The sequence below is a fragment of the Neisseria uirgultaei genome, from assembly GCF_962719845.1.
Lineage (GTDB): Bacteria > Pseudomonadota > Gammaproteobacteria > Burkholderiales > Neisseriaceae > Neisseria > Neisseria bergeri.
The window spans coordinates 111,532-166,048 of the sequence record NZ_CAUIYF010000003.1 but is presented as its reverse complement, the minus strand read 5'-3'; the positions used below and the strand labels follow the sequence as shown (position 1 = coordinate 166,048).

Sequence of the window (54,517 nt, the reverse complement as noted above, 5' to 3'; positions counted from 1 at the left end):
GCCTTTACCTCGCCCTGCAATACGGTATCCGTGCGGCAAACTATCCGCTGATTCCCGACGATTTGGAATCGGCCGATCTGCCGCGTATGGTCAAGCCGTATAAAGACAAGCTGTTCGGGTTGACCATCCAGCCGGAACGTTTGCAGGCCATCCGTCAGGAACGCCGTCCGAATTCGGCTTATGCGCGCATCGATACCTGCCGCAGCGAGGTGGCGGATGCGCAGAGTATGTTCAGACGGCATGGGATTCCGTTTGCGAATACGACGGATAAGTCGGTTGAGGAACTGGCGGTACACATCCTTCAGGCGTGCAAGTTGAAGCGCAGGTTTTGATGTTTCCTGCCTGAAATCCGGGCAAAATTCCGTTTATTGACACCTTACACGGGAGTTCCGCCATTAAATATTCGTCAAACAAAGATGTCCAAAGGCTGGTAACCCGCCTGCTCAAGTCCAATCCCGATGGGTGTTTCCACAGTCGGGGCGGGCGGCATATCAAGCTGGTTTACCTGCCGACATCCGATGTCCTGCCCATACCGTACAGCCCGTCGGATTTCAGGGCTGCTAAAAATTTAAGCAGCCATATAATGAACGCGCTATAAAACGAAAATAGACGGCTTACAGAGCGTTTTTAGATTGGAGTTAGTCTTATGGACTGGTTACATACTATTTTCTTTTGCTTCGCTTGGATTGTGGCTGTTGTCATTGCGGGCATTAGTGTATATGTTTTTATTGTGTTGCCCATTTCGTTAATAGCCTATGTCGTTGGCATTGTTTACAGTTTTTTCAGGCTGTTTTTACCATTCCTTCCCGACTTTTGGGCGAACATAGGCACAGGCACAACAGGAAATAAAGGCGGCTTTGATTGGGGAGAGCAGACAGAAGCCGATAAGCACCGCGAGTTAGTGGAGCATATCCGCATTCAGAACATGAACGAAGAGAGAAACAGACGATAAAGAAAGAAGCCCTTGCAGGACAGGTTAGCAAGGGCTTTAATTTTATTTTGAGTAACTTGTAAACTTTTTACCATTGAGTACAATGGGCGACTATTATAGCTCACTTTTAGGCAGTCTGAAACTAGGTTCTTACAACAGAGAAAAAAATGGGCAGGCGCACGAATTGACGGCAGCAGGCGAGCCAAGAGAAAAGGAAGATTGAAAGCGGGCACAATAAAAGCCGATAACTTCCGGCCGATTCTTTCGGTTGATTAACGAAGGCGCCGGTCGGTGCCAGAATGCGGGAAATGCCGTCTGAAGGGTTTCAGACGGCATTTTTCAAGGACGGATTTTGTTTAGCGTCCCGAGTAGCCCGATCGGTGTGGGGATGCGGTAGTCGGGTTGCCATGAGTCGGTATCGTCTTCATCTGAGATGTAGCCCCATTCGGCGAGGACGGTTTTCATACCGGCGTTGCGTCCCGCCTGCATATCGCGTTCCGCATCGCCGACGTAGAGCGTGTGTCGCGGGTTGGCGTGGATTTGTCCGCACGCATACAGCATGGGTTTGATGCCGGGTTTGGGTTCGCCGCAGGTATCGCCGCTGACGACGACGGCGGGTGGGATGATGAAGCCGAGTTTGGGAACGAGTTTGTCGGTGAAGCGCATGGGTTTGTTGGTCACGATGCCCCATTTGATGCCGCGTTGGTTGAGTTCGGCAATGAGTTCGTTCACGCCGTCAAAGAGTTCAGTGTCTTGGGCGTAGCGGCTGTCGTATTCGTCGAGGTATTCGGTGCGCCATGCGGTATAGTCGGGGTGTTCGGGCGTGATGCCTGCGCCGAGCTTGAGCAGCCCTGCCGCGCCGTGTCCGGCATACGGGCGGATTTCCGCGATGTTTTTCTCGGGCAGGTTGTGGCGGCGCAATACGGTGTTGAGTGCGCCGCCGAGGTCGGGGGCGGTGTCGGCAAGCGTGCCGTCGAGGTCGAAGAGTACGGCTTGTATCATGTGTTTTCCTTTTTTATAAAGTGCGGAATTGAAGGGTTTCAGACGGCATGTTTATTTTGTTTCAAACCCTGCTCGAAATCTTCCAACATATCCAATTCAAAGCGGCTGAAGCCCGCTTTTTCCCTCGCTTCGATGTTCACATAGCCGCGGAAGATAAACATATCGTAACGGGCAATCAGACTGCGGAACAGGGCGACAGGTTCCAAACCGCGTTCGCGGCAGAGGTGTTGATACCAATGGTTGCCGATGGCGACATGACCCACTTCGTCGCGGTAAATGATGTCCAACACGCCGCAGGTTTCCGAATCGCCGCGCTGCTCCACCTTCGCGCGTATCCCCGGCGTAACGTCCAGCCCGCGCGCTTCCAACACACGCGGCACCAAAGCCATGCGCAACAGCGGGTCGTAAGCGGTTTTGTACGCCATGTCCCACAAATGGTTGTGCGCCTCGAAATCGCCGTAATCGAAGCCGAAAGCGCGCAATCTGTCGCGCATCAGACGGAAATGGTACACCTCTTCCTTCGCCACTTTCACCCAGTCGCGGACAAACTGAAACGGCAGCGTGCGGAAACGGTATGCCGCGTCCAAAGCCAGATTGACGGCATTGAACTCGATATGCGCAATCGCGTGCAGCATTGCCGCATAGCCTTCTGCCGTGTTCATTTTGCGCGGGGTCAGTTGCGACGGCGCGACCAAAACAGGCTTAGACGGCCGTCCTGCGTGGAGGAAGTCCAGCGGCGCAGCGTTTGCCTCGGCCCCGTCCATGTTCTGAACGGCGGCAAACGCCTCATCCGTCAGCCGTCCTTTTTCATCTGGGTCGCCCGAAAGCAGGGTGCGTTCCAGCAAAGCATAAATATCGGGTTTCATCTCAAGTCCGCCGTGTTCGGAAAACAAATATTATAGCGTTTAAAAAAAACAAGATGAGGCATATAATCTCCGCGATTCGGCATTCCGGGCCCAAGCCGTCAAATATAGTGGATTAACAAAAACCAGTACAGCGTTGCCTCGCCTTAGCTCAAAGAGAACGATTCTCTAAGGTGCTGAAGCACCAAGTGAATCGGTTCCGTACTATTTGTACTGTCTGCGGCTTCGTCGCCTTGTCCTGATTTTTGTTAATCCACTATAACGCGGCACACAATTAAAGGGCGGCGTGGCGCGCCTGCCTTTTCCGAGCGGTCAAAAAAATCAGCCCTCGGAAAACGCGGTTTGCAAAATGCAAACCGTCCGTCCCGCCGCCCGTATGATTGTTTTGCCGCGCCGATACTTTACGCCACACCCATTCTAACAAGGAAAAATAATGATGAAACCGCACAACCTGTTCCAATTCCTCGCCGTTTGCTCCCTGACCGTCGCCGTCGCTTCCGCACAGGCGGGCGCGGTGGACGCGCTCAAGCAATTCAACAACGATGCCGACGGTATCAGCGGCAGCTTCACCCAAACCGTCCAAAGCAAAAAGAAAACCCAAACCGCGCACGGCACGTTCAAAATCCTGCGCCCGGGTTTCTTCAAATGGGAATACACTTCGCCCTACAAACAGACTATTGTCGGCGACGGTCAAACCGTCTGGCTTTATGATGTCGATTTGGCACAAGTTACTAAGTCGTCCCAAGACCAGATCATAGGCGGCAGCCCCGCCGCCATCCTTTCCGATAAAACCGCCCTTGAAAGCAGCTACACGCTGAAAGAGGACGGTTCGTCCGGCGGCATCGATTATGTGCTGGCAACGCCCAAACGCAACAACGCCGGCTACCAATACATCCGCATCGGCTTCAAAGGCGGCAACCTCGCCGCCATGCAGTTGAAAGACAGCTTCGGCAACCAAACCTCCGTCAGCTTCGGCAGCCTGAACACCAGACCCGGCCTTTCGCGCGGCGCGTTCAAGTTTACCCCGCCCAAAGGCGTGGACGTGTTGAGCAACTGATTTGCCGTTTTGAAAAATGCCGTCTGAAAGCCGCCGAGGCTTCAGACGGCATTTTCACGCGGGCGGAACAATGTCCCCCATTACCGCCCGATCGTGCGCCGGAACGGCAAACCCGTGAAAATTAATGGTTGCGCCCCGGCTGTTTTTGCCGTTTAATGCAAACCTTGCTGCACCAAGGGCCAAGAAAGCCGACCGGCCGCCCCCACAGCTCCCGATGCAGGCGGCCCGACCGTCCCTGCAATGTTTTTTATTTTTGAACGAAAGGTCGAAAACCATGAAAAAAACACTGGTGGCGGCGGCAATCCTGAGCCTCGCCTTGACTGCGTGCGGCGGCGGAAGCGATACCGCCGCCCAAGCCCCCTCCGCCAAGCCCGAAGCCGAACAATCGGGCAAACTCAACATCTACAACTGGTCGGATTATGTCGATCCCGAAACCGTTGCCGCCTTTGAAAAAGAAACCGGCATCAAGACGCGTTCCGATTATTACGACAGCAACGAAACACTGGAGGCAAAAGTCCTGACCGGCAAATCCGGCTATGACCTGACCGCGCCGTCCATCGCCAACGTCGGCCGGCAAATCAAAGCGGGCGCGTATCAGAAAATCGACAAGGCGCAAATCCCCCATTACGGCAACATCGATAAAGATTTGCTGAAAATGATGGAAGCCGTCGATCCGGGCAACGAATACGCCGTCCCCTATTTCTGGGGCATCAACACCTTGGCAATCAATACGCGGCAGGTGAAAAAGGCATTGGGTACGGACAAGCTGCCCGAAAACGAATGGGATTTGGTGTTCAAACCCGAATACACCGCCAAACTCAAATCCTGCGGCATCAGCTATTTCGACAGCGCAATCGAACAGATTCCCTTGGCGTTGCACTATTTGGGCAAAGACCCCAACAGTGAAAATCCCGAAGACATCAAAGCCGCCGTCGATATGATGAAAGCCGTCCGGGGCGACGTGAAACGCTTCAGCTCTTCCGGCTATATCGACGATATGGCGGCGGGCAACCTGTGTGCCGCCATCGGTTACGGCGGCGATTTGAACATTGCCAAAACCCGTGCCGAAGAAGCCGCAAACGGCGTGGAAATCAAAGTATTGACCCCGAAAACCGGCGTGGGCGTGTGGGTGGATTCCTTTATGATTCCGCGCGACGCGCAAAACGTTGCCAACGCCCACCGCTATATCGACTACACGCTCCGGCCCGAGGTGGCTGCGAAAAACGGCAGCTTCGTTACCTACGCGCCCGCCAGCCGTCCCGCGCGTGATTTGATGGAAGCCAAATACACAAACGATCCATCGATTTTCCCGACCAAAGAACTGATGGAAAAAAGTTTCATCGTATCGCCCAAATCCGCAGAATCCGCCAAACTGGGCGTGAAGCTGTGGCAAGGGCTCAAAGCGGGCAAATAACCGGAATCCCTGCCGTCTGAAACCTTTCGGGCGGCAGGAAACGGCGTGTCCGCATTAAGTCAGGATTAGAATTATTTAGGATAATAATATGGATATGGATTTAAGTATCGTAGTTCCCATTTATAATGTCGAAAGTTATTTGGAAGCGTGTTTAAATTCTATAGAACCCATATTAAGTAATGAAAATGTTGAACTTATCCTTGTGAATGACGGATCAAAAGACGGAAGTGAAGATATATGTTATAAATATATAGATAAAACAACAAACAACAAACAACAAACAACAAACAACAAACAACAAACAACAAACAACAAACAACAAACAACAAACAACAAACAACAAACAACAAACAACAAACAACAAACAACAAACACCGGACACCAAATATCAAATATCAAATATCAAATATATATATCAGGATAACCAAGGATTGTCGGAGGCGAGAAATACCGGAATAAAAAATTCAAACGGAAAATATATAGCATTTATTGATTCGGATGATTTTATTAACTATCAGATTTTGCTGGATTTTCTTGGTAAAGATGATAGTGATATGCCGGATGTGGTTTTTTTAAATGCAGTTAAATATGATAAGGGAAGTGTTTCACATTTTGGCGAAGATTATCAGCCTGAAAAAATACTCAATCAACCCAAAGTCGAAGTTTTGAAAGGATTATGCCGATTTAGAAAATTTCCGGGTTCGGCATGGAATAAGATTATAAAAAGAGAATTGATTATTAGAGAAAAACTGTTTTTTGAAAAGGGAATTTATTCTGAAGATATCGAATGGTCAATGAGGTTATTTAATGCGGCAACAACTTTTTCTTATTTGGACGGTTGTTATTACTATTATCGGCAGGGAAGAAAAGATTCTATTACGGGAACTGTTTCGGAAAAAAGTATAAAGTCATTATTATATATTTTGGAGAAAAATGCGGAAATGGAATTTAATAGGGATATATCAAGTTATCTTTATTCTTTTCTTTCCTACGAATATCTCGTTTTGCTTTTTATAATGACGAGTAAAAATATAGCGTGTGATTCTGATATAAAAAGAAGGGCGTATCATTTAAGGTTTATGCTGTTAAGGTCCAATAAGTTGATATATAAGCTGATATTCCCGATAATCACATTATTCGGTGTAGATATTACAGGCCGGATTTTAAAAGCAATCAGAGGGAATATTTAATAAATTCCTTAACAATATATACCTTGCCAAAGGAGGAAAAATGACCGCAATCCGCAAATTTTTGGAACACGCGCCCCAAATTCACGAAAGCTGCATGATAGACGAAGCCTGCGTCGTCATCGGCGAAGTGTCGCTTGCCGAAGATGTTTCCGTGTGGCCGTGCGCCGTGTTGCGCGGCGATGTGAACAGCATTACCGTCGGCGCGCGCAGCAATATACAGGACGGCAGCGTCCTGCACGTTTCCCACAAAACCGCCGCCAAACCCGAAGGGTCGCCGCTGGTTATCGGCGAAGACGTTACCGTGGGGCACAAAGTGATGCTGCACGGCTGCCGAATCGGCAACCGAGTTTTGGTCGGGATGGGGACGACGGTTCTGGACGATGCCGTGATTGAAGACGAAGTGATGATTGGCGCGGGCAGCCTCGTTCCGCCGCGCAAACGCTTGGCGGGCGGCTACCTTTATGTCGGTTCGCCGGTCAGACAAGTGCGCGTGCTGACCGATGAGGAAAAAGCCTTTTTGAAATATTCCGCCGCGCATTATGTGAAGCTGTCGAAACAGTACGGGATGTGAAATCACACCGACGTTCTTGCGTCAGCCCCAAATTCACGCGCTTGGACGCACCAGATAACGGCATCCGATGCGCCTTGATTTTGACCGTCTGCGTTTGAGTTGCAGGCAAAAAATGCCGTCTGAAGACCTTTTTTCGGGTTCAGACGGCATTTTATCGCCGATTGCTTTTTACAGTTTGACCGAATGTTCGCGCGTTTCGTGGAACACGATGTCCGCCGGCGTTCTTGCGTCAGCCCCAAATTCACGCGCTTGGACGCACCCGATGATGATTCCGATGCGTCTTGATTTTGACCGTCTGCATTTGAGTTGCAGGCAAAAATGCCGTCTGAAAGCCTTTTTTCGGGTTCAGACGGCATTTTATCGCCGCTTGCTTTTTAAAGTTTGACCGAATGTTCGCGCGTTTCGTGGAACACGATGTCCGGCCAACGTTCTTGCGTCAGCCCCAAATTCACGCGGTTGGGGGCGAGGTAGGCGAGGTTGCCGCCCGCGTCGATGGCGAGGTTGCCCGCGTTGGCTTTTTCAAATTCCGCCAGTTTTTTCTTGTTGTCGCACGATACCCAGCGCGCCGACCAGATGGATGCGCTGTCGAACACGGCTTCCACGCCGTATTCGTTGGCGAGGCGCGAGGTTACGACCTCAAACTGCAACACGCCGACCGCACCCAAAATCAAATCCGCGCCGCTCATCGGTTTGAACACCTGTACCGCGCCTTCTTCGCCGAGTTGTTGCAAACCTTTTTGCAGTTGCTTGATTTTCAGTGGGTTTTTGATGCAGACGCTGCGGAATAGTTCTGGCGCGAAGAAAGGGATGCCGGTAAATGCCAGTTGTTCGCCTTCGGAGAAGCTGTCGCCGATTTGGATGTTGCCGTGGTTCGGGATGCCGATGATGTCGCCCGCGTAGGCTTCTTCCACCAGCTCGCGGTCGTGCGACATGAACGTTACCACGCTGGACGCGGCGATTTCGCGGTTGATGCGCAGGTGTTTCATCTTCATGCCGCGCTCGAATTTGCCGGAGCAGACGCGCAAGAAGGCGATGCGGTCGCGGTGTTTCGGATCCATATTGGCTTGGATTTTAAAGATAAATCCAGAAAATTTCGGCTCGTCAGGCTCGACCATGCGTATGGTCGCGTCGCGCGGTTTCGGTGCGGGCGCCCAGTCAATCAATGAATTGAGGATTTCCTGAATACCGAAGTTGTTAATCGCCGAGCCGAAGAACACGGGCGTGAGTTCGCCGGCGAGAAATTCGTCGAGATTGAACTCGTTGGAAGCCGCCTGCACTAATTCGATTTCGTCGCGCAACTGCTGGATTTCCAGCGGAAAGCGTTGTTCCAATTCGGGATTGTCGATGCCTTTGATGATGTCGAACTCGTGCGGCAGGCGTTCGCCGCCCGCTTCAAAGAGATAGATTTCGTCGTTCAGGATGTGGTATACGCCCTTGAAGTTTTTGCCCATACCGATCGGCCAGGTAACGGGCGCGCAGCGGATTTGCAGGATGTTTTCCACTTCGTCCAGCAATTCCAAAGAATCGCGCACTTCTCGGTCGTATTTGTTCATGAAGGTAACAATCGGCGTATCGCGCAGGCGGCAGACGTTCAAGAGTTTGATGGTTTGCGCTTCCACGCCTTTTGCCGCGTCGATGACCATCAATGCGCTGTCCACGGCGGTCAAAACGCGGTAGGTGTCTTCGGAAAAGTCTTGGTGTCCCGGCGTGTCCAAAAGGTTGACGGTATGGTCTTTGTAGTCGAACTGCATCACGCTTGATGCCACGGAAATGCCGCGCTGCTTTTCGATGTCCATCCAGTCGGAGGTGGCGAATTTGCCGGTTTTCTTACCTTTTACCGTACCCGCACTCTGAATCGCGCCCGAAAACAGCAACAGCTTTTCGGTCAGCGTGGTTTTACCTGCGTCAGGGTGGGAAATGATGGCAAACGTGCGGCGGCGGCGCACTTGGTCGAGGATTTCTTGGGACATGGTTTTCTTTGCAAAAAGGTTCAGGCCGCTTTTCAGACGGCCCGGACAGTGTTTGAGACGGCGAAATTGTACAAAAAAATGCCTGATAATTCAATGTTGGAGGCGGTCAGTGCGTGCTGCCGTAAATCTCTTTTTCGTCTTTCAGGACGGCATCGGCGGTTTCCCACGCGCTGCCGTTCCAGACTTTGTAAAAGCAGCTTTCGCGCCCGGTGTGGCAGGCGATGCCGCCGTTTTGGGCGATGAGCATCACAATGGCGTCGCCGTCGCAGTCGAGGCGCAGTTCGCGGACTTTTTGCGTGTGTCCCGACTCTTCGCCCTTCATCCATTGTTTTTGGCGAGAACGGCTGTAATAGTGGGCAAAGCCGGTTTCGACGGTTTTTTGCAGGGCTTCGGCGTTCATCCACGCCACCATTAAAACACGTTTGGTTTCGGCATCTTGGGCGATGGCACAAACCAAACCTTTTTCGTCAAATTTGACGGCTTCAAGCAGGTTTTTATCCATATTTCCTTTCAGACGGCATAGTCGGGGCGGTCAGAGGCGCACTTCGATGCCGGCTTCGCGCATAGCGCGTTTGGCTTCGCGGATGGCGATTTCCCCGAAATGGAAAATGCCGGCGGCAAGTACGGCATCGGCTTTGCCTTCGGTTATGCCTTCAATCAGATGCCGGACATTGCCGACCCCTCCGGAGGCGATGACGGGGATGTCGACGGCTTCGGCAACGGCGCGGGTCAGCGGCAGGTTGAAACCCTGTTTCGTCCCGTCCCTGTCCATACCGGTGAGCAGGATTTCGCCCGCGCCGCGTTTTTGCATTTCGACCGCCCATTCCACCGCATCCAAACCGGTCGGATTTCGCCCGCCGTGGGTAAAGATTTCCCAGCGTGTGTTTTCGGGGTTGACGGCTTTGGCATCGACGGCGGCGACGATGGCTTGCGAACCGAAAAATCCGGCGGCTTCGTCAATCAGGTCGGGACGGGTAACGGCGGCGGTGTTGATGCTGACTTTGTCCGCGCCGGCATTGAGCAGGCGGCGGATGTCGGCAACGGTGCGTACGCCGCCGCCGACGGTCAGCGGGATGAAGACTTGTTCGGCAACCTCTTCGATGATGTGCAGGATGGTGTCGCGGTTGTCGGATGAGGCGGTGATGTCGAGGAAGGTCAATTCGTCCGCGCCTTCGCCGTTGTAGCGTTTGGCGGCTTCGACGGGGTCGCCCGCGTCGCGCAAACCGATGAAGTTCACGCCTTTGACGACGCGCCCGTCTTTTACGTCGAGACAGGGGATGATGCGTTTTGCCAGTGCCATAATCGGATGCCTTTAGTCGAGGGAATCTGCCAGTTGCTGCGCTTGGGCAAAATCGATGCTGCCCTCGTAAATCGCGCGGCCGGTAATCGCGCCTGCTACGCCACGTTTTTCGGCGGCACACAGGGCGCGGATGTCGTCCAAGCCGGTCAGTCCGCCGGAGGCGATGACGGGAATGCGGACGGTTTGGGCGAGTTTGACCGTCGCGTCGATGTTCACGCCGCTCATCATACCGTCGCGCCCGATGTCGGTGTAGATGATGCTGTTGACACCGTCGTCTTCAAAGCGTTTTGCTAAATCAATCACATGATGCCCGGTTACGGTTGCCCAGCCGTCGATGGCGGCCATACCGTCTTTGGCATCCAGCCCGACAATAATCCTGCCGGGGAAGGCTTTGCACGCCTCGCGCACGAAGTCGGGGTTTTTGACTGCCGCCGTGCCGATAATCACGTCGTTCAGGCCCAAATCCAAATATTGTCCGATGGTTTTCAAATCGCGTATGCCGCCGCCGAGCTGTACGGGGATGTCTTTGGCGACGGCGGCGAGGATGTCTTTGATGGCGGGCAGGTTTTGCGGAACACCGGCAAACGCGCCGTTCAAATCTACCAGATGCAGGCGGCGCGCGCCCTGTTTGAACCAGTGCAGCGCGGTTTCGGAGGGCGAATCGGAAAAGACGGTCGCCTCTTCCATCAACCCTTGTTTCAGGCGGACGCAGCGTCCTTCTTTCAAATCGATGGCGGGTATCAGCAGCATAATTTTTCTCCTTGTTCGGGGGTGTGTCCGGCTTACCAGTTTAAAAAGTTTTTCAACATCGTCAGCCCGGCATCATGGCTTTTTTCGGTGTGAAATTGCGTGGCGAATACGTTGTCTTTGCCGACGATGCAGGCAAACGGGGACGGGTAGTCGCTTTCGCCCAATATGGTTTCGGGATTTTCGGGGTCGAAATAGTAGCTGTGGACGAAGTAAAAACGCGTGTCTTGGGGAATATCTTTAAACAGCGGGTGGTTTTGGGTTTGGCGCACGGTGTTCCAGCCCATATGCGGGACTTTCAGACGGCATCCCTGCCGGTCGCGGAGGTCGCGGGCAAAGCGTCTGACTTTGCCGCCGAACCAGCCCAAGCCGTCGGTGTTTCCTTCTTCGCTGTGGTCGAATAAGAGTTGCGCGCCGACGCAGATTCCGAAAAACGGTTTGTTTTTTAAGGCATCTTTGACTGCCTCGTCCAAGCCGCCGCGCTTCAGTGCCGCCATACAGTCGGGCATCGCGCCCTGCCCGGGAAAAATGACTTTGTCGGCGCGGGACACGCGGTCGGGGTCGCCGCTTAAAAAGATTTCGGTATTTTTTCCGGCAAGCTGCCCCGCCGTCCGGACGGATTTCAATACGGAATGCAGGTTGCCCATACCGTAATCGATAATGGCGGTTTGCATGGCTTCCTCCTCTTTTTTGCAATATGGCTGCGATTTTAACAAACAAATGTGCCGGGCTGATAAAAATGCCGTCTGAAAACGGGAATCTGTCTTCAGACGGCATAGGGTTCAAACCCGGAAAGCCGTTTGTCAGCCTTCCATTTGTTTTGCCTGAACGGCAGTCAGGGCGATGGTAAACACGATGTCTTCCACCAGCGCGCCGCGAGACAGGTCGTTGACCGGTTTGCGCAGGCCTTGCAGCAGCGGACCGACGCTCAAGACGTTGGCACTGCGTTGGACGGCTTTATAGGTGCAGTTGCCGGTGTTCAGGTCGGGGAAGACCAAAACGGTTGCCTGTCCTGCCACCGGGCTGCCCGGAGCTTTGGATTTGCCCACGCCCGGCACGGTTGCCGCATCATATTGCAGCGGGCCGTCGATGGCGAGGTCGGGGCGTTTTTCTTGGGCAAGTTTGGTTGCTTCGATGACGGTATCGACATCGGGACCGCTGCCGGAGTTGACCGTAGAGTAGGAAATCATGGCCACTTTCGGGTCGATGCCGAAGGCTTTTGCGGAATCGGCAGACTGGATGGCGATGTCGGCAAGCTGTTGCGCGGTCGGGTTCGGATTAACCGCGCAGTCGCCGAAGACGAGGACTTGGTTGGGCAGCAGCATAAAGAATACGCTGGATACGAGGCTTGCACCCGGTGCGGTTTTAATCAGTTGCAAAGCGGGGCGGATGGTGTTGGCGGTCGTATGAACCGCGCCGGATACCAGGCCGTCTACATCGTTTTGCGCCATCATCATTGTACCGAGTACCACGGTGTCTTGCAGTTGCTTGCGCGCGTCTTCGGGTGTCAGGCCTTTGGATTTGCGCAGTTCGCACATCGGCTCGACGTATTGTTCGACCAATGAGGCGGGATCGACGATTTCCAAAGAGTCCGGCAGGCTGATGCCGCGTTCTTTGGCAACGGCTTCAACTTCTTCGCGTTTGGCAAGCAGGACGCAGCGTGCAATGCCTTTTTCGTGACAGATGGCGGCGGCTTGGACGGTACGCGGCTCGGCACCTTCCGGCAGGACGATGCGTTTGTCGGCTTTACGGGCGAAGTCAATCAGGTTGTAGCGGAATTGGGCGGGCGAAAGGCGTTTGGTTTGTCGGTTTGCCAATACGGATACGTCTTTCAGCGCGCTGCTTGAGCCGAAGAACGTCAAACCGGTTTTTTCGGCAGCCGCTTCGGCAACGGAGGTTGCCGCACCGTCGACAATAAAACCTTCCAATACGCCCGGTGCGGTGGCAAAGAACTGTTTGGCAAGGTTCAGCCGGTGCGCCAGTTCGTCTGCATCGGCGTTGTCGGAACGGATGGCAAATACGGCGGCGGCGTCCAAAGAGAGCGCCAGTTCGACGTTTTTGCCTGCAAGGTAGATTTTGTCAGCATCGGGTGCGATGCCTTCGATAATGAGGTTGTCGGCATCGAGTGCGGCAACTTTACCGACCGTCGCGTCAAACCAGTCGTCGCTTTTGCCTTGCGCCAACAGGGCTTCTGCTTGTGCGTCAAAGGCTTGGAAAACTTGTGCGTTCAGGGCTTTTGCAAATGATCGGGCGGCGGCGGATGCGTCAAGTCCGGCAGATACGGGTACGATGAGTACTTTTGCCATGATATATCCTTTCGTATGCTGCGGTGTGCGGCATGTATGTTGGAAGTGTTGGGATTTGAGGGGAAATGTCGGGATAGGCTATTTCCCGTCCGGTTTGCGGAAACAGGTATTTTCTGTTTTTGGGCGGCAGTCGGTCTTACGCTGCCGCGTGTTTCTATATTAACAAATAAATTATGTTTTCAACAAGATGAATATCGCCAGACATTGGCACGCCTTTCAGACGGCATGGTGTTTCCAAACTTACGGGGCAGGTTGTTCCGGGAAAAACAGTGCTTCTGAATTCAAGTAGATGCGTGTCTGTATGCCGTCTGAAAAATCGGGTGCGTAGGGGGTGTTCAGCGTCAGGATGGTTTGCTCGACTTTCAGGCGGATTTGTATGTGGCGTGCTTTGGGTATGGCGTTGAGGATGGTGGCGGATAATTCGGCAGCATGGGTGTTCGGGCGGTTGAAGCTGAATTGTTCCGGACGGATGAGCAGTGTGCCGCGTGTGCCTGCGGGTAAGGTGTTGCCGACGGGGAACCTGCCTAATTCGGAGTCTGCCGTACCGTCGGCGTTGAGTGTGGCGGGCAGGGAGATACCTTCGCCGATAAATAGGGCTGTTTCAAGGTCGGCAGGTTGTCGGTACAGTTCGTGGGGGGCTGCAGTCTGGAGGATGCGCCCTTGTTTCATGACGGCAATCCGGTCGGCGTATTGCAGGGCTTCTTCCCGGTCGTGGCTGACGAAAACGGCAGATTTGCCGTTGGCGCGCAGGGCGGCAATCATGTCTTCGCGAATCTGGCGGCGCAACTGTTCGTCCAGTGCGCTGAAGGGTTCGTCCAGCAGGATGAGTTCGGGATCGGGGGCGAGGGCGCGGGCGAGGGCGACACGTTGTTGCTGTCCGCCTGAAAGTTCGTGCGGATGACGGTTTGAGAGTTCGGAAATGCCGGTCAGGGCCATCATGGCTTCGATGCGTTGCCGCTCCTGCGCCGTCTTGCCTTTGCCGTTGCCCAGCCCGTAGGCGATGTTGCGGTAAACGGTCAGGTGGGGGAACAGTACGCCTTCCTGTACGACGTAACCCAAACGGCGTTCGCGGACGGGAAGGTTGGTATTTTCTGAATAGATTGTTCTTCCGTAAAGCGAGATTTCTCCGGAATCGGGTTGTTCAAAACCGGCAAGGCAGCGCAGCAGCGTGGTTTTGCCGCAACCTGATGCACCGATGACGAAGAGGATTTCCCCTTTGCCGAGTGTGAGCGAGATGTTTTGCAGAACGGCATGGTTCTGGAAGTTTTTGGTCAGTTGGCGGATTTGGAGTGCGGGTGCGGTCATAGTCGGTCTTTCGCAGCAGTGTTATTTGAAGGCGTATTTTTTCAGTATGAATACGGGCAGGCCTGAAAACAGTACCAGCATAAGGGCATACGGGGTGGCGGCGGCATATTGTGCGTCTGACGTGTATTCCCAAACGGCGGTGGAGAGCGTGTGGACATCGTCGGCGGTCAGCAACAGAGTGGCGGTCAGCTCTTTCATCAGGTTGAGGAAGACGAGTGCGAATGCGGCGGTAATGCCGGGCAGGATGGACGGCAGCACCAACGTCCTGAAAATAAAGAAGTGTCCGCGCCCCAATGTTGCGCCGACCTGTTCCATGCCTTTGGGGAATTGTTCCAAGGAAGTCCTCAGGGTGGTTTGCGCCATCGGCAGGTAAAGCATGAAATAGGCAAGGACGACGACGATAAAGGTTTGGTAAACGGATGGTGCATAGTTGATGCTGAAATAAATCAGCGAAAGGGCGATCACTAGGCCGGGTACGGCGTGCAGCAGGAAGGGCAGCCTGTCTATCCATACGGTCAAGATATTGCGGTAGCGGACGGATGCCCAAACGAGCGGCAGTGCACACAATATGGTCAATAATGCGCCGGCGGCGGATACGCCCATCGATCGGGCAAACGCATCGAACACGGATACGAGTTCAAATGTGCCGGACGAGCCGACCATCATCCAGCGGATGAGGATGCCGAACGGGATGACGATGCTTAAAACCAGCAGCGAGCCAAGAAAAAATACTGTGCAGATTTGCGCGGGCAGCTTCATCGTTTTGACCGGGTAGGGGCGGGCAACGCCTTTGCCGCTGTGATAGAGCTTGGTTTTTCCACGGAAAATGCTTTCTCCAAATACGACGATGCCGCACACTGCCATTAAAACGGCGGACAGCAGCGCGGCGGTGTTGTTGTCGAACGACATTTCGTATTCTTGGAAAATGGCGGTGGTAAAGGTCGGATAGTTGAGTATCGATACTGCACCGAATTCAATCAGCATGTGCAGCGCAATCAGCAGGATGCTGCTGCCGATGGCAGGTTTGAGTTGGGGAAGTATGGCGGAAAAGAAAGTTTGCAGGCGGCTTTTACCCAAGGAAAGGCTGACTTCTTCAAACGACAGGCTGATGCGTTTGAGGGCTGCCTCGACCGATAGGTAGGCGAGGGGAAAAGACGACAGGCTCATAATCATAACGGTTCCCCAAAATCCCTCCACGCGGAAAGTCAGGCTGATCCATGTAAAGCAGCTGACAAATGCAGGTATGCATAAGGGCAGAGTAATTGCCGTCTGAAAAAAGGTTTTGCCGAAAAAGCGGTAACGTTGGAACAGGACGGCGCAGGTAATGCCTAAAACGATAGAAATCAGGGTAACGCCGAACATCAGCATCAGGGTGTTTCCCAGCAAATCAAACATGCGTGGGCGGAACAGCAGTTCGTAGGCGCGTGTTGCACCGACCTGCCACGAACGCATGGCGACATAAAGGAAAGGAAGGGTCAGCGGCAAGGCGATAAGCAGGATGAGGGCGGTCAGCCATGAGGGTATTTTGTTGCGGGACATAAATCGGATTCGGATAGAAAACGGTCGGACAGCAGGGTTGTCCGACCGTTTGAACGGAAAAAGTTTATTTCAGACCTGCCTGTTCGAGGAGGCGGGTGGCATTTTCTTTGTCGGCAATGGTGGTTGCAGATACTTCAGGTGCTTCCAATTTGGCATAAGGTTCCATATTGAACGGGGAAGACACGCCGGCGTGCAGCGGATATTCTGCGCGGACGGAAGTCAAGACCTGCTGTCCTTGTTTGCCGGCAAGGAAGGCGACGAATTTTTGTGCTTCGGCTTTGTTCGGGGAAGATTTCAGCACAGCCGCGCCGGAATAGGTAACGAGTGCGCCCGGGTCTCTGTGGCGGACGAAGTTCAGGCGGGAATGGATGTTGTTCACGCCTTTTTCTTTGGCAAACGCATACCAGTAGTAGTTGTTGATGAGGGCGGCCGGCACTTCGCCGTTTTCGACGGCTTGGAGCGCGACAGTGTTTTTAGCATACAGTTTGCCGTTTTCTTTTAAGCCTTTGAGCCATTTCAGGGCGGCTGCTTCGCCTTTCAGTTTGACGATGGCGACAACCTGTTCCAAGAACGCGCCTGAAGTCGGTACATAACCGATACGGTCTTTCCATTTCGGCGTGGCGTAATTCAGGACGGATTTTTCCAAATCTTTTTCAGACAGTTTGCGGGTGTCGTAAACGACGACGCGCGAACGTCCGCTCAATGCCACCCAGTCTTTTTTGGCGGCAACCGGCACGCCTTTGCGGCGTGTGTCGTTAATCGTTTTTGCGGGGAGGGTTTCTAAGAGGTTGGCTGCGGAAAGCGTAACCAGCGGGGGGATTTGTTCGGAATAGAATACGTCGGCGGGGCTTCGGCTGCCTTCTTCTTTGATTTGGCCGGCAAGCTGGTCGCTTTTGCCGCTGTTAATTTTTACTTTGATGCCGGTGGCTTGGGTAAAGGCATCGGCAAGTGCCTGCGTGGCTTCTTTGTGTTGGCCGTTGTACACGGTAATGTCTGCCAGCGCGGGGGTTGCGGCGGTCAGGGCTGCGGCAAGCAGTGCGTATCGGATAGATGTTTTCATATCGATTTTCTCCTAATGAATGAGGGTGTATATCTTGTTAAGACATAACGGGGTATAGTGTATTCCTTCTTTTTTATAAATGCAAATAATTATTTTTTTAAATTTGTTATTATCTGATTCGGTTATTGTTTGTTCTGACTTGTATTTTTTTTCGTGCATCGCGCCCGTAAGGCGGAAGCAGCGGGTAATGCGTGTCGGAACGGGCAAAAACCGGGCTGTTTCATATTGCCGTACGGGCGGCGGAATGCGGGCAAAGGCGGCATCTTGATTTGCCGGAATACTTGAGAACCCTTCCCTTTAAAATGCCGTCTGAACAGGGTTGCCGGAATAGTATTGCCATCCCAGCAGATACAGTTTGTCGGGGTCTTGCCAATATTGTTCATCCAGACTGTTCAGCAGCGAGGCGGTTTTGTTGTCGAGATGCTGTGTTATATCCCACATTTCTTTTAGGGTTTTACCTTCCGATTGGAGGTGGCGGATTTCTTTGTCCAATGCGTCTGCCGCCCGATGGATCAGCATTGCGCTGTGTACCGCGCCGATTTTTTTCAGAACGGAACAAGTCTTTTCGGCGGCGGGAAAACCCCAGTTGCAGACAAATTGCAGTATGCCGCCGTTGCCGATGTCGGCTTCCGCCCGCCAAATCAAAACCAGCTCCTGTTCTCGTCCGTCCATGCTTTCGAGTTTGCCGTCATGCTGTTCAAAAAGTTTGTCCACCGCCTGCCACATCATCTGTTCGAAGTGGTCGGCTTGGGTATCCGTATCGGTCATCGTGTTCTTGCCTTTTAAAAATGCCGTCTGAACATTTCTTCAGACGGCATCGGGGGTTAAGCCAACACTTCACGCCAGCGTTTGACTTGGAGGCGTACCTGTTCGGGCGCGGTGCCGCCCAAGTGGTTGCGGGCGTTTAAGCTGCCTTCGGGTGTCAGTACGCCGTACACGTCGTCTGAAATCAGCTTGCTGAAGCCTTGTAAGACTTCAAGCGGCAGTTCGCTCAAATCAACGCCAGCTTCATCGGCATGGCGCACGGCTTGGGCAACGACTTCATGACTGTCACGGAAGGGCATGCCTTTTTTCACCAAGTAATCTGCCAAATCGGTAGCCGTTGCAAAACCCTGCATTACGGCGGCGCGCATATTGTCGGGTTTGACGGTTACGCCGCGCATCATATCGGCGTAAATCCGCAACGTGTCGATAAGCGTGTCGGCGGTGTCAAACAGCGGTTCTTTGTCTTCCTGATTGTCTTTGTTGTACGCCAAGGGTTGGGATTTCATCAGGGTAATCAGGCCGATAAGGTGTCCGATGACGCGTCCGGATTTGCCGCGCACGAGTTCGGGTACGTCGGGATTTTTCTTCTGCGGCATGATGGACGAGCCGGTGCAGAAGCGGTCGGCGATGTCGATAAAGCCGAAACGCGGACTCATCCACAAAATCAATTCTTCGGACAGGCGGCTCAGGTGAACCATAACCAGCGAGGCGGCGGCGGTGAACTCGACGGCAAAATCGCGGTCGGATACGGCATCGAGCGAGTTTTGGCAGATTTGCTCGAAACCCAGTAATTCGGCGGTAATTTCGCGCCGAATCGGGTAGGTCGTACCGGCAAGGGCGGCTGCGCCGAGCGGCATACGGTTGACGCGGCGGCGGCAGTCCGCCATCCGTTCGTTATCGCGTCCGAGCATTTCGACGTAGGCGAGCATATGGTGTCCGAAGCTGACAGGCTGGGCGACTTGCAGATGGGTAAAACCGGGCATGACGGTTTCGGCGTTTTGTTCCGCCAAATCCAGCAATGCCGTCTGAAGGCTTTGAATCAGGCTTTGGATAACGGTAATCTGATCGCGCAGCCACAGGCGGATGTCGGTAGCGACTTGGTCGTTGCGGCTGCGGCCGGTGTGCAGGCGTTTGCCCGCGTCGCCGATTTTGTCGGTCAGGCGGCGTTCGATGTTCATGTGGACATCTTCCAAATCGAGTGACCATTCGATTTTGCCGCTGCGGATTTCTTCGAGGATTTCTGCCATACCCCGGCGGATGTCCGCCAAATCGCCTTCGTCCAACACGTCGGTTTCTTTCAACATTTGCGCGTGTGCCAGCGAGCCTTGGATGTCCCATTCGGCAAGCCGTCGGTCGAAACTGATGGAGGCGGTGTATTGTTTGACGAGTTCGGAAACGGGTTCGTTGAAGCGTCCGGACCAGGTTTTGTCGTGCATAAGGATTCCTTGATGTGGTTATTCGGTACGGTATTTTTCCAAAAGGCGGCGGAAGGGTTCACCGGTTTCGGGGTGTTTCAGGCCGTAGGCGACGGTGGCTTCGAGGTAGCCCAGTTTGCTGCCGCAGTCGTAGCGCGTGCCTTCAAAGGGGTGCGCCAGGACAAATTCGTGATCGAGCAGCTTGGCGATGCCGTCTGTAAGCTGGATTTCGTTGCCCGCGCCGCGCGGCAGGCCGGTCAGTAAGTCGAAAATGCGCGGGGTGAGGATGTAGCGGCCGACGACGGCAAGGTTGGAGGGCGCGTCTTCGGGCTTGGGTTTTTCGACAATGCCGGTAATGCGTTGGAACTGTTTGAGCTGTTCGGTTTCGACGATGCCGTATGAGCCGGTTTGCGACGGTTCGACGGTTTCTACGCCCAAAATGCTGTTGCCGCTGCGCCCGTACACTTCGACCATTTGTTTGAGCGCGCCTTTGGGCGCATCGATTAAGTCGTCGGCAAGAATGACGGCAAAGGGTTCGTCGCCGATGGCGGCGCGGGCGCACAATACGGCGTGTCCGAGTCCCAGTGCTTCGGTCTGGCGGATGTAGAGGCAGGTAATGTTCGGCGGCAGGATGTTGCGGACGTGTTCCAGAAGTTTGTCTTTATGGCGCATTTCCAACTCGGTTTCGAGTTCGTATGCCTTGTCGAAATGGTCTTCGATGCTGCGTTTGTTGCGTCCGGTTACAAACACCATTTCCGTGCAGCCGGCTTCCACGGCTTCTTCTACGGCGTATTGGATCAGCGGCTTGTCGACGATGGGCAGCATTTCTTTCGGGCTGGCCTTGGTGGCGGGCAGGAAGCGGGTTCCCATCCCTGCGACGGGGAAGACGGCTTTTTTTATCGGTTTCATTCTTTTTCCTTTGTATTGTTTTGATGTTTAAAGGGCGAGTTTGCGTAAGAGTTCGGCAAGTGCCTGCGCGCGGTGGCTTTCGCGGTTTTTGACCTCCGAATCCAATTCGGCGGCAGTTTTGCCGTGTTCGGGCAGATAAAAATACGGGTCGTAACCGAAACCGTTTTGCCCGAGCGGCGTATCGTTCCACTGCCCGTGCCATACGCCCTCGGCGATAATCGGGCGCGGGTCGTCTTTATGGCGGACAAGAACCAATACGCAGACATAGCAGCAGCTTTTGTCGGCTTTGCCGGCAAGTTCGGCGGCAAGTTTCAGGTTATTGGCGGTATCGGATTTGGGATTGTCGCCCGCGTAGCGTGCAGAATGGATGCCCGGCGCGCCGTTTAAGGCGGCGGCACAGATGCCGCTGTCGTCGGCGAGTGCGGGCAGCCCGCTGTATTTGGCGGCATGGCGTGCTTTTGCCAGCGCGTTTTCAACAAAGGTGGAATAGGGTTCCGGACATTCGGGTATGCCGAATTCGGATTGCGGCAATACGGTGATGCCGTAAGGCTTGAATAAGTTGCCGAATTCTTTGAGCTTGCCGGCATTGCCGCTTGCCAAAACGATTTTTTCCAGTTTTTCAGACATAGCGGTTTTCCTGTGATGAAGATGGGGCGGCGCGTAGGGATTTGTGCCGCAGGTAGAGGGCGAGTGCGCCGATTTGCCCGAACAGCGCGCCGAATGCGAAAAGGAAGGACGCGACGGCAAAGGCTTTGCTGCCGACGGTCAGCAGATAAGCACCCAAGAGGACGAGCAGCATAAATGCCAGTGTGAATAGGGCAACAGACAACAGATAGGTTTTTCGGCGGTTCATGGCGTTCGGTCGGAAACGGTATGTTCGGATTATAGCCGATTGGGACGGTATTCCCTAGAGCTTGGAAAAATGCCGTCTGAAGCGGCGTTCAGACGGCATGGCGGGCGTTATGCCTGTTTGTTCCAACGTTCGATGGATTCTTTAATAACTTTTTTCGCTTCTTCCACACCGCCCCACGATTCGACTTTGGTCGTACCCGCTTTTTTCAGGTCTTTGTAGTGGTTGAAGTGGAACTCGATTTGTTTGATGAGCTGTTGCGGCAAATCGGACAAAGTTTTGTAGGCGTTGCCGTTGTTGCGGTCGTCGGCAGGAACGCAGACGATTTTGTCGTCAACTTCGCCGTCGTCAACGAATTTCATCACGCCGATAACGCGCGCTTCCAAGAATACGCCGGTTGCCAGAGGTTGTTCGGTAACGAGCAGCACGTCCAATTCGTCGCCGTCTTCGTCCAAAGTTTGGGGAATGAAGCCGTAGTTGGTCGGTTTGGCGAAGATGGCGGGTTCGACGCGGTCGAGTTGGAATGCGGCGAGTTTGCGGTTCCACTCGATTTTGTGGTTGCTGCCGGCGGGGATTTCGTTGACAACGTTGATGATGCCGCCGTCCACGTCGCCGGGGGTCAGGATTTGGTTGAAGTCTGCCATTTGGTTTCCTTTATTTGGGAAGGTTTGAAGTTTGAAAGTATAGCACAAACGTCCGGCTGAAAATGCGCCCGATGCCGTCTGAAAGGGTGTCCGGACGCGTGTTACCGTTTGCCCAAAAACCTGCCCAGTTCCAAAATCGCGCGCCTGTTGGATGGGGAAAATACTTTTTCCGCCGCTTCTTCCATATCGAACCAACCGTAGGAGACGTGTTCTTCGGGTTGCAGGGCGATGGGCGTATCACGCTGAATTTCGGCAGAGAAGAGGTGTTCGCGGTTTTCAAACACGCCTTTTGGATAGCGGTGCCGCCAGTGGTGGTAGATTTCGTAAACCGTGCTGTCGTGCCAGTCTTGAAGCTGTCCTTCCGCAAGCAGTATGCCGGTTTCTTCCCAAACTTCGCGCCTTGCTGTTTGGGCAACGGTTTCCCCGGGTTCGAGGCTGCCGGTTACCGACTGCCAAAACCCTTTCGGATGCGTGCGTTCGATGAGGAGGATACTGCCGTCCCCGTCATGGAGTACGACCAGTGCGGAGACGGGGTATTTGAGCGGTTTTGCCATCGGCATCTTTCGGCGGGCTGCGGTAATGAAGGGGCGGATTATAGCAAACGCTACACGTTATGGCGTTTATCCTTTTCCGCCTAGGAGGGATGCGCCGGTGTTTGCCGGTAAATTTTCCGTTGTGTCAAAAAGATAAGGGCGGTTGTGATTTTAATGCTTGCCAAAGCGTCGGGCGGAAACTATAATCCGAAACTTATCGAGTCGGAGTGTGGCGCAGTCTGGTAGCGCACTTGCATGGGGTGCAAGGGGTCGAAGGTTCGAATCCTTTCACTCCGACCAAAAAATATAAGGCAGCCGTTTTTGAAACGGCTGCTTTTTTGTCCGTATAAAGAAAGGTCGTTTGAAACCGTATTTTTTGTTTAAGACAACCTCTTAGCTCAAACTTTGAGAAACACATGCGTGCGTTCCGCACACATGCTGCTTGTTGAGTTTAGGTTTCATATGGGCTACGGCTTGCTAGTTGCACAGGCTGCGCCTGTTATACTTACTCATCAGCTATTTTGGAATACATATACTCCACAGCTTTAGGTGATAGTGGTGCTTTACACTCGGTGCAATAATCTTTATTAAATGGGGAAATTCCTCTTGAATAAGTTAAATTATTAGCATCAATCTCAAATGATTTGCCATTAAATTTTTGAAAAGAATGGCAATATGGACATATGCCGGCAATCGGAATATAAATAATACAAAAAAGTAATCCAACAACCCAATATATAGTAAATATAATAAAAAAAATATCTTTCTTTAAGAAATTATTGTTTGTAACAATTTCTTGGAGGGTTGCTGCACCAGATATACAGGCTACGGAAATAAAAAAAATCTTAGGAATTAACATTCTTTTTTGAAATTTTTTCGCAATATACATTGCTTGTTCTTTGTCATCTAATTTTTTCATATCTCTTACTTCTTCCGTTCCAATCCGCCCGTGCCGCCCAATATCCCATTTCAACATACCACCTATTTCCACATGTACAAACTTTCTTGAAATGCCGTCTGAAAAGTTTTCAGACGGCATTTTTTATTTCTTCCAGTAGGCGGGGGTGAAAAGGATGAAGACGGTGAAGATTTCCAGCCTGCCCAAGAGCATGGCGGTAACGCAGATCCATTTCTGCATCACGTCCAAACCGGCGTAATTGCCGGCGGGCCCGACTTCGCCCAGTCCGGGGCCGGAATTGGTAATGCAGGCGATGACGGCGGTAAAGGCGGTGGTAAATTCCATACCGCTCGCCATCAGCAGGAAGCTGAAGAGGACGACGGTCATAAAGTAGATGAAGATGAAGGACATAACGGTCAGCGCGAGGCGGTCGGGTATGGCCTTGCCGCTGATTTTGACGGTGCGGACGGCTTTGGGGTGCAGCAGCACCATCATTTCGCGCAGGCTGAATTTGAACAGGACGAGGGCGCGTATGGTTTTGATGCCGCCGCCGGTCGAGCCGGAGCTGGCGAGGATGTTGGCGAGGAAAAACATCCACAGGGAAATCAGGAGCGGCCATTGTGCGAAGTCGGTGTTGGACAGCCCGTTTGCCAATCCGATGGAGACGAAGTTGAAGGCGGTGTAACGCAGGGATTCGATGAAGCCGGCGTAATGGCCGGTGTGCCACAGGTACAGGGCGGCGGCAAGGATGCTGCCGGAGAGCAGCAGTAGCATCGTCCGGCATTCTTCGTCTTTCCAATAGGTTTTGAGGCTGCGGCTGTTGAGGGCGGCGAAATGGCTGGCAAAATTGATGCCGCCGAAAATGGTGAAAACGATGATGACTGCTTCGATGAGGGGGGAGTTGTAATAAGCTATGCTGGCATCGTGGGTGGAAAACCCGCCCAGCGAGAGGGTCGCCATTGCGTGACAGACGGCATCGAACCAGCCCATCCCGGCAAAATGTAGGCAGGCTGCCGCGAGGATGGTGATCAGGGTGTAGCCGAACCAGAGTTTTTTCGCCACTTGGGAAATGCGCGGCGACATTTTGCTTTCTTTGTCAATGCCGGGGATTTCGGCTTTGAATAATTGCGTGCCGCCTACGCCGAGCATGGGCAGGATGGCGACGGCAAGGACGATGATGCCCATCCCGCCCAGCCAGTTGAGCATATGCCGCCAAAAGTTGACGGATGGGGCGAGTCCGTCGACGTGGGAGATGACGGTCGCGCCGGTGGTGGTCAGTCCCGACATCGATTCAAAAAATGCGTCGGTAAAGCCCATATTTGGGAAATACAGGTACATCGGCATCGCAGCCATAGCGGCAAACGCCAGCCACAACATCAGGACGAGGGTAAAGCCGTCGCGCGGACGCAGTTCGCGCCTGAACCGGAGGGTGGCGAGCCGGACGATGCACGAGCCAGAAAGGGTAACGGTCGCGGTGGTGGCGAAGGCGGTGTACGCGCCGTCCGAAAAGGCGTAGGAGAGGGCGGCGGGTATCAGCAGGATAAAGGAAAACAGCATACCCAGTCGGGAGAGGACGTGGGCGATGGGCAGGATTTTGTGCATAGTGGGGCGGTCCGTTATTTTGCGAAGCTTTTCCAGTCTATGCCGCCGGCGGCTTGGACTTGGGTAATTTCTTCCGTTTCGAGGTTGACGGCGGTCAGCTGCCCGCCCCACAGCGCGCCGGTGTCCAGCGAGATGACGTTGTCGGCATTCGTGTAGCCCAGCGAGGACCAGTGTCCGAAGATGATGGTGTGGTCGAGGTTTTGCCGGTCGGGGGCTTTGAACCACGGGCGCAGGTAAAGCGGCATTTTTTTCACTGTGGATTTGTAGTCGAAATCCAGTTCGTTTTTAAAGGTCAGGGCGCGCATCCGCGTGAATGCGTTGACGATGAAGCGCAGGCGGGCATAGCCTTCCAAACCTTCATCCCACGCGGCCGGTTTGTTGCCGTACATTTTGGAAAAGAATTTGACGTATTTTTTGCCGCGCAGTTCGGCTTCGGCTTCTCTAGCGAGCGATTCGGCTTTGGCTATGCACCATTGCGGCAGGATGCCGGCGTGTACCATCACGCGGCTGCCCTCGCGTATCAACAGCGGTTGCGCACGCAGCCAGTCGAGCATTTTTCTGCCGTCGGGGTGTTTGAGTATGGGTTCGATTGTGTCGCTGCGTTTGAGCGCGCCTTCGCCGCAGCCGACGGCGAGCAGGTGCAGGTCGTGGTTGCCGAGGACGATTTGCACGCTGTTTTCGTGACGGATGCAGAATTGCAGCGTTTCGAGGGATTTCGGGCCGCGGTTGACGATGTCGCCCGTCAGCCAGAGGGTGTCCGTGCCGTGGTTGAAGCCGATTTTGCCGAGCAGCGCGGTCAGTTCGTCGAAGCAGCCTTGGATGTCGCCGATTGCGTAATGTGCCATTGCGGGTGTTGTGAAGTGGGAAAGTATTGCGGTTCGGACGGCACAGTTGGAAATCTTATGCCGTCTGAACGTGGAATTATGCGTTCAAAACGAGGACGGCTTCGGCTTCAACCTGCACGCCTTTGGGCAGCGAGGCAACGCCGACGGCGGCGCGGGCGGGGAACGGCTCGGCGATAAATTCCGCCATCACTTCGTTGAAGACGGCGAAGTTGGCAAGGTCGGTCAGGTAGGCGTTGAGTTTGACGATGTCGTCCAGCGAACCGCCTGCCGCTTCGGCGACGGCTTGCAGGTTTTTAAAGACCTGGCGCGCTTCGGCGCGGAAATCGCCGTTGCCGACGACGGTCATGGTGGCGGGATCGAGGGGGATTTGACCGCTCATGTAAACGGTGTCGCCTGCTCGGACGGCTTGGCTGTATGCGCCGATGGCGGCAGGGGCTTTGTCGGTGTGGATGATGGTTTTGGACATTTCGGATTCCTTAAAAAATAGGGCGGCAGAAGCCGCAGCGTTCGGGATTATCGTACAAAACCGCCGGCTTGTGTAGTTTCAGACGGCATGGATGTTGAAAACAAAAAACCGCCGAAGGCTCGGCGGTTTGCGGAATAAGGCGTATATCAGAATTTGACGCGCACGCCGGCGGACAGTTCGCTGGAGCGGACGTTTTTGACAGTGTTGACTTTGCCGACGTAGTTGTAGCGGTAGCCGGCATCCAAATCGACATTCGGGGTAACGGCATAGCTTACGCCCGCCAATACGCCGAGACCGGTGGAGGTTTGGCTGAAGCTGTCGCTGCCGCCCAAGTCGACGGAGGCGCGGTTGAGGCTCAAGCGCGCGCCGAGATACGGTTTGACGGGCGATTGGGTGTCGAAGTCGTAAATGGCGGACGCGCCGATGCTGTAAAGTTTGAAATCGGTGGATGGGACTTGTTTATAGTTTTTGTAGCGCGTGTAATCGACGGCGAAGCGGAGGTCGTTGATGCGGTAGCCTGCGGAGATGCGCGGGCTGAAGCCTTTGGCAGAACCTAAAGAGCTTGAGGCTTTGGCGTGTGCGGCATCGGCTTGGACGTAAAAGCCGGATGCGCCTTCTGCCAGTGCGGCGGTCGGGAGGGCGAGGGCAATCAGTGCGGCAAGTGCTTTTTTCATATTTTGGTTCCTTTATGGTTAGGGAGAAAAATTGTTAAGAATCCGTTAAAGAATCCTGCCGTATTATACTGAAATTTTCTTTTTGCATCGTAATATTTTCAATGCCTCAAGATACGCGGCGGCATCCGGCTGCTCTGCCGACGGCAAAGCCGTTAACCCGCGCGTTGCCTTTAAATGGTGGCGGCGGCATCACGCGGCGGACGGGTGGAACTTGCAAACGGTTTGGAAAAAACCGCAAAGGCGCGGCGGCGGTATCTGTCGGATTGTTGCAGGCGCAGGCGTACGGTTTTTTGTGTGCGGCGTTGCCTTAAGCGTCGGACATTTCCGGCGGCGGCTGTGCCGTCTGAAACGCCCGGCGGGGGATGTGGCTGCGTTTTCCATCGATAAGCATATTTGCCGGCCGCGTTCGGGGCGGGTTTTCCCGGGCGGCCGCCGATTTGTTTGCGCTTATAAAAAACACTGCAATAAATCGTTTAAAAACAACCGTCCCCGTTCGGTCGGGCGGAACACGGTCGGGTCGGTTTCCAGCAGGCCTTTTTGCCTTGCCGTTTCGATTTGCGCCATGATTTTGGCGGCGGGTACGCCCGTGCGTTCCTGTAACATCGCGGCGGGTACGCCGTCGATCAGGCGCAGGGCGTTCATCATGAATTCGAACGGCAAATCTTCGGCGGCGACGGTTTTGCGTTCAACGGCTTCGCTCGGTTGGCTTTGCATTAGGGCGAGGTAGTCGTTGGGGTGGCGGCGGCGGACGGTGCGTTCGATGCGGTCGGGATAGGAGATTTTGCCGTGCGCGCCCGCGCCTATGCCTAAATAATCGCCGAACTGCCAGTAGTTCAAATTGTGGCGGCACTGCATGGCGGGTTTCGCAAAAGCCGATGTTTCGTAGTGGATAAAACCCGTGCCTTCCAGCGCGCCGTGTACCGCGTCTTCGATGTCCAATGCTGCTTCGTCTTGCGGCAAACCTTTCGGCGGTGTATGACCGAACGGCGTGTTCGGCTCCATGGTCAGATGATACGCGCTGATGTGGGTTGCGCCCGTGGCGATGGCGGTTTGCACGTCGTCCAATGCCGTCTGAACGGTCTGGTTCGGCAGGGCGTACATCAAGTCGATATTGACTTTATCAAATAATTTCAAGGCAGTAGCTATGGCGGTTAAGGCTTCTTTGCCATTGTGGACGCGCCCCAGCCGCGCAAGCATATCGTCGTTGAAACTCTGCACACCAATAGAAAGCCGCGTGATACCCGCGTCTTTAAATCCTTGAAACTTCTCGATTTCAAACGTACCCGGATTGGCTTCCAACGTAATTTCCGCTTCCGGCTGCAAGCGCAACAGCGAACGCACGCCGCTCAACAAACGGTCGATTGATTCCGCCTGAAACAGGCTGGGCGTACCGCCGCCGAAAAAGATTGTTTCCACCGGCCTGCCCCAAATATTGGGCAATTCAAGCTGCAAATCGGTCAGCAGCGCGTCGATATAGGCGGCTTCGGGCAATCCGTTTTTCAGGCTGTGGGAATTGAAGTCGCAATACGGGCATTTTTTGATGCACCACGGGATGTGGATGTAAAGCGACAGGGGCGGCAGGGCGGTGAGTCGGGTGCGGTTTGGAAAGGAAATGGTGTGCATGGTGTGGTTCGGAAAAGTGGACAATGCCGTCTGAAGGCGGTTCAGACGGCATAGGTTCAGCCGAGCAGGGTAAGCAGGTCGGCTTCGCTGAGGACGGAAACGCCCAAGGCATTGGCTTTTTCCAGCTTGCTGCCCGCGGCTTCTCCGGCGACGACGTAATCGGTTTTTTTGGACACGCTGCCGGAAACTTTGCCGCCTGCGGCTTCGATTAATGCTTGGGCTTGGTCGCGTTTGAGCGTGGGCAGGGTGCCGGTTAACACAAAGGTTTTGCTCGCCACGGCTTTATTGATGCCGTCTGAACCTTGCGCCGCTTCGTCTTCAGACGGCATTTGCGCGAAGAAGGTTTTCAGGTTTTCGAGCAGGGCGGCGTTTTGTGGTTCGCTGCGCCACGCCTGCCAGTCGGCAGGGAGGGCTTTGTCGTTTTGCAGGCCTTCTATGTTTTTGCCGGCGAGTTCCCATAAGGCTTGGGCTTTGTTTTCGCTGATTTTGAAACTGGGCAGGCGGGCGATCCAGCGTTGCGGTTCGGCATATTGTGCGGCAGGCAGGCTGACGGCTTGGGTTTGCGGGGCAACGCCTGCGGCGAGCAGTTCGTCTATCATCGCCTGCTGTTCGGCTTGGGCAAAGAAGTGGGCGATGGAACGCGCCACGACGGTGCCGATGTCGGGCAGGCAGGCGAGGATGGGTTCGGGCGCGCGGCGGACGTGTTCCAGCGAACCGAATGCCTGCGCCAGTGTTTTGGCGGTGCGTTCGCCGACGTGGCGGATGCCGAGCGCGAACAGGAAGCGGGCGAGTTCGGGCGTTTTGCTGGCTTCTATGCCTGCGAGGATGTTTTCCGCCCACTTGGTCGGCTGTTTTTTGCCGTTTGGGGTATTGGATTCAGACAGGTCGCCTGAAACCGTTTCTGTGTCGCCGTCTTCGTTTTCAGACGACCCTTTATCCGCCGTTTCCTTCATTTTTTGCAAGGTCGGGATGTCGAGGCGGTAGAGGTCGGCAAAATGGCGGACGAGGTCTTGGGCGACAAGTTGCTCGATTTGTTTTTGACCGAGTCCGTCGATGTCCATGGCTTTGCGCGAGGCGAAGTGGATTAAGCCTTGTGCGCGTTGTGCCTGACAAAGCATGCCGCCGCTGCATCGAGCGACGGCTTCGCCTTCTTCGCGTTCGATTTCGCTGCGGCAGATGGGGCAATGGGTCGGCAGGCGGTAGGGCTTGTGGAGCGGAACGGATTGGGTTTGGTTTGCAGCCGGTGCTTCGGCAAACAGGTCGTCTTGTTGGTATTTGATGCCGTCTGAAACGGCAACGGCGGTTTCCTGCATCGGGCGGCGTTCGAAAATCACGCGTACAACTTCGGGAATCACGTCTCCGGCGCGGCGCACGACGACGGTATCGCCGATGCGCACGTCTTTACGCGATACTTCGTCCTGATTGTGCAGAGTGGCGTTGGTGACGGTTACGCCGCCGACGAATACGGGTTGCAGGCGGGCGACGGGGGTAACCGCGCCGGTGCGCCCGATTTGTACGTCTATGGCTTCGACGACGGTCAGGGCTTCTTCGGCGGGGAATTTGTGGGCAATCGCCCAGCGCGGCGCACGGGAGATGAAGCCGAGTTCGCGCTGTTGCGCCAAGCTGTTGACTTTGACGACCATGCCGTCGATTTCATAGGGCAGCTCAGGGCGTTTTTGCTGCATTTGTTCGTAAAATGCCAATACTTCGCCGATATTTTTGAAACAGCCGAAATTGCCGTCGGGTAGGCTGAAGCCGAGTTCTCGGAAATAGGCGAGTTCTTGGATATGCTCTTCCGCGACGAAACCGCCTTGCTGGCGGGCAATCGAGTAGGGGAAAAAGTGCAGTTTGCGTTGCGCGGTGATGCGCGAATCGAGTTGGCGCAGGCTGCCGGCAGCGGCGTTGCGCGGATTGGCAAAGGATTTTTGCCCGTTTTCGGCTTGACGTTTATTGAGCGCGGCAAAGTCGGCTTTGAGCATCAGCACTTCGCCGCGCACTTCGATGAGTTCGGGCGCGTTTTCGCCGTGTAGCCGCAGGGGGATATTGGCGACGGTTTTGACGTTTTGGGTAACGTCTTCGCCCGTCGTACCGTCGCCGCGCGTTGCCGCCTGCACCAATACGCCGTCGCGGTAGAGCAGGCTGATGGCGAGGCCGTCGAATTTGGGTTCGATAACGTATTCGGGATTGCCGCCGTCCAAGCCGTCGCGCACGCGTTGGTCGAAGGCGTACATTTCGGCATGGTCGAACACGCCGTTTTCATCTTGCGGGGAAAAAGCGTTGGTCAGCGACAGCATCGGCACTTCGTGGCGTACTTCGGCAAATCCCGCCAAAGGCTCGCCGCCGACACGCTGAGTCGGGCTGTCGGGCAGCTTGAGCTCGGGATGGTTCAGCTCGAGGGCTTCGAGTTCACGGAACAGGCGGTCGTATTCGGCATCGGGTACGCTGGGCGCATCGAGGGTGTAGTATTCGTAGGCGTAGCGGTTGAGGAGGTCGGTGAGGCGGCAGATGTGTTGTGCGGCAAATTGTTTTATATCACTATCAGACGGTTTAAGAAGATTGGTAAGGTTAGTGTTATGTTTTGAGTTTGGATTCATGAGAGAAGGTTTTCAGACGACCTTTGTCTGATACGGGATGAAACGGGCAAAGGTCGTCTGAAAAATGATAGGTTGAAAACAGCTGAATTTTACCCGAAAAAAAGCGGATATGCCGTAACGACATATCCGCTTTGATTGCATTCGATTTTAGGAGAACAGGCGCAGGGCGGTTTTGCCGCCCGGTTCGATACCGACTTTGAGCATCTCGGACTGACGCGCCAATACATAAGTGCGTACGTCTTTGAGCCATTGGGTCGAAACTTCTTCCATTTTGTCGTTGACCAGATTCAGGTTCAACTGGCCGGACAGGCGTACCGCCAAATCCATAAAGAGGTCGTCAAAAGTTTTTTCGCCTGCCGGAGAGTGCGGGATGTCGAGCAGCATACTGAAGCCTTTGTAGGACTGGTTGTCCAAAAGGGCATTGGTAAACGGCTCGTTGTTGAGCGTGCAGATGGAGAACATGGTCGAACCCGACGTGTCGGTATAGTGGAACGCGCCGTCGTCTTCCAAAACGAAACCCACGCCCGTTACGGCGGAACGCAGTTCTACGCCGCTGATGCTGGTCGGGGAAACCAAATGGATGGCGATGGTCTGGTCGACGCGCGCGCAGAATGCGTCCAGTGCGGAAGCCACTTCGATAAAGGCGGCAAGGTCGGTGTGCAGCGTCTGACCACCCATGCTTTGTGCGAATGCGTCCACCTGGCGGTTGAATGCGGAGAGTTCTTCCTGCGAGGCAAGTCCGTTGCGGCTGACTGCCTGAATACCCACGATAAATGCCTGATAGCGGATGCCCGGGATGGGTTCGGCAATCTGGAAATGGTCGTCCATGGTGCAGCCGACAATCTGGTAGCGGCAGCGGTTGGAAAGGCGCGGCAGTGCGTGCAGTTCTTTGGCTTCGGTCAGCGCGATATAGGAAATGAAATCGAAGCGCACGTCAAACCAGGGCAGCTCGACCTTCGACAGCTCTTTGAGCGTAATCAGCGGTTTTGCCGGCGTTTGCGGGACAGGAACGGGTTTTGTCGGCGCGTCGGCAGGTTTTGGTGCGGAATGTCCGGTTTGGGGTTCGGAAGCGGTGTGGGCGGAGTTGTCGATAATGCCGCTTTCTTCCAAGACGGTTTCGATTTCGGTTTTGAACGGGGAGGCTTTTGCCTGTTTCTGCTTGGCGATGTAGACGGCATCCTGTTCTTGCAGGTTGCGCATGGCGGGGTCTTGGGGTTTTGCCGTTTTTTTGACCGCCGGTTGGGGTTTCGGCATCATGACCGGTCCGCCGGACGGTTTGCCGTCGCGGACATGGCTGGTTTTGCTGTTGAGCAGGGCATCTTTGTCGGAGTGTCCGAACTGGTCGCGCACTTTTTTGCGGTATTGGTTTTCCTGATACATATTGTAGGCGACAACGGCGAGGACGACGGCTAGAAACAGTACGATGTAAATCATGGCAATCACTTTAAATTTCGAGATGCAGGATACGCAAAGTGCGGGTACTGCGGTTAAATCGGGCTTGCGTTTCCGGCAGTCTGACGGAACGACCGGTTATAACGTTTGAATTATAACGAAAATTGCAGGGTCTGACAGCAGTGTGTCGAAATAAGCGGAAATTTTCCGAAATGCCGTCTGAAATCTGTGGTTTTCAGACGGCATTTCTGTCCACGGGAAACCCTTTCTCACGTATCCGCCGCCAGTCGAAAAAATGGCCGGGGTCGGTTTTGCGGCCGGGTGCGATGTCTTGGTGTCCCGTTACCGCCGTGATGGGGTAGCGGCGGCAGATTGCGTCCAACAAGGCTTCGAGCGAACGGTATTGCGCTTCGGCAAACGGCTCGAAATCGCAGCCTTCCAATTCGACGCCGATGGAAAACGCGTTGCATTTTTCCCGTCCACGAAACGAGGATACGCCCGCGTGGTACGCCATGTCGCTGCATGATACGAACTGCACCGTTTCGCCGCCGCGTTTGATTAAGAAATGGCTGGATACGCGCAAAGTGTGTATCAGGCTGAAGAACGGATGCCCGTCGGGGTCGAGCCGGTTGGCAAACAGCTTTTCCACCGCATCCGTGCCGTATTCGAACGGCGGCAGCGAAATGTTGTGCAGCACGATTAAGGAAACCGTTTCCCCCGTTTCCCTCGGGCTGAAATTGGGCGACGGGGTATGGCGTATGCTTTGAAGCCAGCCGTTTTGCCAGTGTGCTTCGGCGTGATTGTCCATGATGTTCTTCCTGTCCGGCGGGTAATTTGGGTTATACTGTCGCCCGAATTTTAAGACGTATTCCGAATGCTGGGAATCCTACCATGTTGAGAAAATTGTTGAAATGGTCTGCCGTTTTTTTGACCGTGTCGGCAGCCGTTTTCGCCGCGCTGCTTTTTGTTCCTAAGGATAACGGCAGGGCATACCGAATCAAGATTGCCAAAAATCAGGGTATTTCGTCGGTCGGCAGGAAACTTGCCGAAGACCGCATCGTGTTCAGCAGGCATGTTTTGACGGCGGCGGCCTACGTTTTGGGTGTGCACAACAGGCTGCATACGGGGACGTACAGATTGCCTTCGGAAGTGTCTGCTTGGGATATCTTGCAGAAAATGCGCGGCGGCAGGCCGGATTCCGTTACCGTGCAGATTATCGAAGGTTCGCGTTTTTCGCATATGAGGAAAGTCATCGACGCAACGCCCGACATCGAACACGACACCAAAGGCTGGAGCAATGAAAAACTGATGGCGGAAGTTGCGCCCGATGCCTTCAGCGGCAATCCCGAAGGGCAGTTTTTCCCCGACAGCTACGAAATCGATGCGGGCGGCAGCGATTTGCAGATTTACCAAACCGCCTACAAGGCGATGCAACGCCGTCTGAACGAGGCATGGGCAGGCAGGCAGGACGGGCTGCCTTATAAAAACCCTTATGAAATGCTGATTATGGCGAGCCTGATCGAAAAGGAAACAGGGCATGAAGCCGACCGCGACCATGTCGCTTCCGTCTTCGTCAACCGCCTGAAAATCGGTATGCGCCTGCAAACCGACCCGTCCGTGATTTACGGCATGGGTGCGGCATACAAGGGCAAAATCCGTAAAGCCGACCTGCGCCGCGACACGCCGTACAACACCTACACGCGCGGCGGTCTGCCGCCGACCCCGATCGCGCTGCCCGGCAAGGCGGCACTCGATGCCGCCGCCCATCCGTCCGGCGAAAAATACCTGTATTTCGTGTCCAAAATGGACGGCACGGGCTTGAGCCAGTTCAGCCATGATTTGACCGAACACAACGCCGCCGTCCGCAAATATATTTTGAAAAAATAAACCATGCCGTCTGAACGCTGAATTTGTTTCAGACGGCATACCCTTACCGGAACTGCAAGCATGAAACCGCAATTCATCACTTTGGACGGCATAGACGGTGCCGGCAAATCCACCAACCTTGCCATCATCAAGGCATGGTTTGAACGGAGGGGGCTGCCCGTGCTGTTCACGCGCGAACCGGGCGGCACGGTGCTGGGCGAGGCGTTGCGCGAGATTTTGCTCAATCCGGCGACCAAGGCCGGTTTGCGTGCGGAAACACTGATGATGTTCGCCGCTAGAATGCAGCATATTGAAGACGTGATATTGCCCGCGCTTTCAGACGGCATCCATGTCGTGTCCGACCGTTTTACCGATGCGACCTTCGCCTATCAGGGCGGCGGGCGGGGGATGCCGTCTGAAGACATTGAAATTTTGGAACATTGGGTGCAGGGCGGTTTGCGCCCCGATTTGACCCTGCTGTTGGATGTGCCGCTGGAAGTGTCGATGGCGCGTATCGGACAGACGCGCGAGAAAGACCGTTTCGAGCAGGAGCAGGCGGATTTCTTTATGCGTGTGCGCAGCGTTTATCTGAACCGTGCCGCCGCCTGTCCCGAACGGTACGCCGTTATTGACGGCAACCGCAGCGTGGAAGAAGTCAGAAACAGCATAGAAAAAATGTTGGACAGACATTTCGGCTGTTGATGTGGCAAATATTGAAACAAGCGCATCCGCCCGCGCCGAAAATCAAACGGCAGTGCCGCAGGTAAAAATGGCGGTATGCGCCAAACTTTCGGCATGATAGAATTACGCTCAGTTACAAGGCAGGATGCGTCGGCAATATTAACGAACCGCCCGTAACCCGATGTCTCGAAAGTGTTTCGGACAGTCCGATTCAAATCTTTTTCTCGCAACAGGATTGACACATGGAAAACTCATTGAAAGAAGCCGCCCTCAAGTTCCACGAATTACCCGTTCCGGGCAAAATTTCCGTTACCCCGACCAAATCTCTGGCGACCGACAAAGATTTGGCGTTGGCGTACTCTCCGGGCGTAGCCGCCCCCTGTATGGAAATCCATGCCGATCCGCAAAATGCCTACAAATACACCGCCAAAGGCAACTTGGTCGCCGTCATTTCCAACGGTACGGCCGTTTTGGGCTTGGGCGACATCGGCGCGCTGGCGGGCAAACCCGTGATGGAAGGCAAAGGCGTATTGTTCAAAAAATTCGCCGGTGTGGATGTGTTCGACATCGAAATCGATGAAAAAGACCCGCAAAAACTGGTGGACATCATCGCCGCTTTAGAGCCGACTTTCGGCGGCATCAACCTCGAAGACATCAAAGCGCCCGAGTGTTTCTACATCGAACGCGAATTACGCAAACGCTGCAAAATCCCCGTATTCCACGACGACCAGCACGGTACCGCCATCATTACTGCCGCCGCCGTATTGAACGCCCTGCGTTTTACCGGCCGTAAAATCGAAGAAGCGACTTTGGTGTGTTCCGGCGCAGGTGCGGCCGCGATTGCCTGCCTGAACCAACTGCTGGATTTGGGCTTGAAACGCGAAAACGTAACCGTTTGCGACTCCAAAGGCGTGATTTACCAAACCCGCGAAGACAAAGACCGCATGGATGAGTCCAAACAGTTCTACGCCGTTGAAGACAACGGTCAACGCGTGCTTGCCGATGCCGTCAAAGGCAAAGACATCTTCTTGGGCCTCTCCGGTGCGAATCTGCTGACACCTGAAATGTTGAACACGATGAACGAAAAACCCATCGTGTTCGCCATGGCCAACCCGAATCCGGAAATCCTGCCGCCGCTGGCAAAAGAAACCCGTTCGGACGTGGTTATCGGCACCGGCCGATCCGACTTCCCGAACCAAGTCAACAACGTATTGTGCTTCCCGTTCATCTTCCGCGGCGCGTTGGATGTCGGCGCGACCACCATCAACGAAGAAATGAAACGCGCTTGCGTGTATGCTTTGGCAGATTTGGCGATGGAAGAAGTAACCGAAGAAGTGGTTGCTGCTTACGGTAAGAAATTCGAATTCGGCGCGGAATACCTGATTCCGACCCCGTTCGACTCCCGCTTGCTGCCGCGCGTCGCTGCGGCTGCCGCCAAAGCAGCGATGGAAAGCGGCGTGGCAACCCGTCCGATTGCAGACTTGGAAGCCTACGCCGCCAAGCTGGGCGAATGGAAGCTGTAATACGCTGAGTGTAAAAATGCCGTCTGAACTGTTTTCAGGCGGTATTTTGTTGTCCGACGATTTGAAACCTGTCCCAAAAAGGAAAAATATGGAATCCGTCCGTTACAACATCAACAACACGCCTGAAATCCAAAACGACAACGCCCCCGTCATGACGACAGGACAATGGGTGTTGACGATGATTGTTTTCATGATTCCTTTGGTCAACATCATTATGCTTTTTGTTTGGGCATTCGGCAGAGGCAACCCGAACCGTGCCAATTTCTGTAAAGCGCTGTTGCTTATTTACCTGATTGGTTCGCTTATCGGTTTGATTTTCATATTGCTTATAGGTGGGTCTGCATCGGGTACGCATTATTAATGCACCGGCTGATTCTGCTTCGAAGATTTGTATCGAATATGCCGAATTGTTTCAAATTTCATACCCTTATCGAACGGCATTGGCAAAAACCTTATCCGGTTTTGTCTTTTCTGCTCAAGCCGCTCTCCGGGCTGTTTGCCAAAATTGCGGCGAAACGGCGTGCGGATTTTTTATCGGGAAAACGGCAAAGCGAAAAGCTGCCCGTGCCTGTGGTCGTGGTCGGCAATATTCACGCGGGTGGGACGGGGAAAACGCCGATTGTTGCCGCGCTGGTGTCGGGTTTGCAGGAAAAGGGCGTCAAGGTCGGCATCATCAGCCGGGGCTACGGGCGCAAGAGCAAGGCGGTTCATGTATTGAATGCTGAGAGCCGAGCGGAAGATGCGGGCGATGAGCCTTTGCTGCTGTTCCGCAAAACCGGTGCGCCGACGGCGGTGGGCGGCAGCCGAGCGGAAGCGGGCAGGGCGTTGCTGTCGGCGCATCCCGACATCGGACTGATTGTGGCGGACGACGGTTTGCAGCATTACGCCCTGCAACGCGATGTCGAAATTGCCGTGTTTCCGTCTGCCGACACAGCAAGGCAGGATTTGGATCTGCTACCCAACGGCAGTTTGCGCGAACCTTTGTCGCGGCTGGATTCGGTGGATGCGGTCGTCGTCAGCGGCGGCGAGGCGGACGCGTCGTTTGCGCCGTCTGAAAATATGTTTCACAGCCGCATCGAAACGGGACAAATTTACCGTTTGAACCGGCTGTCCGAAGAATTGGATTTGGCGGGTTTGGGAAATCAAACCGTCGCGGCAGTCGCCGGTATCGCCAAGCCGGCGCGGTTTTTCGATTCGTTGCGGAATATGGGCATTACCTTGAAGCAAACCGTCGCGCTGCCCGACCACGCTGATATTTCGGCGGCAGATTTGCCCGATGCGGACGCGGTAATTATTACGGAAAAGGATGCGGTCAAGTTTTCAGACGGCATTTGCGCCGATAATGTTTGGGTGCTGCCGGTTTGTGCGATAATCGAACCTGATTTGGCGGCGTTTGTGTTTGAGCGTCTGGAAGGAGTGCTAAAGGCCGTCTGAAAGCACGGTTTGGGCGAAATTATTAAAAACGCCTCACGCCGTCATTCCCGCGCAGGCGGGAATCTAAGTCTCGAATTTTCAGGAATGACTAGGAGGCTTCAGAAATCCCAAATCCCTGGATTTCCACCTGAGCAGGAATGACGGAAGCCGGTTGTATTTTTTATCTGTATTAATCATTCGCCAAAGGAGCGGATATGAAGCTGAAAACCTTGTTATTGCCCTTCGCCGCGCTGGCATTGTGCGCCGGCACATTTGCCGCCTCGCCCAGCGACGCGTCGTTGGAGCGTTGGCTGGATACGCAGAATTTTGACCGGGATATAGAAAAAAATATGATTGAGGGCTTTAATGCCGGATTTAAACCATATGCGGACAAAGCCCTTGCCGAAATGCCGGAAGAGAAAAAAGATCAGGCGGCAAAAGCCTTTAACCGCTATCGTGAGAATGTTTTGAAAGATTTGATCACGCCTGAGGTGAAACAGGCTGTCCGCAATACTTTATTGAAGAATGCCCGTGAGATATACACGCAAGAAGAAATTGACGGCATGATTGCCTTTTACGGTTCGCCTGTCGGTCAGTCCGTCGTTGCCAAAAATCCGCGCTTAATCAAGAAGTCGATGAGTGAAATAGCGGTATCTTGGACTGCATTGTCAGGGAAAATCGCGCGACATCATCTGCCCGAGTTTACGGAAGAGTTGCGACGCATCATCTGCGGCGGTAAAAATCCCGATGCGGGCTGCAAGCAGGCTGGACAGGTTGGGAAAAGGCATCAGAAATAAATAATAGCCGCCTGAAATATTGCAGAGGGCATCCGATTGATTAAACCATTATAGTGGATTAACAAAAACCAGTACGGCGTTGCCTCGCCTTAGCTCAAAGAGAACGATTCTCTAAGGTGCTGAAGCACCAAGTGAATCGGTTCCGTACTATCTGTACTGTCTGCGGCTTCGTCGCCTTGTCCTGATTTTTGTTAATCCACTATAAACTCGAAAGAGACCCTATGGAAAAAAAATTCTTAGACATCCTCGTCTGCCCCGTTACCAAAGGCAGGCTGGAATATCATCAGGACAAACAGGAATTGTGGAGCCGTCAGGCGAAGCTGGCTTATCCGATTAAAGACGGCATTCCCTATATGCTGGAAAACGAAGCGCGAGCGTTGAGCGAAGAGGAACTCAAAGCATGACCGAATTTGTCGTATTGATTCCGGCGCGGCTGGATTCATCGCGCCTGCCCGGAAAAGCCTTGGCGGACATCCACGGCAAACCGATGGTCGTACGCGTTGCCGAACAGGCGGCAAAAAGCAAAGCCGCGCGCGTCGTCGTTGCCACCGATCATCCCGATATTCAGATGGCCTGTCAGGCGTACGGCGTGGAAGTCGTCATGACTTCAAACCGGCACGAAAGCGGCACGACCCGCCTTGCCGAAGCCGCCGCCGCGCTGAAGCTGCCGCAACATCTGGTCGTTGTCAACGTACAGGGCGACGAGCCGCTGATTGCCCCCGAACTCATCGACCGTACCGCCGAAGTCTTGGTGGAAAACAACGTCCAAATGGCGACCGCCGCGCACGAATTGCACGATTTCGACGAATTGATGAATCCCAACGCCGTCAAAGTCGTCCTCGACAAAAACCGCAACGCCATCTACTTCAGCCGCGCCCCGATTCCTTATCCGCGCGATGCGATGCGTGCCGAAAAACGCGAAATGCCGTCTGAAACCGCCGTCCTGCGCCATATCGGCATCTACGCCTACCGCGCCGGCTTCCTGCAACGCTATGCCGAAATGAGCGTCTCGCCGCTGGAAACCATCGAATCGCTGGAACAACTGCGCGTCCTGTGGCACGGCTACCCGATTGCCGTCGAAACCGCCAAAGAAGCCCCCGCCGCCGGTGTGGACACGCAGGAAGATTTGGACAGGGTCCGCGCCGTATTTCAGACGGCATAACACATTCGCAAAGGAAAACAATATGCAGCAGCAAGCCAGACAATGGCAACACTTGAGTCGTGAAGAACAGAAAATCCTTGCCGAAGTATGGGGTCTCGTGCAAAACGATGATCAGGAGGTTCACTATGAAATGCTCAAATTGAATGCACCCGACGAAGCCAGCGGTGAGTTTTGGTTCAGAATGGCAGAAACACTCAGCACCCTGCCGCCCAACCGTTCCCTCGACCTTAGAATGAACGGCGGCAGGCTGGCGACCGCCGTATCCATCCTATCGGTGATGATTGAGGACAATCCCGACATACCGCAGCTTTGGGCGCAAAAAATTACCGCCCTCAACTATTTGGCACACGGACACAAAACACGTTTTGAAGGTTTGTCCCAACAGGAGGGCAAGGCTGCCGAAGCCAACGAAGAAGAATACCTGGCCAAAGTATTGTCTCAGAATTTGTTGACAACGTTGGATGCGGCACTTGCACGTTTTCCTGAAGATGTGTGGTTTCAGGAAGCTAAGCAAGATGCCCAAAAGCATTTTTTATGAGGATTTGATTGATAAGGATATTTTGTTTTGAGAAACGCCGATTGCTAGCATTAATGAAGTAAATATCATTTAATTTCAAGATGCTGATATTTATGCTTCCTGTTTCTTCTTGACGGTATCAACAAAGTTAATTACAATTCTGCTTTCCTTAGGAGTAATGGCTGAGAGGCTGAAGGCACTTCCCTGCTAAGGAAGCATGTGGGGTTAACCTGCATCGAGGGTTCGAATCCCTCTTACTCCGCCATAGAATACAAACGCCCCGAAACGGGGCGTTATTTTTTGCGTAAAAACTGAGCATACATTAAGAATCATTGAATTATATTCATTTTGTTTTGTGTAATTTACGCCATAAATGTAAGCCTGTAAAAACTTTTATCAATAAGTCATTATGATAATGTGTGGTAATTTTGAATGGCAACTTACCATAATGACTAAAGTTATTATTCCTAATACGGCGGATTGGGTTAAAAATGCAAAGTTGAAAGACGGGCTTGATAAATTTTCAGATGGGATAACTTCGTTTAAGGTATTTAGATATATGAATTTTAATTATAAAACAATGAGATATATTTGTGAAAGTGTTTGATTATGGTTATCAGCCATATTTTTTGCACAAAATATGACTTATGCTAAAAACTCTAATTATAAAGAACTAGATTATTGGAATCATATGTTAGAATTCCCCAACCGTTTGGATAAAGCGGCAATCTAAAGATAAAACTCAAGAAAGACACAATATGAACAAACTACTGATTACTTTAATGATGGCGGCAGGTTTGGCAGCTTGTTCGCAAGAAAGCAAACAAGAGGCGCAAGAGGCGGCTCCAGCCGTTGCTTCTGAAGTTCAGACCGAGGCATCTTCGGTTCAGACGGCCGCACAGGAGGCTACTCCGTCTGCAGAAGCGGCTTCAGCCGAAGCCAAACCTGAGGAGAAGGTGGAGGCACCTGCGGCGGAAGCTAAACCGGAAGCAAAAGCAGAAACTTCCGTTGCTGTCGATGGTCAGAAAGTATTTGAAGCCAGCTGTAAAATGTGTCATGGCGGCACCATTCCCGGGGCACCTGCAGTGGGTAAAAAAGACGATTGGGCACCACGTATCGCAAAAGGCAAGGAAACCTTACACAAACATGCAATCGAAGGTTTTAATGCGATGCCTGCCAAGGGCGGCAATGCCGGTTTGAGTGATGATGAAGTGAAGGCCGCAGTCGATTACATGGCCAATCAGTCCGGTGCAACATTCTGAATTGTTTATAATATTCACGATAGTGTAATCAAGCCTGTCCGGATATTTGATGAAACCGGATTCCATGCAATATATGGAATCCGGTTTTTTTATTCCAAACTGAGTTATTTAAGGGTGCGGCAGTCTATATGCCGGTTACCCATTCAAGACTTTTTACGGCGGGTCAATCAGCTCAATACCTGTCCCCTTTTGTTGATTGTCTTGATGGTTTGTTTGGTATCGGTTCATAAAAACCGTCAGTTGGAAAACGGCCCGTTTCCGGTGAAAAGGTTACGGCGATATGTTGCACAATCGAAGTGCCATGCCTATTCGCCTATCTGCGCGTCAGGTGTTATACTTAAAAAGATTTATCGATTGTTTGCCGGAGCCTCGCCGGTATTGGGAGTGTAAGAGAAATGAGTAGAATCCAACAGACTTTTGCCGCATTGGGTAATAAGAAGGCATTGATTCCCTATATTACGGTGGGCGATCCTGATATTCGGACAACTTTGGCAATAATGCACAGTATGGTTGCAAATGGTGCGGATATTTTAGAGTTGGGTGTGCCTTTTTCCGACCCGATGGCAGACGGGCCGACTATTCAGCGTGCGGCGGAGCGGGCGTTGGCAAACGGGGTTTCGCTGCGCGATGTCTTGGATGTCGTTGGAAAGTTTCGTGAAACCGACACGCAAACGCCGGTTGTTTTGATGGGATATTTGAACCCCGTGCATAAAATGGGTTATCGGGAATTTGCCCGAGAAGCGGCAGAAGCGGGTGTGGACGGCGTATTGACGGTGGATTCTCCCATTGAAACCATCGATTCTTTATATCGCGAGCTGAAAGGCAACGGGGTCGACTGTATTTTCCTGATTGCGCCGACGACGACGGAAGACCGTATTAAAACCATTGCCGAGCTGGCAGGCGGATTTGTCTATTATGTTTCGCTAAAGGGCGTAACGGGCGCGGCAAGTTTGGATACGGATGAGGTTTCGCGTAAAATAGAGTATTTGCGTCAGTATATAGATATTCCCATCGGTGTCGGTTTCGGCATCGGCAATGCCGAAAGCGCGCGCAAAATCGGCCGGGTTGCCGATGCGGTCATTGTCGGCAGCCGGATTGTGAAAGAGATTGAAAACAATGCGGGCAACGAGGCTGCGGCCGTCGGTGCTTTGGTCAAAGAGTTGAAGGATGCCGTGCGCTGATTCTGTCGTGCATTCTAAATGTTTTAGGAGTTGTCCATGAGCTGGTTAGATAAGATCCTGCCACCCAAAATCAAGAATCGTGGTAAAGACGGTTCTTCCAATGTTCCCGAGGGTTTGTGGCACAAATGCCCGTCTTGTTCGGCAACCATCTATTCGACCGAGTTGCAGCAGAACAATCAGGTCTGCCCGAAATGCAACCACCACAACCCGTTATCGGCGCGCCAGCGTTTGAATCTGCTTTTGGATGAGGAAGGCAGGGAGGAAGTTGCGGGTAATGTCAAACCGACCGATCCTTTGAAATTTAAAGACAGTAAAAAATACCCCGACCGTTTGGGGGCGGCACGCAAGCTGACCGGGGAAGATGACGCGCTTGTGGTGATGAAGGGGATGATGAACGGCCTGCCCGTCGTCGTTGCCGCGTTTGAATTTCGCTTTATCGGCGGTTCGATGGGTTCGGTTGTGGGCGAACGATTCGTACAAGGTATCCGTCGGGCGGTTGCCGACAATTGTCCGTTCGTCTGTGTGGCGGCTTCCGGCGGTGCGCGTATGCAGGAGGGTGTGAACTCATTGATGCAGATGACGAAAACCAGTGCCGCGCTGCACTTGTTGACGGAAAAACGCCTGCCGTTTATATCGGTATTGACCGATCCGACCATGGGCGGCGTATCCGCCAGCTTTGCTTTCCTGGGCGATGTCGTATTGGCCGAACCCAATGCCCTAATCGGTTTTGCGGGACCGCGCGTTATTGAACAGACTGTACGGGAAACCTTGCCGGAAGGCTTCCAGCGTGCTGAGTTTTTACTGGAGAAAGGCGCAATCGACCAGATTGTCGACCGGCGTGAGATGAAGCAGCGAATCAGCAGTTTGATTACGTTGTTGCTCCGTCAGGACAAAGTTGCCGCCGCATGATGCCTGATAATGCGAATGCCGTCTGAAAATTGTTTCAGACGGCATTTTTATATCCGGTTTATTTGGAGTGTTGTTTCATCGATGGCGCATAATGTCCGGCACGTTCTTTCAGGCGTTGTATCAGGCTATGCGTGTCGGTCGGTATGCCGTCTTCGCAGAATGCCTGATACAGGACGGCGCGTAATGCGTCGTTGCGGCTTAATGCACCGCCTATCGGTTTCCATTCGGTATTTCGAGGCTGTATCCAACGGCGGTTGACCGTATCACCGTATCCGAATACTTTGTAGGAGGAAAGTTTGTCGTTGCCGAAACGGATGGATGAGCGGGCGCAGAATATGCCTTCGGCAGTCAGGTTGTCGTAGCCTTTGTCGGAGCGGATATTGAGAATGTAGCGGATACTACCGTCGGGCGCGGGCATAATTTGTAGGCTGTCGAGCAGGATTTTCGGCTGTTTGCCGTAATTTTCATCCACATAAATGTCGAACCAGCCGTCCGAGTGCGTATCGGGCAGCGGCGGCAGTTCGGCGGTATGTTCTTTAAATTCGCGGGCGGCGGCTTCTTCGGGCGTTTCGCGGTAGCGGGTGTTGATCGGCGTGTCTTTTTGGCTGAAGCCGGCAGCAAGGGATGTGCCGGCGGCGAGTGCGAGCAGCAGGAGGACGGTGCGGCGCATAAGTTTCTCCAAATTGAAAACGGCTTTATTTTATGGGTTGCTAGGGAGGGCTGCAAGCAAGTGGGGTATAATTCGGCTTTATTTAAACTTTTAACCGGTATCGGAACATGAACAGCGAAACTTTGGACGTTATCGGGCTGAAATGCCCTTTGCCTATTTTGCGGGCTAAAAAGGCTTTGGCGCAAATGCAGCAGGGCGACGTGTTGACCGTTCTGGCAACCGACGGCGGCGCACCGGGGGATTTTGAGGCTTTTTGCCGCCAAACCGGTCATGTGCTGCTGGATGCTTCGGAGCAGGACGGCGTATTCAGGCTGGTCGTCCAACACAAATAAATGCCGTCTGAAATGCAGATAATCCGTTCGATTGTGTTATTTTTAACTTTTATTTTTGCTGCATGCAGTGCCAAAAATCAACCTTCCGACGAGGATCGACAAAGCTTTGCGCGCATTGCCGTCGATTTGTTCCGGAATGCCTGCGTATCGACGCAGGGCGGTTTTGAACCGGTTTCAGCTTTTGCCGATACCGGTCGTTTTACCCTTGTGGGCAAGGATGAAACGCTACACATGCGGGCGGAGGTTGCAGAGCCCGATGTACAGGCGTTGTGGACGCTTGAACGCGATGGCGGCATTTATTATTTGAGCCTGACGCGAGACAGTTGCAGTGTGAAAGCCGAGCGGGCAGACAGTGCCGCGCTGTTGGAACATTTTGACGGACTTGTCCGACAGCCGCCGAAAAATGCCAATATAGAATTGAGGGCGGAACAGGCAGTACAGACACCGTTTGAAATCCGCCAAATCAGCTATGCCTGGCGGGAAGCGGGCAGCCCTGAAGAAACCGTATTGACCGCACAAACCGCCGATTCCCCGGATTTACCCGTACAGGCAGTATTGAACCTGACGCATCGTTCCCACAACGGGAAACCCCTAATTCTCCCCTGACTTCAGACGGCATAAAGTCGGCATGCCGTCCGAACATTCAAATAAAACAAAGGAAAACCATGCAAACCCTGATCATTATCCGCCCCGACGATATGCATCTGCACCTGCGCGACGGCGACGCGCTTAAAGCCGTTGCCCCTTATACCGCCCGCCAAATGGGGCGCGCCGTCATTATGCCCAACCTCAAGCCGCCCGTCGTCAGTGTAGCCGACGCGCTTGCCTACAAGGCGCGCATCATGGCGGCATTGCCCGAAGGCAGCGCGTTTGAGCCGCTGATGACGCTTTATCTCACCGACCAAGCCACGCCCGAGCTGGTGCGCGAAGCCAAAGCCGCCGGCATCGTCGCCTTCAAACTCTACCCCGCTGGCGCGACGACCAATTCCGATTCCGGCGTAACCGACCTATTCAAGCTCATCCCCGTGTTGGAAGAAATGGCAAAACAGGACATCCTGTTCCTCGTTCACGGCGAAGTAACCGACCCCGAAATCGACATCTTCGACCGCGAAGCCGCCTTTATCGGGCGCGTGATGAAACCCGTTTTGGCGCAAGTGCCGAATCTCAAAGTCGTGTTTGAACACATCACCACCGCCGAAGCCGCACGCCTGGTTTTGGAAGCAGGCGACAACGTTGCCGCCACCGTTACCCCGCAACACCTTCTGCTCAACCGCAACGACCTCTTGGTCGGCGGCGTGCGCCCCCATCATTTCTGCCTGCCCGTACTCAAACGCGAAATCCACCGTCAGGCTCTGGTTGCCGCCGTTACCGGCGAGAAGGCGCACAAATTCTTCCTCGGCACCGATTCCGCGCCGCACGCCAAATCCGCCAAAGAAAACGCCTGCGGCTGCGCCGGTATGTTCAGCGCGATGACCGCTGTCGAGCTTTACGCCGAAGTGTTTGAAAAAGCAGGCGCGTTGGACAAACTCGAAGCCTTCGCCTCGAAAAACGGCGCAAGGTTCTACGGCATTCCCGAAAATACCGACACGATCACCCTTATCAAACAAAGCCAAACCGTCCCCGCAAGTGTTCCCTACGGCGACGGCGAACTTGTCCCGATGCGCGCGGGCGGTGAAATCGGCTGGACTGTACAGTATTGATAGGGCTGGAAACAAAATGCCGTCTGAAAGGTTTTTCAGACGGCATTTGTGTATTTTCCGATTCGGATTTTCCGGAGTATCAACGGCGTTTGGGCTCGTCGGGGCGGATTTGGGCAGCGAGTTTGTCGAGGATGCCGTTGACGAATTTGTGCCCGTCCGTACCGCCGAAGGTTTTGGTAACTTCGATGGCTTCGTTGATAATGACGGGGTAGGGCGTTTCGGGCATGGCGGACAGCTCGTGGCAGGCGGTCAGCAGGACGGCGCGTTCGATGGGGTTGAGGTCTTTTTCGTCCCTGTCGAGCAGCGGGCGGATTTTTTGGATGTAGTCCGCTGCGTTGGTTTGCGTGCCGAAGAAAAGTTTGTTGAACAATTCTTCGTCTGCCTTGGCAAAGTCGGGCATTTCGCGGATGTTTTTAGCAATTTCGGGCGCGGCGGTGCGGTTGATAAGGGATTGGTAAACGGCTTGTACGGCAAGCTCGCGGGAACGGCGGCGGGCTGTTTTCATAATTTTTCCTTGAAACGGTTGGGCGGCACGGTATGCCGTCTGAAACGGAAAGGGCGTATCGGTGTACGCCCTGTTTGTTATTCTTCGTCTTCAAACTGTTCTTCGAGCAGCAGGTTGACGAGGTTGGCGCATTCCACGGCGACTTTGGCGGCATCCGAGGCTTTTTCTTCAATCCGTTCGATTGCCTGCGCGTCGTTTTCGGTGGTTAAGACGGCATTGGCAATCGGGATGTTGTAGTCGAGTGCGACGCGGCCGATCCCTGCTCCGGATTCGTTGGAAACCAGCTCGAAATGGTAGGTTTCGCCACGGATGACGACGCCGATGGCAATCAGTGCGTCAAATTTTTCGGAAGAGGCAAGGTTCATCAGCGCGATGGGGATTTCAAGCGCGCCGGGTACGGTGGCGACGGTAATGTTTTCGTCTGCCACGCCCAATTCTTGGAGGGTGCGGCAGCAGACTTTGAGCATTTCGCTGCCGATTTCGTTGGTGAAACGTGCCTGTACGATGCCGATGCGGAGGTGTTTGCCGTCAAGGTTGGGGGCGATGGTGTTCATTGGGTGTCCTTTGGTATTCGGAGGTTTCGGAATGCCGTCTGAAGGGTCAGTCCTTAGGTTGCCAGTCGGCAACGGTTTGGAATGTGCCGTCTTCGGCAAGTTCCCATGCGCTGCCTTCGGGTTGTGAGAGCAGGGCGTCGATTCCGGGGTTGGTTCGGGTGATTTCGGCAATGCTGACGATGCTGAAGTTGTCGGGGTCGTCGGTGTATTCGTCGGTCTCGTCGCCGCTGAAGAAACGCCAGCCGCTGTCGTTTTCAAAAACGGGGGCTTCGCGGTAGAGGAAGCCGACGGGCCGGTTTTGTTTGGCGACGGTGTTGGTGGCGATGCAGCGGTCGAGTGACGAGGAAAGTGCTTGTGCAAATGCGTTCATTGCGGGAATACGTTGGGGGAAAACTTGCGGATTTTACCACGATTCTTGCGTTGTCGGCAGACGGCGGCGGTTTGGTGGTACAATGTGCGCCGTTTGCAGCCTTAAGGTGTTTCTGTATTTTTGGAGTATGGAAACGCATTCGGGCTGTTTTTTGCGGAAGACGGTAATGAAAGACGATGTTTTGAAACAGCAGGCACACGCGGCGATACAGAAGAGACTGGGCTACGCGTTCCGCGATATTTCGCTTTTGCGGCAGGCTTTGACGCACAGGAGCCATCATGCGAAGCACAACGAACGGTTTGAGTTTGTCGGCGATTCGATTTTGAATTATACGGTGGCGCGGATGCTGTTTGACGCGTTTCCGAAGTTGACCGAGGGTGAGTTGTCGCGGTTGAGGGCGAGTTTGGTCAATGAGGGCGTGCTGGCGGAAATGGCGGCGGAAATGAATGTCGGCGACGGCCTGTACTTGGGGGCGGGCGAGTTGAAGAGCGGCGGCTTCAGACGGCCTTCGATACTGGCGGACGCGATGGAGGCGATGTTTGCCGCCGTCAGCTTCGATGCCGATTTCAACACGGCGGAAAAGGTGGTGCGCCATCTGTTTGCAGAACGCGTCCGGCGTGCCGATTTCCAAAATCAGGCAAAAGACGGCAAAACTGCTTTGCAGGAGGCGTTGCAGGCGCGCCGTTTCGCCTTACCGAAATACCGCATCGAAGAGCAAATCGGTTATGCCAACGACAGTATGTTTGTCATTTCCTGCGATTTGGGCGAACTGGGTTTCGTGTGCCGTGCCAAAGGAACGAGCCGCAAGGCGGCGGAACAGGAGGCGGCGAAAGAGGCTTTGAAATGGCTGGAAGAGAAGCTGCCACTGAAGAAGAAAAAGAAATGAGGCGGCGCGTGAATATGCCGTCTGAAATGTGGACATGAAAGCAAATATGGATATTGAAACCTTCCTTGCAGGGGAACGTGCCGCCGACGGATACCGTTGCGGCTTCGTAGCGATTGTCGGCCGTCCGAACGTGGGCAAATCAACGCTGATGAATCATCTCATCGGTCAGAAAATCAGTATTACCAGCAAAAAGGCGCAGACGACGCGCAACCGCGTAACGGGGATTTATACCGACGATACCGCGCAGTTTGTGTTTGTCGATACACCCGGTTTTCAAACTGACCACCGTAACGCGCTCAACGACAGGCTGAATCAAAATGTTACCGAGGCACTCGGCGGCGTGGATGTGGTGGTTTTCGTCGTGGAAGCGATGCGCTTTACCGATGCCGACCGTGTCGTGTTGAAACAACTGCCCAAGCACACGCCGGTCATTTTAGTGGTCAATAAAATCGACAAGGACAAGGCGAAAGACCGTTACGCGCTGGAAACGTTTGTTGCCCAAGTGCGCGCCGAATTTGAATTTGCGGCGGCGGAGGCAGTCAGCGCGAAACACGGTTTGCGGATTGCCAACCTGTTGGAGCTGATTAAGCCGTATCTGCCCGAAAGCGTGCCGATGTATCCCGAAGATATGGTTACGGACAAATCGGCGCGTTTTTTAGCGATGGAAATCGTGCGTGAAAAATTGTTCCGCTATTTGGGCGAGGAATTGCCTTATGCGATGAATGTCGAAGTGGAGCAGTTTGAAGAGGAAGACGGTTTAAATCGCATTTATATCGCGGTTTTGGTCGATAAGGAAAGCCAAAAGGCGATTTTGATCGGTAAAGGCGGAGAACGTTTGAAGAAAATTTCCACCGAAGCGCGGTTAGATATGGAAAAACTGTTTGATACCAAAGTATTTTTGAAGGTATGGGTCAAAGTAAAATCCGGTTGGGCGGACGACATCCGCTTCCTGCGCGAGCTGGGTTTGTAGTTTTTCTTGCTGAACTTTACGTAAATGCCGTCTGAACAGGTTTCAGACGGCATTTTGTTTGGCAGTTCAACGGATGACGTTGTGCCCCATTTGGCGGCATCGTCGTTAATAACGTGTGTTTTGGGATGGGACGGCGCGCCTCGGTTGGGCGCGCTTAAGGTGGCGGAGGTTTTGAACCATCTGCATGGCGGGCAGGACGAGGGCTTCGTCGTGGAGGGAATTGCAGGTTGCCGTTGATGTAGAGGCGGGTGTTGTCTCTTCAGTGGGTAACGACGGGCCGTCGGGAGGGCGAATGGCTTTGATAGACGACGGAGTCGCCGAAGTAGCTTTGTTCGGCTTTGAAGGAAATTTTGTCGGCGTAGATGGACGCAGCAGCAAGGACGGACAAAACAATCAGCGCGCGAAGGCGGATGGCGCGGCAGTGGGACAGTTTGGCTTTGAAGGTGCGTGCGGTCAGATAGGCGGCGGGCTTGGGCGCGTTGTGGTATTTGGCGAAATACGGACACCGTGATGTTTTGCCGGCGGAAGGTTTCGGGCGCAACGGCAACAATGCCGCCTACACCGCTTCAGACGTTATGCAAGCCCAGAGCGGCGCACATTATCTCGCCTTGCCCTCGAAAGATGGAGTAGAAGCTGCGAAAAAATATTGGAAAATGCCGTCTGAAAGTTCAGACGGCATCTGCGTATTGGGACAGGTTCGGCCGGTTACGGAAAATATCTGTTTTGACGGCGTGTTCCGGCCGGCAATCAAAGCGGCGGCGGCAAGTCCTTTCCTGTCCATATAGTCGCACGGGATTTCATCGACGGCTGTGCAGGGTGCAGCTGCCGTCGCGCCTCTTATTATGTTCCGTATTTTGATGTCTTGTTAATAAAAACAATCAGGTCTGATCGGAATCAGCCTTCTGAAAGATGTTTTGCCTATAATGGGATTTTGTTGTCCTTCAGATTTTCTTAAAATGCAGTTTGAAGGTGCTTCCTTATCGGTTCCAATAAAATATTATCAGTTGTCGGTGCTTTCGACATTGCACCGGTAGATTTCACCCGTCCCAAACCGCCTGTTCAAAAATGCAATAAAAATGAAGGAGTACCTTATGCGCAAACTGCAAAACACGCTGTATATTACCACGCAAGGCAGCTATCTGCATAAGGAGCGGGAAACGCTGGTGGTGGAGCAGGAACGTAAGAAGGTGGCGCAATTTCCGGTGCATTCCATCGGGCATATTTTCTGTTTCGGCAACGTGCTGGTGTCGCCGTTTTTGCTGGGATTTTGCGGCAAGAATAATGTGAATCTGGCGTTTTTTACCGAAAACGGACGTTTCTTAGGGCGGTTGCAGGGGCGGCAAAGCGGCAATGTGCTGCTGCGTCGGGCGCAGTATCGGATGTCGGAACAAAATCCCGTGCCGATTGCGCGCAATATCATCGCGGCGAAGATTCAGGCAGGCAAACGGGTGCTTCAGCGGCAGATTCGCAACCACGGCGACAATGCGGACATTCAGACGGCGGTTGCCGCGCTGAATTTCTCTTTGCAGCAGTTGAAACGGGCAGACAGTTTGGATTTGATACGCGGGATTGAAGGAGATGCGGCGGCGCGTTATTTCGGCGTGTTCGGGCAGTTGGTTAAGGCGGAAAGCGGGTTTACTTTTGACGGAAGAAACCGTCGCCCGCCGAGAGACAGTGTCAATGCGCTGCTTTCTTTTCTATACAGTATTTTGGGCAAGGACATCAGCGGTGCGTTGCAAGGCGTGGGGCTGGATCCGCAGGTGGGTTTTCTGCACGCCGACCGACCCGGGCGCGACAGCCTGGCACAGGATATTTTGGAAGAGTTCCGCGCGTGGTGGGCGGACAGGCTGGTGCTGTCGCTGATTAACCGTAGGCAAATCAAGCCGCAGGATTTTGTCGTCGGGGCAAGCGGGGCGGTGAGCTTAAAAGCCGATGCGCGTAAACTTTTGTTCCAGTCTTTGCAGGCGAAAAAGCAGGAAAAAATCACCCATCCGTTTTTGGGTGAAGAAGTGGAAATCGGTTTGCTGCCTTATATTCAGGCTATGCTTTTGGCGCGGCATCTGCGCGGAGATTTGGCGGCATATCCGCCGTTTTTGATGAGGTAGCCGGGTATGCCGTCTGAACGCAACCGGCTTCAGACGGCATGGAGGGATAAGAAAATGCTGATGTTGATAACTTATGATATTTCGCTGGAAAATGCCGAAGGGCAGGCAAGGCTGCGGCGCGTAGCGAAACTGTGCCAAGACTACGGCGTGCGCGTGCAGTATTCCGTGTTCGAATGCGACATCTCACCCGACCAATGGGTAGTTTTAAAAGACAAACTTTTAAAAACCTACAACCCCGAAACAGACAGCCTGCGCTTTTACCACTTGGGCAGCAAATGGCGGCGCAAAGTGGAACATCACGGCGCAAAACCGGCGGTCGATATATTCAAGGACACGCTGATTGTGTGAATCGCCAACCTGTTGTTCCCATAAAAATGCGGCAGGGTTGGCGAATTTGGATTGTTCTTTAACAATCAGGATATTGCAAATGTGGATATGGCGGATAAGGCTGTGCTATACTCATGCTTGTGCTTTTTTCGGGAGTTTGGCGAAGTCGGGGCTGCAAAGCCTGATGTAGTAAGGCTTTCGGAATGAGCTTCAGCCGCCTTCAGGCGGCTGTGTGTTGAAACGCCAAGGCATCGGGCTTTTCGGCGTTATCCAGCAATCAGCCGCCTTCAGGCGGCTGTGTGTTGAAACTCTGTTGAAGACGAAGTTAAAGCCGCCAACACCGTCAGCCGCCTTCAGGCGGCTGTGTGTTGAAACGACAGCTCGGACGCGTTCGACGCGCTCCGTCCGTTCAGCCGCCTTCAGGCGGCTGTGTGTTGAAACTGGGCAATTTCTACATCTTGGCGGGCGTTCATATCAGCCGCCTTCAGGCGGCTGTGTGTTGAAACTTTAAAGCCCCACCAAGTAATCACAGCCAAGAAATCAGCCGCCTTCAGGCGGCTGTGTGTTGAAACAATCAATGATATGCATGTTTGGCTTCAGTATCCCTCAGCCGCCTTCAGGCGGCTGTGTGTTGAAACTATCAGGAAGCCAAACAAAAAAGTCCCACCTACGTCAGCCGCCTTCAGGCGGCTGTGTGTTGAAACTTGAATGGTGCGACCACCGAAAACGACTTTGTAATCAGCCGCCTTCAGGCGGCTGTGTGTTGAAACAGACGGCAACAGAGAAAGGAAATAAAAAATGACCTCAGCCGCCTTCAGGCGGCTGTGTGTTGAAACTTGATTCCGCGCCTTTGCCGCCTTGAGCTTCCCGTCAGCCGCCTTCAGGCGGCTGTGTGTTGAAACAGTTTCTCGTGCAGGAGGTCGTAATTTGCCCAATCAGCCGCCTTCAGGCGGCTGTGTGTTGAAACCGCCAACGCCATACGCATTACCGCAATATCGGCTCAGCCGCCTTCAGGCGGCTGTGTGTTGAAACTGTGCGCTGGCGGGGAATAATGCGTTGAAGTTTTTTCAGCCGCCTTCAGGCGGCTGTGTGTTGAAACCGCTACCTGGCGCAGGCGGTTGATTTAATGGACACTCAGCCGCCTTCAGGCGGCTGTGTGTTGAAACCTTGGCGAATCCGAAGGCATAGCCCGCCGCCAACTCAGCCGCCTTCAGGCGGCTGTGTGTTGAAACACCTACGACGAAGCCCACGTGTCCGCCGCCCTGTCAGCCGCCTTCAGGCGGCTGTGTGTTGAAACCACATCAAATCTTCAAAACGGTTCATCCTATCGATTCAGCCGCCTTCAGGCGGCTGTGTGTTGAAACATTGCCAATTGATTTTGTACAATATGGCGACTACTCAGCCGCCTTCAGGCGGCTGTGTGTTGAAACATCAATCCTGAAACTGGCGCAACTTGGTCGGGCATCAGCCGCCTTCAGGCGGCTGTGTGTTGAAACACGCTGTTCCTTATCTGTCATGCCGATTTCACCGTCAGCCGCCTTCAGGCGGCTGTGTGTTGAAACCTCGAAACGCTCTTCCACCAAGCCTTCCTCAATTCAGCCGCCTTCAGGCGGCTGTGTGTTGAAACCCCCTCGGGCCGGGCGCAAGCCTGCGGCAAGTCCTCAGCCGCCTTCAGGCGGCTGTGTGTTGAAACACTGAATAAACGTGGATATTGGACGGGCAGCCGTATCAGCCGCCTTCAGGCGGCTGTGTGTTGAAACCAAAATGCTTGAGAATCGGGCAATCACATCTCGATCAGCCGCCTTCAGGCGGCTGTGTGTTGAAACCATTCGTTATTTACCTTTTTGGCCAAATCTGAAATCAGCCGCCTTCAGGCGGCTGTGTGTTGAAACGGCGCGGACGACATCCGCTTCCTGCGCGAACCGGGTTTGTAAACCCTTAAAGGACAATCCGATTCCCCGACAGCTTCAAATCCTGTCGGGACCGACGCAAAAATGCCGTCTGAACTTGGTTTCAGACGGCATTTTGTTTCAATCGGGAATATCTTTGTTAAAAATTGGTTGATATTATCTGCACATATTAATATAATGATAATTATTATTAATCAAATAGGGGAAAAGTAGAAATGCGTAAACTGAATTATTTCGGTATTGCCTTGCTGCCGTTGATGCTGGCAGCCTGTGGCGGCAATTTCGGCGTGCAGCCTGTTGCCAAACCAACGCCGACCATGCAAACCCCGTCAGATTCCAAACCGTCCAAACCTGAGGACGTTCCTACTCCGCCCCCTGCCAAACCTTCTATAGAAACCACGCCGGTCAACCG

The 54,517-nt window shown here is 53.6% G+C and carries 59 protein-coding genes, 2 tRNA genes, 2 pseudogenes and 1 CRISPR repeat array (2 of these 64 running past the window's edge); of the genes and pseudogenes, 31 read left to right on the top strand and 32 right to left on the bottom strand.

Going from position 1 to position 54,517, the window contains the following annotated elements; genetic code table 11:
- Both ppsR and Q9J32_RS03110 read left to right on the top strand, forming a co-directional pair.
- A protein-coding gene (ppsR, locus tag Q9J32_RS03115) for a posphoenolpyruvate synthetase regulatory kinase/phosphorylase PpsR (protein WP_107818550.1) crosses the window boundary here: on the top strand, positions 1-332 show its final stretch. Its footprint begins 490 nt before the window's first position; 332 of the gene's 822 nt are visible here — the last part of the coding sequence; the start codon falls outside the window, past its left edge; it ends in the stop codon at positions 330-332.
- Positions 333-646: 314 nt separating this feature from the next.
- Positions 647-952, top strand: coding sequence for a hypothetical protein (locus tag Q9J32_RS03110; protein WP_301885092.1), 306 nt, complete (start codon positions 647-649; stop codon positions 950-952).
- 318 nt (positions 953-1,270) lie between these two features.
- Here Q9J32_RS03110 and Q9J32_RS03105 read toward each other — a convergent pair whose 3' ends face one another.
- Positions 1,271-1,933 (bottom strand): HAD family hydrolase, encoded by a 663-nt coding sequence (locus Q9J32_RS03105; protein ID WP_301885091.1) that lies wholly within the window; start codon positions 1,931-1,933, stop codon positions 1,271-1,273.
- Between the two features lie 38 nt (positions 1,934-1,971).
- Positions 1,972-2,799, bottom strand: coding sequence for a ferritin-like domain-containing protein (locus Q9J32_RS03100; protein WP_301885090.1), 828 nt, complete (start codon positions 2,797-2,799; stop codon positions 1,972-1,974).
- Between the two features lie 430 nt (positions 2,800-3,229).
- Here Q9J32_RS03100 and lolA point away from each other — a divergent pair, with 430 nt between their 5' ends.
- The 5 genes and pseudogenes from lolA to Q9J32_RS03080 all read left to right on the top strand — a co-directional run bounded on the left by lolA (position 3,230) and on the right by Q9J32_RS03080 (position 7,028).
- Positions 3,230-3,853: an outer membrane lipoprotein periplasmic chaperone LolA gene (gene lolA, locus Q9J32_RS03095; RefSeq protein ID WP_301885088.1), complete on the top strand. Its 624-nt coding sequence runs from the start codon at positions 3,230-3,232 to the stop codon at positions 3,851-3,853.
- Between the two features lie 274 nt (positions 3,854-4,127).
- Positions 4,128-5,267: a polyamine ABC transporter substrate-binding protein gene (locus tag Q9J32_RS03090; RefSeq protein ID WP_118791948.1), complete on the top strand. Its 1,140-nt coding sequence runs from the start codon at positions 4,128-4,130 to the stop codon at positions 5,265-5,267.
- Positions 5,268-5,361: 94 nt separating this feature from the next.
- Positions 5,362-5,691, top strand: a complete 330-nt coding sequence (locus Q9J32_RS10180) for a glycosyltransferase family 2 protein (RefSeq protein WP_373321648.1) — start codon at positions 5,362-5,364, stop codon at positions 5,689-5,691.
- Positions 5,672-6,457, top strand: a pseudogene (gene pglE, locus Q9J32_RS03085) ((galactosaminyl)2-N,N'-diacetylbacillosaminyl-alpha1-diphospho-di-trans,octa-cis-undecaprenol synthase PglE); the annotation flags it as partial. The gene Q9J32_RS10180 and the pseudogene pglE, both read left to right, overlap by 20 nt.
- Before the next feature lie 40 nt (positions 6,458-6,497).
- A complete protein-coding gene (locus tag Q9J32_RS03080; RefSeq protein ID WP_301885084.1) occupies positions 6,498-7,028 on the top strand; it encodes a gamma carbonic anhydrase family protein in 531 nt (176 codons plus the stop codon).
- Between the two features lie 2 nt (positions 7,029-7,030).
- On the opposite strand, the gene Q9J32_RS03075 is transcribed toward Q9J32_RS03080, so the two are convergent.
- The 17 genes from Q9J32_RS03075 to nudB all read right to left on the bottom strand — a co-directional run bounded on the left by Q9J32_RS03075 (position 7,031) and on the right by nudB (position 22,398).
- The gene (locus tag Q9J32_RS03075; RefSeq protein ID WP_301885083.1) at positions 7,031-7,384 is read right to left on the bottom strand and encodes a hypothetical protein; all 354 of its coding nucleotides are present in this window, start codon (positions 7,382-7,384) and stop codon (positions 7,031-7,033) included.
- A gap of 18 nt (positions 7,385-7,402) precedes the next feature.
- On the bottom strand, positions 7,403-8,998 hold the full coding sequence (locus tag Q9J32_RS03070; RefSeq protein ID WP_301885081.1) for a peptide chain release factor 3: 1,596 nt from the start codon (positions 8,996-8,998) through the stop codon (positions 7,403-7,405).
- 106 nt (positions 8,999-9,104) lie between these two features.
- A complete protein-coding gene (hisI, locus tag Q9J32_RS03065) occupies positions 9,105-9,500 on the bottom strand; it encodes a phosphoribosyl-AMP cyclohydrolase (protein WP_301885079.1) in 396 nt (131 codons plus the stop codon).
- Positions 9,501-9,530: 30 nt separating this feature from the next.
- The gene (gene hisF / locus Q9J32_RS03060; RefSeq protein WP_301885077.1) at positions 9,531-10,298 is read right to left on the bottom strand and encodes an imidazole glycerol phosphate synthase subunit HisF; all 768 of its coding nucleotides are present in this window, start codon (positions 10,296-10,298) and stop codon (positions 9,531-9,533) included.
- Positions 10,299-10,310: 12 nt separating this feature from the next.
- Complete coding sequence (gene hisA, locus Q9J32_RS03055) at positions 10,311-11,048, bottom strand: 1-(5-phosphoribosyl)-5-[(5-phosphoribosylamino)methylideneamino]imidazole-4-carboxamide isomerase (RefSeq protein ID WP_301885076.1); 738 nt, start codon at positions 11,046-11,048, stop codon at positions 10,311-10,313.
- A 32-nt stretch (positions 11,049-11,080) separates the two neighbouring features.
- On the bottom strand, positions 11,081-11,719 hold the full coding sequence (gene hisH / locus Q9J32_RS03050; RefSeq protein WP_301885074.1) for an imidazole glycerol phosphate synthase subunit HisH: 639 nt from the start codon (positions 11,717-11,719) through the stop codon (positions 11,081-11,083).
- A gap of 129 nt (positions 11,720-11,848) precedes the next feature.
- The gene (gene pta / locus Q9J32_RS03045; protein ID WP_301885072.1) at positions 11,849-13,351 is read right to left on the bottom strand and encodes a phosphate acetyltransferase; all 1,503 of its coding nucleotides are present in this window, start codon (positions 13,349-13,351) and stop codon (positions 11,849-11,851) included.
- A gap of 240 nt (positions 13,352-13,591) precedes the next feature.
- The gene (locus Q9J32_RS03040; protein WP_301885070.1) at positions 13,592-14,656 is read right to left on the bottom strand and encodes an ABC transporter ATP-binding protein; all 1,065 of its coding nucleotides are present in this window, start codon (positions 14,654-14,656) and stop codon (positions 13,592-13,594) included.
- Positions 14,657-14,677: 21 nt separating this feature from the next.
- Entirely contained in the window at positions 14,678-16,195 is a 1,518-nt protein-coding gene (locus Q9J32_RS03035; protein WP_301885068.1) for an ABC transporter permease, read from the bottom strand.
- Positions 16,196-16,259: 64 nt separating this feature from the next.
- Positions 16,260-17,255 (bottom strand): iron ABC transporter substrate-binding protein, encoded by a 996-nt coding sequence (locus tag Q9J32_RS03030; RefSeq protein WP_301885066.1) that lies wholly within the window; start codon positions 17,253-17,255, stop codon positions 16,260-16,262.
- Positions 17,256-17,552: 297 nt separating this feature from the next.
- Positions 17,553-18,023 (bottom strand): DMP19 family protein, encoded by a 471-nt coding sequence (locus Q9J32_RS03025; RefSeq protein WP_301885064.1) that lies wholly within the window; start codon positions 18,021-18,023, stop codon positions 17,553-17,555.
- 56 nt (positions 18,024-18,079) lie between these two features.
- Positions 18,080-19,456: an argininosuccinate lyase gene (gene argH, locus Q9J32_RS03020; protein ID WP_301885063.1), complete on the bottom strand. Its 1,377-nt coding sequence runs from the start codon at positions 19,454-19,456 to the stop codon at positions 18,080-18,082.
- A gap of 18 nt (positions 19,457-19,474) precedes the next feature.
- Positions 19,475-20,344 (bottom strand): UTP--glucose-1-phosphate uridylyltransferase GalU, encoded by an 870-nt coding sequence (galU, locus tag Q9J32_RS03015; protein WP_301885061.1) that lies wholly within the window; start codon positions 20,342-20,344, stop codon positions 19,475-19,477.
- 27 nt (positions 20,345-20,371) lie between these two features.
- Entirely contained in the window at positions 20,372-20,971 is a 600-nt protein-coding gene (gene rdgB / locus Q9J32_RS03010; protein ID WP_301885059.1) for an RdgB/HAM1 family non-canonical purine NTP pyrophosphatase, read from the bottom strand.
- A complete protein-coding gene (locus Q9J32_RS03005) occupies positions 20,964-21,197 on the bottom strand; it encodes an NGO_0222 family membrane protein (protein ID WP_301885057.1) in 234 nt (77 codons plus the stop codon). Before Q9J32_RS03005 ends, rdgB begins: the two co-directional genes overlap by 8 nt.
- 107 nt (positions 21,198-21,304) lie before the next feature.
- Positions 21,305-21,838, bottom strand: a complete 534-nt coding sequence (locus tag Q9J32_RS03000) for an inorganic diphosphatase (RefSeq protein ID WP_002248262.1) — start codon at positions 21,836-21,838, stop codon at positions 21,305-21,307.
- 101 nt (positions 21,839-21,939) lie between these two features.
- The gene (gene nudB / locus Q9J32_RS02995) at positions 21,940-22,398 is read right to left on the bottom strand and encodes a dihydroneopterin triphosphate diphosphatase (protein WP_301885055.1); all 459 of its coding nucleotides are present in this window, start codon (positions 22,396-22,398) and stop codon (positions 21,940-21,942) included.
- Between the two features lie 196 nt (positions 22,399-22,594).
- On the opposite strand from nudB, the gene Q9J32_RS02990 reads away from it, so the two are divergent.
- Positions 22,595-22,671 (top strand) — tRNA-Pro (locus tag Q9J32_RS02990).
- Between the two features lie 205 nt (positions 22,672-22,876).
- On the opposite strand, the gene Q9J32_RS02985 is transcribed toward Q9J32_RS02990, so the two are convergent.
- The 9 genes from Q9J32_RS02985 to ampD form a co-directional block, all read right to left on the bottom strand.
- Entirely contained in the window at positions 22,877-23,410 is a 534-nt protein-coding gene (locus Q9J32_RS02985) for a hypothetical protein (protein WP_301885053.1), read from the bottom strand.
- 3 nt (positions 23,411-23,413) lie between these two features.
- Positions 23,414-24,871: a TrkH family potassium uptake protein gene (locus Q9J32_RS02980; protein ID WP_301885051.1), complete on the bottom strand. Its 1,458-nt coding sequence runs from the start codon at positions 24,869-24,871 to the stop codon at positions 23,414-23,416.
- A 14-nt stretch (positions 24,872-24,885) separates the two neighbouring features.
- The gene (locus Q9J32_RS02975; RefSeq protein ID WP_301885049.1) at positions 24,886-25,716 is read right to left on the bottom strand and encodes a symmetrical bis(5'-nucleosyl)-tetraphosphatase; all 831 of its coding nucleotides are present in this window, start codon (positions 25,714-25,716) and stop codon (positions 24,886-24,888) included.
- Between the two features lie 76 nt (positions 25,717-25,792).
- Entirely contained in the window at positions 25,793-26,182 is a 390-nt protein-coding gene (locus Q9J32_RS02970) for a RidA family protein (protein WP_118791931.1), read from the bottom strand.
- A 146-nt stretch (positions 26,183-26,328) separates the two neighbouring features.
- Positions 26,329-26,856 carry an outer membrane beta-barrel protein NspA gene (nspA, locus tag Q9J32_RS02965; RefSeq protein WP_301885048.1) on the bottom strand — a complete coding sequence of 176 codons (528 nt, stop codon included), beginning with the start codon at positions 26,854-26,856 and terminating at the stop codon, positions 26,329-26,331.
- A 447-nt stretch (positions 26,857-27,303) separates the two neighbouring features.
- Positions 27,304-28,479, bottom strand: coding sequence for a radical SAM family heme chaperone HemW (gene hemW / locus Q9J32_RS02960; protein WP_301885046.1), 1,176 nt, complete (start codon positions 28,477-28,479; stop codon positions 27,304-27,306).
- Positions 28,480-28,535: 56 nt separating this feature from the next.
- Positions 28,536-31,010 (bottom strand): NAD-dependent DNA ligase LigA, encoded by a 2,475-nt coding sequence (gene ligA, locus Q9J32_RS02955; protein ID WP_373321647.1) that lies wholly within the window; start codon positions 31,008-31,010, stop codon positions 28,536-28,538.
- Between the two features lie 210 nt (positions 31,011-31,220).
- Complete coding sequence (locus Q9J32_RS02950; RefSeq protein WP_301885041.1) at positions 31,221-32,507, bottom strand: cell division protein ZipA C-terminal FtsZ-binding domain-containing protein; 1,287 nt, start codon at positions 32,505-32,507, stop codon at positions 31,221-31,223.
- A 193-nt stretch (positions 32,508-32,700) separates the two neighbouring features.
- Positions 32,701-33,273, bottom strand: a complete 573-nt coding sequence (gene ampD, locus Q9J32_RS02945) for a 1,6-anhydro-N-acetylmuramyl-L-alanine amidase AmpD (RefSeq protein ID WP_301885039.1) — start codon at positions 33,271-33,273, stop codon at positions 32,701-32,703.
- Positions 33,274-33,356: 83 nt separating this feature from the next.
- Between ampD and mltG the strand changes: the two genes are divergently transcribed.
- The 13 genes from mltG (at position 33,357) to accD (ending at position 43,776) form a co-directional block, all read left to right on the top strand.
- Positions 33,357-34,352, top strand: a complete 996-nt coding sequence (gene mltG / locus Q9J32_RS02940) for an endolytic transglycosylase MltG (protein WP_301885037.1) — start codon at positions 33,357-33,359, stop codon at positions 34,350-34,352.
- 60 nt (positions 34,353-34,412) lie between these two features.
- Positions 34,413-35,033 carry a dTMP kinase gene (gene tmk, locus Q9J32_RS02935; protein WP_301885035.1) on the top strand — a complete coding sequence of 207 codons (621 nt, stop codon included), beginning with the start codon at positions 34,413-34,415 and terminating at the stop codon, positions 35,031-35,033.
- A 221-nt stretch (positions 35,034-35,254) separates the two neighbouring features.
- Positions 35,255-36,535, top strand: a complete 1,281-nt coding sequence (locus tag Q9J32_RS02930) for a malic enzyme-like NAD(P)-binding protein (RefSeq protein ID WP_301885033.1) — start codon at positions 35,255-35,257, stop codon at positions 36,533-36,535.
- 16 nt (positions 36,536-36,551) lie between these two features.
- Positions 36,552-36,896 carry a hypothetical protein gene (locus Q9J32_RS02925; protein WP_197741029.1) on the top strand — a complete coding sequence of 115 codons (345 nt, stop codon included), beginning with the start codon at positions 36,552-36,554 and terminating at the stop codon, positions 36,894-36,896.
- A gap of 38 nt (positions 36,897-36,934) precedes the next feature.
- Complete coding sequence (lpxK, locus tag Q9J32_RS02920) at positions 36,935-37,969, top strand: tetraacyldisaccharide 4'-kinase (protein ID WP_301885028.1); 1,035 nt, start codon at positions 36,935-36,937, stop codon at positions 37,967-37,969.
- 194 nt (positions 37,970-38,163) lie between these two features.
- The gene (locus Q9J32_RS02915) at positions 38,164-38,745 is read left to right on the top strand and encodes a DUF2059 domain-containing protein (protein WP_301885026.1); all 582 of its coding nucleotides are present in this window, start codon (positions 38,164-38,166) and stop codon (positions 38,743-38,745) included.
- Between the two features lie 221 nt (positions 38,746-38,966).
- On the top strand, positions 38,967-39,149 hold the full coding sequence (locus Q9J32_RS02910; RefSeq protein WP_002221286.1) for a Trm112 family protein: 183 nt from the start codon (positions 38,967-38,969) through the stop codon (positions 39,147-39,149).
- Positions 39,146-39,907 carry a 3-deoxy-manno-octulosonate cytidylyltransferase gene (gene kdsB / locus Q9J32_RS02905; RefSeq protein ID WP_301885024.1) on the top strand — a complete coding sequence of 254 codons (762 nt, stop codon included), beginning with the start codon at positions 39,146-39,148 and terminating at the stop codon, positions 39,905-39,907. Before Q9J32_RS02910 ends, kdsB begins: the two co-directional genes overlap by 4 nt.
- A 22-nt stretch (positions 39,908-39,929) precedes the next feature.
- On the top strand, positions 39,930-40,445 hold the full coding sequence (locus tag Q9J32_RS02900; RefSeq protein ID WP_301885022.1) for a 3-deoxy-manno-octulosonate cytidylyltransferase: 516 nt from the start codon (positions 39,930-39,932) through the stop codon (positions 40,443-40,445).
- Between the two features lie 151 nt (positions 40,446-40,596).
- Positions 40,597-40,689 (top strand) — tRNA-Ser (locus Q9J32_RS02895).
- 493 nt (positions 40,690-41,182) lie between these two features.
- A complete protein-coding gene (locus Q9J32_RS02890) occupies positions 41,183-41,686 on the top strand; it encodes a c-type cytochrome (RefSeq protein ID WP_301885021.1) in 504 nt (167 codons plus the stop codon).
- Positions 41,687-42,081: 395 nt separating this feature from the next.
- A complete protein-coding gene (trpA, locus tag Q9J32_RS02885; protein WP_107818585.1) occupies positions 42,082-42,867 on the top strand; it encodes a tryptophan synthase subunit alpha in 786 nt (261 codons plus the stop codon).
- 36 nt (positions 42,868-42,903) lie between these two features.
- A complete protein-coding gene (accD, locus tag Q9J32_RS02880; protein WP_301885017.1) occupies positions 42,904-43,776 on the top strand; it encodes an acetyl-CoA carboxylase, carboxyltransferase subunit beta in 873 nt (290 codons plus the stop codon).
- A 58-nt stretch (positions 43,777-43,834) separates the two neighbouring features.
- On the opposite strand, the gene Q9J32_RS02875 is transcribed toward accD, so the two are convergent.
- Entirely contained in the window at positions 43,835-44,446 is a 612-nt protein-coding gene (locus tag Q9J32_RS02875) for a CNP1-like family protein (protein WP_301885015.1), read from the bottom strand.
- A gap of 107 nt (positions 44,447-44,553) precedes the next feature.
- Here Q9J32_RS02875 and Q9J32_RS02870 point away from each other — a divergent pair, with 107 nt between their 5' ends.
- The 3 genes from Q9J32_RS02870 to pyrC are packed head-to-tail and all read left to right on the top strand — an operon-like array spanning position 44,554 to position 46,478.
- The gene (locus Q9J32_RS02870; RefSeq protein ID WP_003675596.1) at positions 44,554-44,778 is read left to right on the top strand and encodes a sulfurtransferase TusA family protein; all 225 of its coding nucleotides are present in this window, start codon (positions 44,554-44,556) and stop codon (positions 44,776-44,778) included.
- Between the two features lie 12 nt (positions 44,779-44,790).
- A complete protein-coding gene (locus tag Q9J32_RS02865; RefSeq protein ID WP_439652136.1) occupies positions 44,791-45,384 on the top strand; it encodes an NMCC_0638 family (lipo)protein in 594 nt (197 codons plus the stop codon).
- A gap of 59 nt (positions 45,385-45,443) precedes the next feature.
- Positions 45,444-46,478 (top strand): dihydroorotase, encoded by a 1,035-nt coding sequence (gene pyrC / locus Q9J32_RS02860; RefSeq protein ID WP_301885010.1) that lies wholly within the window; start codon positions 45,444-45,446, stop codon positions 46,476-46,478.
- 79 nt (positions 46,479-46,557) lie between these two features.
- On the opposite strand, the gene nusB is transcribed toward pyrC, so the two are convergent.
- From nusB to Q9J32_RS02845, 3 genes are all read right to left on the bottom strand, one after another.
- A complete protein-coding gene (nusB, locus tag Q9J32_RS02855) occupies positions 46,558-46,983 on the bottom strand; it encodes a transcription antitermination factor NusB (protein WP_002221275.1) in 426 nt (141 codons plus the stop codon).
- Positions 46,984-47,060: 77 nt separating this feature from the next.
- The gene (gene ribH, locus Q9J32_RS02850; RefSeq protein ID WP_050173663.1) at positions 47,061-47,537 is read right to left on the bottom strand and encodes a 6,7-dimethyl-8-ribityllumazine synthase; all 477 of its coding nucleotides are present in this window, start codon (positions 47,535-47,537) and stop codon (positions 47,061-47,063) included.
- 46 nt (positions 47,538-47,583) lie between these two features.
- Complete coding sequence (locus Q9J32_RS02845; RefSeq protein WP_301885006.1) at positions 47,584-47,907, bottom strand: DUF2185 domain-containing protein; 324 nt, start codon at positions 47,905-47,907, stop codon at positions 47,584-47,586.
- Between the two features lie 166 nt (positions 47,908-48,073).
- On the opposite strand from Q9J32_RS02845, the gene rnc reads away from it, so the two are divergent.
- The 7 genes and pseudogenes from rnc to Q9J32_RS02810 form a co-directional block, all read left to right on the top strand.
- Complete coding sequence (gene rnc, locus Q9J32_RS02840; protein WP_301668326.1) at positions 48,074-48,793, top strand: ribonuclease III; 720 nt, start codon at positions 48,074-48,076, stop codon at positions 48,791-48,793.
- A 46-nt stretch (positions 48,794-48,839) separates the two neighbouring features.
- The gene (era, locus tag Q9J32_RS02835) at positions 48,840-49,763 is read left to right on the top strand and encodes a GTPase Era (protein WP_301885003.1); all 924 of its coding nucleotides are present in this window, start codon (positions 48,840-48,842) and stop codon (positions 49,761-49,763) included.
- 24 nt (positions 49,764-49,787) lie between these two features.
- On the top strand, positions 49,788-50,000 hold the full coding sequence (locus Q9J32_RS10175; RefSeq protein ID WP_373321645.1) for a hypothetical protein: 213 nt from the start codon (positions 49,788-49,790) through the stop codon (positions 49,998-50,000).
- Between the two features lie 224 nt (positions 50,001-50,224).
- Positions 50,225-50,392, top strand: a pseudogene (locus Q9J32_RS02825) (twin-arginine translocation pathway signal); the annotation flags it as partial.
- A gap of 462 nt (positions 50,393-50,854) precedes the next feature.
- Complete coding sequence (cas1c, locus tag Q9J32_RS02820) at positions 50,855-51,868, top strand: type I-C CRISPR-associated endonuclease Cas1c (protein ID WP_304675358.1); 1,014 nt, start codon at positions 50,855-50,857, stop codon at positions 51,866-51,868.
- Between the two features lie 54 nt (positions 51,869-51,922).
- Complete coding sequence (gene cas2 / locus Q9J32_RS02815) at positions 51,923-52,216, top strand: CRISPR-associated endonuclease Cas2 (RefSeq protein WP_196428457.1); 294 nt, start codon at positions 51,923-51,925, stop codon at positions 52,214-52,216.
- A 189-nt stretch (positions 52,217-52,405) separates the two neighbouring features.
- Positions 52,406-54,087: a CRISPR direct-repeat array (repeat unit 32 nt; unit sequence TCAGCCGCCTTCAGGCGGCTGTGTGTTGAAAC).
- Between the two features lie 233 nt (positions 54,088-54,320).
- Positions 54,321-54,517, top strand: partial view of a transferrin-binding protein-like solute binding protein gene (locus Q9J32_RS02810; RefSeq protein WP_304666565.1) — the beginning only. Its footprint extends 1,978 nt past the window's final position; 197 of the gene's 2,175 nt are visible here — the first part of the coding sequence; the start codon lies at positions 54,321-54,323; the stop codon falls past the right edge of the window.

Coding starts and splice junctions, on each gene's coding strand:
- Q9J32_RS03005 (WP_301885057.1), bottom strand. CDS start 21,197: ATGAACCGCCGAAAAACCTATCTGTTGTCTGTTGCCCTATTCACACTG.
- accD (WP_301885017.1), top strand. CDS start 42,904: ATGAGCTGGTTAGATAAGATCCTGCCACCCAAAATCAAGAATCGTGGT.
- Q9J32_RS03070 (WP_301885081.1), bottom strand. CDS start 8,998: ATGTCCCAAGAAATCCTCGACCAAGTGCGCCGCCGCCGCACGTTTGCC.
- Q9J32_RS03080 (WP_301885084.1), top strand. CDS start 6,498: ATGACCGCAATCCGCAAATTTTTGGAACACGCGCCCCAAATTCACGAA.
- hisA (WP_301885076.1), bottom strand. CDS start 11,048: ATGCTGCTGATACCCGCCATCGATTTGAAAGAAGGACGCTGCGTCCGC.
- ampD (WP_301885039.1), bottom strand. CDS start 33,273: ATGGACAATCACGCCGAAGCACACTGGCAAAACGGCTGGCTTCAAAGC.
- nudB (WP_301885055.1), bottom strand. CDS start 22,398: ATGCCGATGGCAAAACCGCTCAAATACCCCGTCTCCGCACTGGTCGTA.
- Q9J32_RS02985 (WP_301885053.1), bottom strand. CDS start 23,410: ATGCCGTCTGAAAACTTTTCAGACGGCATTTCAAGAAAGTTTGTACAT.
- lolA (WP_301885088.1), top strand. CDS start 3,230: ATGATGAAACCGCACAACCTGTTCCAATTCCTCGCCGTTTGCTCCCTG.
- Q9J32_RS02865 (WP_439652136.1), top strand. CDS start 44,791: ATGCAGATAATCCGTTCGATTGTGTTATTTTTAACTTTTATTTTTGCT.
- Q9J32_RS03035 (WP_301885068.1), bottom strand. CDS start 16,195: ATGTCCCGCAACAAAATACCCTCATGGCTGACCGCCCTCATCCTGCTT.
- rnc (WP_301668326.1), top strand. CDS start 48,074: ATGAAAGACGATGTTTTGAAACAGCAGGCACACGCGGCGATACAGAAG.
- Q9J32_RS02845 (WP_301885006.1), bottom strand. CDS start 47,907: ATGAACGCATTTGCACAAGCACTTTCCTCGTCACTCGACCGCTGCATC.
- Q9J32_RS02925 (WP_197741029.1), top strand. CDS start 36,552: ATGCCGTCTGAACTGTTTTCAGGCGGTATTTTGTTGTCCGACGATTTG.
- hisF (WP_301885077.1), bottom strand. CDS start 10,298: ATGGCACTGGCAAAACGCATCATCCCCTGTCTCGACGTAAAAGACGGG.
- Q9J32_RS03110 (WP_301885092.1), top strand. CDS start 647: ATGGACTGGTTACATACTATTTTCTTTTGCTTCGCTTGGATTGTGGCT.
- pta (WP_301885072.1), bottom strand. CDS start 13,351: ATGGCAAAAGTACTCATCGTACCCGTATCTGCCGGACTTGACGCATCC.
- Q9J32_RS03000 (WP_002248262.1), bottom strand. CDS start 21,838: ATGGCAGACTTCAACCAAATCCTGACCCCCGGCGACGTGGACGGCGGC.
- cas1c (WP_304675358.1), top strand. CDS start 50,855: ATGCGCAAACTGCAAAACACGCTGTATATTACCACGCAAGGCAGCTAT.
- Q9J32_RS10175 (WP_373321645.1), top strand. CDS start 49,788: ATGCCGTCTGAACAGGTTTCAGACGGCATTTTGTTTGGCAGTTCAACG.
- Q9J32_RS02875 (WP_301885015.1), bottom strand. CDS start 44,446: ATGCGCCGCACCGTCCTCCTGCTGCTCGCACTCGCCGCCGGCACATCC.
- lpxK (WP_301885028.1), top strand. CDS start 36,935: ATGCCGAATTGTTTCAAATTTCATACCCTTATCGAACGGCATTGGCAA.
- kdsB (WP_301885024.1), top strand. CDS start 39,146: ATGACCGAATTTGTCGTATTGATTCCGGCGCGGCTGGATTCATCGCGC.
- Q9J32_RS03025 (WP_301885064.1), bottom strand. CDS start 18,023: ATGACCGATACGGATACCCAAGCCGACCACTTCGAACAGATGATGTGG.
- Q9J32_RS03100 (WP_301885090.1), bottom strand. CDS start 2,799: ATGAAACCCGATATTTATGCTTTGCTGGAACGCACCCTGCTTTCGGGC.
- tmk (WP_301885035.1), top strand. CDS start 34,413: ATGAAACCGCAATTCATCACTTTGGACGGCATAGACGGTGCCGGCAAA.
- nusB (WP_002221275.1), bottom strand. CDS start 46,983: ATGAAAACAGCCCGCCGCCGTTCCCGCGAGCTTGCCGTACAAGCCGTT.
- Q9J32_RS10180 (WP_373321648.1), top strand. CDS start 5,362: ATGGATTTAAGTATCGTAGTTCCCATTTATAATGTCGAAAGTTATTTG.
- rdgB (WP_301885059.1), bottom strand. CDS start 20,971: ATGTCTGAAAAACTGGAAAAAATCGTTTTGGCAAGCGGCAATGCCGGC.
- argH (WP_301885063.1), bottom strand. CDS start 19,456: ATGCACGACAAAACCTGGTCCGGACGCTTCAACGAACCCGTTTCCGAA.
- ribH (WP_050173663.1), bottom strand. CDS start 47,537: ATGAACACCATCGCCCCCAACCTTGACGGCAAACACCTCCGCATCGGC.
- mltG (WP_301885037.1), top strand. CDS start 33,357: ATGTTGAGAAAATTGTTGAAATGGTCTGCCGTTTTTTTGACCGTGTCG.
- Q9J32_RS03105 (WP_301885091.1), bottom strand. CDS start 1,933: ATGATACAAGCCGTACTCTTCGACCTCGACGGCACGCTTGCCGACACC.
- Q9J32_RS02915 (WP_301885026.1), top strand. CDS start 38,164: ATGAAGCTGAAAACCTTGTTATTGCCCTTCGCCGCGCTGGCATTGTGC.
- Q9J32_RS02890 (WP_301885021.1), top strand. CDS start 41,183: ATGAACAAACTACTGATTACTTTAATGATGGCGGCAGGTTTGGCAGCT.
- pyrC (WP_301885010.1), top strand. CDS start 45,444: ATGCAAACCCTGATCATTATCCGCCCCGACGATATGCATCTGCACCTG.
- cas2 (WP_196428457.1), top strand. CDS start 51,923: ATGCTGATGTTGATAACTTATGATATTTCGCTGGAAAATGCCGAAGGG.
- Q9J32_RS02950 (WP_301885041.1), bottom strand. CDS start 32,507: ATGATTTACATCGTACTGTTTCTAGCCGTCGTCCTCGCCGTTGTCGCC.
- hemW (WP_301885046.1), bottom strand. CDS start 28,479: ATGCACACCATTTCCTTTCCAAACCGCACCCGACTCACCGCCCTGCCG.
- Q9J32_RS03075 (WP_301885083.1), bottom strand. CDS start 7,384: ATGCCGTCTGAACCCGAAAAAAGGCTTTCAGACGGCATTTTTGCCTGC.
- trpA (WP_107818585.1), top strand. CDS start 42,082: ATGAGTAGAATCCAACAGACTTTTGCCGCATTGGGTAATAAGAAGGCA.
- hisH (WP_301885074.1), bottom strand. CDS start 11,719: ATGCAAACCGCCATTATCGATTACGGTATGGGCAACCTGCATTCCGTA.
- Q9J32_RS02930 (WP_301885033.1), top strand. CDS start 35,255: ATGGAAAACTCATTGAAAGAAGCCGCCCTCAAGTTCCACGAATTACCC.
- Q9J32_RS03090 (WP_118791948.1), top strand. CDS start 4,128: ATGAAAAAAACACTGGTGGCGGCGGCAATCCTGAGCCTCGCCTTGACT.
- Q9J32_RS02870 (WP_003675596.1), top strand. CDS start 44,554: ATGAACAGCGAAACTTTGGACGTTATCGGGCTGAAATGCCCTTTGCCT.
- Q9J32_RS02975 (WP_301885049.1), bottom strand. CDS start 25,716: ATGGCACATTACGCAATCGGCGACATCCAAGGCTGCTTCGACGAACTG.
- Q9J32_RS02910 (WP_002221286.1), top strand. CDS start 38,967: ATGGAAAAAAAATTCTTAGACATCCTCGTCTGCCCCGTTACCAAAGGC.
- Q9J32_RS03030 (WP_301885066.1), bottom strand. CDS start 17,255: ATGAAAACATCTATCCGATACGCACTGCTTGCCGCAGCCCTGACCGCC.
- Q9J32_RS03040 (WP_301885070.1), bottom strand. CDS start 14,656: ATGACCGCACCCGCACTCCAAATCCGCCAACTGACCAAAAACTTCCAG.
- Q9J32_RS02980 (WP_301885051.1), bottom strand. CDS start 24,871: ATGCACAAAATCCTGCCCATCGCCCACGTCCTCTCCCGACTGGGTATG.
- hisI (WP_301885079.1), bottom strand. CDS start 9,500: ATGGATAAAAACCTGCTTGAAGCCGTCAAATTTGACGAAAAAGGTTTG.
- galU (WP_301885061.1), bottom strand. CDS start 20,344: ATGAAACCGATAAAAAAAGCCGTCTTCCCCGTCGCAGGGATGGGAACC.
- Q9J32_RS02900 (WP_301885022.1), top strand. CDS start 39,930: ATGCAGCAGCAAGCCAGACAATGGCAACACTTGAGTCGTGAAGAACAG.
- nspA (WP_301885048.1), bottom strand. CDS start 26,856: ATGAAAAAAGCACTTGCCGCACTGATTGCCCTCGCCCTCCCGACCGCC.
- Q9J32_RS02970 (WP_118791931.1), bottom strand. CDS start 26,182: ATGTCCAAAACCATCATCCACACCGACAAAGCCCCTGCCGCCATCGGC.
- era (WP_301885003.1), top strand. CDS start 48,840: ATGGATATTGAAACCTTCCTTGCAGGGGAACGTGCCGCCGACGGATAC.